This is a genomic window from Falsigemmobacter faecalis (assembly GCF_003863335.1).
Taxonomy (GTDB): Bacteria; Pseudomonadota; Alphaproteobacteria; order Rhodobacterales; family Rhodobacteraceae; genus Wagnerdoeblera; species Wagnerdoeblera faecalis.
The window spans coordinates 1-52,768 of sequence record NZ_RRAZ01000026.1 but is presented as its reverse complement, the minus strand read 5'-3'; the positions used below and the strand labels follow the sequence as shown (position 1 = coordinate 52,768).

Sequence of the window (52,768 nt, the reverse complement as noted above, 5' to 3'; positions counted from 1 at the left end):
TTATCCGGGCTCTCGGGCCTGCAAGCGTGAAACAAACAGTCCGGGGGATTGTTTGTCGCGCAGCAGGGGCGTGTCAGATTGCCGGGGCTGATCGCAAAATGGTCCGCTACCGGGCCCGGCGTGAGCCGGACACGGTGCTACCTGGGCGGTTGCGGGAGTTGGCCAACGAGCGCAGAAGGTTCGGCTATCGGTGGCTCTTCGTGCTGCTGCGGCGCGAGGGCGAGCTTTCCGGGATCAATCGGATCTGTCGGCTCTGCCGCGAGGAAGGCCTGACGGTGCGCAGGCGAAAGGCGATCGGGACGCGAGCCCCGATCCTGGTCGAGGCGCGGCCCAAGGCGCGCTGGTCGCTGGATTTCGCTTCGCGGACCTTCGGTTCGTGCCTGACCAGTTCGCGGGCGGCCATCGCTTCCCGGGCCTCAACGTGGTCGACGACGTCACTCGGGAATGCCCCGCAGCGATCCCGGACACTGCGATCCCGGGGCGCCACGTGGCGCGTGGTGCGTGAACTGACGGCCCTCCCCGAGCGCCGTGGCAAACCCGGCAGGATCGTCAGCGACAACGTCCTGGGATGGGAAGATTTGGCTGATTTGGCCATCAGATCTCAGGGCAATCGTGTGCACGACTGCCTGTATAGAGTTGCCCAGGCGGGCTCCGCCGTCAAGAAGTGGTCTCTTCCATAGCAAATACAGGGTCAGACTTCTCTGCCCTCACCGTCCTCAAAACGAGATCCTAAATCCCAAGCGGAAGGCCCGAACATTATCTGCGAGGTCGCGCTTAGGCGCCTCCACGGCACGAAGTGAGAGAGGTCCTTCCGCCTGGGCTCACCCCTTCAAAGAAAGGGCGATAGGGTTCGCCGGATTTGATCACGGCGTGAATGGTGCGCGCCATCTTGGCTGCGATGGCAGTATAGGCTTTGCGCCGCAGATCGGGGGTGCGGCGGTCGAGCGAGATGTAGCGCTCGAACTTATCACGAAAGCTGTTTGCCGGTTTGAGCACTGCGGCCTGTCCGGCAATCCACAAAGTCCGCCGCAACCGGGCATTGCCGTATTTGGATAGCTTTGTCCGGCCCCGGAAGGAGCCCGACTGGACCGTGGCTAAATCCATACCGCAAAACTTCAGGAATTGCCGATGATGGCGAAAGCGCCGCACATCCCCCGCTTCGGCCAGAACGGAGAGGGCGTTGATGGGCCCAATACCTGGTATGGAGGTCAAAAGCTTATAGTCCGGGTGGTGGGCCAGGAGTTCGACGGCTCGCGCCTCGATGGCATTGCGATGCTGGATGAGGGCGCGCCCCTGTGACAGCACCAGACGGAACATGCGAATGGCATCTGATGTTGCATCGACCGGCAGACCTACGGACATCTTTGATGTCTCATATATATCCGCCAGAAGTGCGGTCTTACCCACCCTGCGCCCAACGATCGGCGACGCCTCTGCGATAAAGTCTTCCTTACCCATGGCCGTGATCATATGGGGGGATGGAGAGGCCTCCAAAAAGGCCAGGAACCAATCGCTCCGCGAACTGCGGTGAAAGCGGTCTGCCTCAGGGAAATAGAGCGGCAGATAATGGGTGAGGATCCGGTGCCATAGTTCCGTCTTTGCTTTGGAGACCATCTCATAGGTTTTGGATATCTCCTGAATGTCGTTCGTGCCGGCCACCAACGGGTCGCAGAAGACCTGAACAGCACCGATCTCCAGCATATGCAAAATGACCTGCGCGTCTTTTGGATCGTTCTTGTCCCAGGAGTTGTGCAGGGCCTCCCCGGTCCGCGCCAAGGCTACAGACGACACCAGACTGAGCTCAAAGCCCGCCGCACCAAGTGCAAACATCAAAGCGCGGTGATAGTTGCCCGTAGCCTCGAAGCCGATCGTGACCGGTAGCCCGAAGCTCGACAAAACATCGATCAGGCGTGTGAAATCTTCGCCCGAGTTCAGCACCGTCATGCGCTTGCGCCGGGTCTTTCCGGGCATCGCAATCAGCACTTCATGACGGCTCTTGGAAAGATCGATGCCTACCAAAACGCGGGCCTCCTGCATATGCTTCGACTTGGCCATGGCCGGTCTCCTCTATGGTGTTGGTTCGCAAAACCATAGAGGAGACCTGAGTGCCGGTTATGGCCACCTGCTGCGCAATTTGGAGGCTGCACAGCTGGCCATAACCTCCATCAGCGTCGTCTTCCCAATATGCTATGGAACGGGGTTCACCTCCAATGCCATCCTGAGCTTCGCCCAGGAGCATCGGATCGAATGGCACGACATCGCGCCGGGCAAGCCCATGCAGAACCGTCGCAGGCTCTCTCGAACCGATGGCCTTCGCCTGCTCCACGTCGAAAGCCTCAACGGGCGGATGCGCGACGAGCTGCTCAACGAGACAATATTCCGCAATCTGGCACATGCGCGCGTCGGGATCGCGGTCTGGACCGAAGGCGACAACACCGAGCGCCCCCATTCGGCCCTGGACGACCGCCCCCCGCTGACGACGCCGGGCCCTGAGCACCGCAATCGCCCGCCCCGCCGCGCGAGATGAAAGCTCCCCGCGTCGGGCGATTGCTCAACCTGCGCCGATCGGCGTCAACAACAACCGGGCGCAAGTCGCGGCCGGATGAAAGTTCAGTGGCAGGTCAGGGCAAGCCCTGTGAGACGCAGGGAGGTTTACGCATCATCGGCCTCTGCCGGCTTCTAAGAACTCAACGGCCCTGCGCAGCAATGCATGCGACTCCTCAGCTGCCGCCCGTTTTTGCAAGCCGCAGGCCCGACGCTGCACATTCGAAGCCAGCTCCTCCATGAGGTCCATCTGATGGTCGACCGACATCTTTCCATAGTTCCGGTAGGTCGTGTTTTCGTCTTCGTAACCCAAATTCCGAGACCAGGCCTGAAGCTCCTCAGGGGGCCTGCAGATTTGCAGTCCCAATTCGCCCAGCGTGTGACGGACTGAGTGAGGCGTGACCCGCAGCATCTGGCCTGCGCTTTAGGGGCGGAATGCGGCATCCCCGGCTGAAGGGGTCTTCATGGTTGGCCAGGGGACGTGCTCTTTGCTGTCCCGGGCGGCGATGAGGACGTCCAGTGCCGGGAACAGGGCATCCCCGGGCTCAGCGCGTGTATCTCTTCAAGCCAGCCTGTGATGATGGGGTAAAGCGGCTCGGTTCCGGGAAACCACTTCGCCCGGAAGCTTTTGCCATTCTTCGCGCGCAGCTCGCGGCCGTTATGCCCGATGATCTTTGCCACGACATCAAGATGCCTGAGCCGCAGCGTAATCAGCGCGTTTTCCCGCAGACCGCAGGTATAGGCCAGCGCCACAATCGCGCGGTCGCTTCGTTCTGCAAATGTATGCGACGGCAGCTGCAGGACCGCCTGCAGCGCCTCAGCCAGACTGACATAGTGACGTCGCCTGCGCGGCATGACCTGCTGGTGCAGCTCTTTCGGCAGTTCAAAGTCGCCCGCCAGTTCCTCGATCTGTGCCGCGCCGATATGTTTGCCAGGCCCAAAATGAAGGCTTTCAGGGCCGGGGCCGCGTGACGCACGGTTGAGGCGCTCAAGGGGCGGTGACTGCCTGTCCCCCGCGCCCCTTCAATCATCATCTTCCGGTAGCGGGCCACGTCCTCCGCCGTCGTCTGCCGCAGGCCTTTCAGCCCGATGGCTGCCCCGAAACGCCGGATATCCGCCATATGGGCCAGCATGGTCTTGAGGTCATGCCGCTCTGCATAGAGCTGCCATTGAAACAGCAGCTGTTCGTTGTGAGGATTTTACCGAAGAGATCCGTCCTCTGAAATCCCGGTATCGGCAGTCAACGGCCCTTTCTCTTCGTCTGCAGGCCAAAGGCTGGTGCTGAGAAAATCACCGCTTTCGAGCGCGCCGCATTCCGTCTCGTTCAGCATCTTACAGACCTGGGCCTGGCACTCGTGGCATTGGCCATATCCCATCCGCTGGCCTTTCCGGCCCGGTCTGATCGCAACACTGTCCGGAACAGGGGTGATGGCTGTCCTGCAGGTGAGGCCCCTGAACTCACCATCCTGCAGGCTCTCTCCTTTGGTCGCCCGACCTGCGCGCGCTTTATGAAAGCGGATCAGCTCCGCGCCAGGGAAGAGATTGGGCCGGGTGCCCTCAATATGCCGCAGGCCCTGAGCTTTCCGGTTCGACAGCGTGTTCGGGGAGATGGCGTAGCGGCTCAGCACTCCTTCCGTCGAGCAGGCGGGATTTTTGTGCAGGCTGACCTTTCGGTAGGATCTGGTCGTGAGCGGCCTCCCTTCGCCGCCCCACGGGCCTGTGCATCCCATTCCTCAGGATCTTCGGGATACCAGCGGGTTGTGCCCGGGCCGATCCTGACGGGACCGGGAAAGCCCTCAACTGTCTGCGGCCAGTGCCAGACGGTCGCGGGGGAGACGCCGTAACGTTGTGCGACCTCATTGACCCTGAGAACCAGCCGGGGTGCGGCCGTTCTGGCGGAAAGCTGCGTGCAGGCCTGCGGTCCGGCTGCGCCTTCTGTGGCTCAGTTTCCAGGCTGGCCTCTGTCGCAGCCTGTACATCTGGTGGTGGCGACGCATCGGGCGCTGCCTCGGGTGCGTCAGCGGCGGGAGCCGCCGTCAGAGAGGGAAGACCAAAAAACATTTCCAGCTGTTCATCAGACATACCAGTCCCCTCGCTTGAGAGAGGGCTGGGCACATCCTATGGCCAGCGGTGAAAGTAAGCCGCGCTCGCTCAGCTTCTGCCGTGAATTGAGCCGACATGGTTAATCATCAGACAGACTGAGACGGGAGGTAATGGAAATTCGTGAAGCCAGGCGGAGGTGAAATTGCGCAGGCCAGTGTCGGGCCGCCGGGCAGGCGCAGCATCTGCGGGGGGGGCAGAGAGGGCGGTTACTCCGCCCCGGGGGCTTCCTGCCGGGGCAGGGTCCCGGCGGGCTGCAAAGCACCCTCAACCGGGGAACAAAGGGCCCATTGGTCGGTGCGATCAAAGGGGGACTGAAAATTCAGAGCCTGGGTTAAAACTTTGAATTGCAATCAATATTTTGGATTTTATGGTGCTGCAAGAGAGGATTGAACTCTCGACCTCTCCCTTACCAAGGGAGTGCTCTGCCACTGAGCTACTGCAGCACTAATGTCGAAGGGATGGTGCTGCAGGAGAGGATTGAACTCTCGACCTCTCCCTTACCAAGGGAGTGCTCTACCACTGAGCTACTGCAGCGTCCTTTCGGTGAGGGGTGAATAGCTGTCCCCGCCGGGTGGTGCAAGAGGGGGGCGCAAAGAATTTGTGCCCGGAGGCGATTTTTTCCCGAAACTGGCGGGGCTTGGCAAAAAAGAAGCCCCCTTCGCGGGGAAGGGGGCTCTGTGGGGAAGTCTCTCAGAAATCAGGCGGTTGCTTTGCTCAGCGCCTGATCGAGATCGGCGATGATATCCACGGCCGTCTCAATCCCGATTGAGACGCGCACCATATTCGGCGCGGCCCCGGCGGCCACCTGCTGCGCCTCGGAAAGCTGGCGGTGGGTGGTGGAGGCGGGGTGGATGATCAGGCTGCGGGTGTCGCCAAGGTTGGCGACATGGGAGAAAAGCTCAAGGCTTTCCACCAGTTTCACGCAGGCCGCATAGCCGCCCTTCACCGCGAAGGTGAAAAGCGCGCCTGCGCCTTTGGTGTAGATGGTCTTCGTGCGCTCAAAGCAGGGCGCGCTTTCAAGGCCGCCATAGGTGACTTTTTCAATGCGCGGATCGGCCTCCAGCCAGGTGGCGACTTTGCGGGCGTTCTCAACGTGCCGCTCCATCCGCAGGGACAGGGTCTCGATGCCCATCAGCGTGTAATGCGCCGCCTGGGGGTTCATCGTCATGCCAAGATCGCGCAGGCCCACGGCGATGGAGTGGAAGGTGAAGGCCATGCCACCCAGGGCCTCATAGAAATTCAGCCCGTGATAAGCGGGCTCAGGTGCCGCGAGCGAGGGGAATTTGCCCGATTTGCCCCAGTCGAATTTGCCGGAATCGATCACCGCACCGCCGGTGACGGTGCCATTGCCGGTCAGATATTTGGTGGTGGAATGCACCACCAGGGTCGCGCCGTGCTGAATGGGGTTGCACAGATAGGGCGTGGCGGAGGTGTTGTCGACGATCAGCGGCAGGCCGACTTTATCGGCCACCTTTGCTGCGGCGGCGATGTCGATCAGATAGCCGGCCGGATTGGCGATCGACTCGCAAAAGAAGGCACGGGTGTTGTCGTCTACGGCCGCTTCCATGGCGGCCGGATCGTCGAAGTCGACGAATTTCGCCGACCAGCCGAAGCGTTTGATTGTCTGGCTCAACTGGGTGATGGTGCCGCCGTAAAGACGGTTGGAGGCCACCACATTGGTGCCCGGGCCCATCAGCGGGAAAAGCGCCATGATCTGCGCTGCATGCCCCGAAGAGCAGCAGATGCCGCCCACACCACCCTCAAGCGCGGTGATCCGCTCGGCAAGCGCTGAGACGGTGGGATTGGTCAGTCGCGAATAGATATAGCCGACTTCTTCAAGATTAAAGAGTTTTGCGGCATGGTCGGCGTCGCGAAACACATAGGCGGTGGTCTGATAGATCGGCACCTGACGCGCACCGGTGGCCGGATCGGGCTTTGCGCCGGCGTGAATCTGCAGGGTTTCAAAACCGGGAGTCCGGGTCATGGGCTGTTTCCTCCGCCACTGAATGGCGAAAGGCTAACTCTCTGCGCAAAAACGGGCAATCGGGCGGTGCAACAAAGAACGGCTTTCGCCCGCAGCCTCTCGGGCAGGGTGAATGTTTTGATCCCGCCTGCGTCATTGCATCACCGTTCTGCCCGGCGGGCTGCCGGGCGGAACGCAGGTTCTGTCATGGCTCAGGCGCTTTGTCTGCGGTGCAGAATCGCGTCGGTATCAATCCCGCTGAGCGCGCCCGGCACATGGCCGTGCCCCCCCTCAATCCGGGTGGCGATCCAGCCGTCGGCGGTGGCGGCATCGCCCTCGCGCAAAAGGATGGATCCGGCCAGCAGAACCGCCAGCCGCTCGGCAAACCAGCGGGCCTCGGCCTCCGGGGGCAGGGTGGGCCAGCGCTCAAGATGCGCCTTCAGCGCGGCATCATAGCGGCGATCCGCCCCGCGCGCGGCGAGCAGCTCAGCGCGAAGGGCCTCTGCGCTTTCGGGCTCACGGGCCAGCGCCCGCAGGATGTCGAGGCAGATCACATTGCCCGAGCCTTCCCAGATCCCGTTCAAAGGGGCCTCGCGGTAAAGAAGCGGCAGCGGCGTTTCCTCGACATAGCCCATGCCGCCCAGGCACTCCATCGCCTCAACGATCAGCCAGGGGGCGCGTTTATTGGACCAGAATTTCGCCACCGCCACGCCGATCCGCGCGAAAGCACGCTCTGAAGGCGTATCAAAGGCGCGCGCCACCCGCATGGCCAGGGCCAGCGCCCCCTCCGCCTCAATCGAAAGATCGGCAAGGACCGCGCGCATCAGCGGCTGGTCGATCAGGCGGCGCTGAAAGGCCGAGCGCCCCTCAACCCACCAGAAGGCCTCGGAAAGTGCTGCCTGCATCAGCCCTGCGGGGGCCACGGCGGTATCAAGGCGGGTGTGATGCACCATCTCGATGATGGTCTTCACGCCTGCGCCTTCTGCGCCCACCAGTTGCGCCCAGGCGTTGTGATATTCGATCTCGGAACTGGCATTGGCGCGGTTGCCGAGCTTGTCTTTCAGCCGCTGGATCTGCAGGGAGTTGCGCTCGCCATCCGGGGTAAAACGCGGGACCAGGAAGCAACTGAGCCCCGCATCGCTCTGCGCCAGCGTCAGAAAGCCGTCGCACATCGGGGCTGAGCAAAACCACTTATGCCCCGTCAGCCGCCAGTCATCGCCGTCGCGGCTGGCGCGGGTGGTATTGGCCCGCACATCCGAGCCGCCCTGCTTTTCGGTCATCGCCATGCCCATGGTGGCGGCGCGCTTGGCCGCGATGGGCGCAGCCGCAGGGTCATAGGCGCGCGCAGTCAGCTTTGGCAGCCAGTCGGCGGCCAGCGCGGGCGTGGTGGCAAGTGCCGCCGGAGCCGCATAGGTCATGGTCATCGGGCAGCAGACGCCGGGCTCCACCTGGCTCAGCATATAAAGCATCGCGGCATGGGTGCTGTGACCCATTGCCGCCCCCTCCCAGGGTAGGGCGGCAAGGCCCGAGGAGAGGCCCAGATCCATCAGTTTGTGATAGGCGGGATGAAAGGCCACCTCATCGAGCCTGCGGCCGCTGCGATCAAACAGCCGCAGCTCGGGCGGGTGGCGGTTGGCCTCAGAACCGGCCTCGCGCATCTCAGCCGATCCGGCTTTGGCACCGAAATCAGCCAGATGCGCCGCATCCGCCCCCGCCGCGCCCACCCAGTGCCGCAGCGGCGCATCTGTGGCCCAGAGGTCACGGGCGGCAGCTTCGGGTTGGTTGAACACCTCGTGAGTGGTCTGGCGGCTTCTTCCTGCGTAAAACATGATCAGTCCTCCCGCAAAAGAGCATCCTTTACGGGTGTGATTCTGCAAATAGGCGAAAAAAACTACCCAGCGGCGAATCAGAGGGATTCACATTGCGAATCACCTGTGCCATAACATCAGCACAAGGGGCGAAAAGACCCCTGTGAGGCAGACCATGACAGGCACTCATTCCAGCCCACCCGTGGCCACAGCACTCTGGATGATGTGTGCTGTGGCCATTTCGGGTTACTTCGCCTTCGCGGCGATGCAGGGAGATCACGGGATCTTCCGCCGGGTTCAGATCTCCGCCGACATCGCAAAACTCGAAGTTCGCAAGGCCGAACTTGAGGCAGAGCTGGCGCGGATGCAAAACCTGACCGAACGGCTTTCCGATACCCACCTGGATCTCGACCTGCTGGATGAGCGGGCGCGGGTCGTGCTGGGCTATCTGCGCGCCGATGAGGTTGTTGTTCAGTAAACCGCCGTTCTTGCGAACCGGAAGAGGCCGCCGTTGCACCCCGGGGGCGGTCCTCTTATGTATTCGGGGTGCAACGCTTGAGAGGCTTCCATGACCCGTTCTTTCCCGCGCCCCGCCTTTGATGCCACGACCGGAGCGAAGGGGGCTGGTGGCTTCGGCAATCTGCCCGAATGGGATCTGAGCGACCTCTATACCTCAGAGGATGCGCCGGAACTGGCCCGCGATCTCGACTGGCTCGACGAAGAGGCTGCGGCCTTTGCTGGCGATTACGAAGGCAAGCTTCACAGCCTTGATGCGGCGGGCCTGCTGGCCTGCGTGCAGCGCTATGAAGAGATCGATGTGATCGCCGGCCGGCTGATGTCCTTTGCGGGGCTGCGCTATTATCAAAACACCATGGACTCTGAGCGTGCGCAGTTCATCTCAGCCGTGCAGGAGCGCATCACCGATGCCACCACGCCGCTGGTCTTCTTCTCGCTGGAATTCAACCGCCTCGAAGATGCGGCGCTGAACGCCCGTCTGGCGGAAAACGAGGGTCTCGCCCGCTATAAGCCGGTCTTTGAGCGGATGCGCGCCATGCGCCCGCACCAGCTCTCGGATGAGCTGGAGAAGTTTCTGCACGACGCCTCGGTGGTGGGCGCTTCGGCCTGGAACAAGCTTTTTGATGAGACCATGGCGGGCCTCACCTTCAAACTGCCGTTTGAAGAAGATGAGCTGAACCTTGAAGCCACGCTGAACCTGATGACCGACCCCGACCGCAGTAAACGCGAAGCGGCGGCAAAGGCGCTGGCGGCGGTCTTTGACAAAAACATCAAACTCTTTGCCCGGGTGCATAACACGCTGGCGAAAGAAAAAGAGATCGACGACCGCTGGCGCAAAATGCCGACCCCCCAGCATGCCCGGCACCTCTCAAACCACGTTGAGCCTGAGGTGGTTGAGGCGCTGCGCAATGCCGTGGTCGCGGCCTATCCGAAACTCTCGCACCGCTATTACCGCCTGAAGGCGAAATGGATGGGGCTGGAGAAGCTGCAGGTCTGGGACCGCAACGCACCGCTGCCGAGCGAGACGCCGAAAGTCGTCTCCTGGGAAGAGGCGGAGAAGACCGTCATGGAGGCCTATGGCGCTTTTGATCCGCGCATGGCCGATCTCGCTGAGCCTTTCTTCAAAAAGGGCTGGATTGATGCGGGGGTGAAAGCCGGGAAAGCGCCGGGGGCCTTTGCGCATCCGACCGTCACCACGGTCCACCCCTATGTCATGCTGAACTACCTCGGCAAACCGCGCGATGTGATGACGCTGGCCCATGAACTTGGCCACGGCGTCCACCAGGTGCTGGCGGCGGGCCAGGGCGAGATGCTGTCGTCAACCCCGCTGACGCTTGCGGAAACCGCTTCGGTCTTTGGCGAGATGCTGACCTTCCGCAAGCTGCTTGACGGTGCCAAAACCCCGGCAGAGCGCAAGACCCTGCTCGCGGGCAAGGTTGAGGATATGATCAACACGGTGGTCCGCCAGATCGCCTTTTATGATTTTGAGTGCAAACTGCACGCCGCCCGCGCCGATGGCGAACTGACGCCCGATGGCATCAACGCGCTCTGGATGTCGGTTCAGGCCGAAAGCCTTGGCGATGCCTTCGTCTTCATGGACGGCTATGAGACCTTCTGGTCCTATGTGCCGCATTTCGTGCATTCGCCCTTCTACGTCTATGCCTATGCCTTCGGCGATGGCCTGGTGAACGCGCTTTATGCCGCTTACGCCGATGGTCTGCCGGAGTTTGAAGAGAAGTATTTTGAGATGCTGAAGGCCGGTGGCTCGAAGCATCACAAGGATCTGCTGGCGCCCTTCGGCCTTGATCTTTCGGACCCGGCGTTCTGGGACAAGGGCCTGAGCATGATTGCAGGCTTCATCGACGAGCTGGAGGCGATGGAGGCGTGAATATGATCGACCTTGCCCGGGGCATTCGTGAGCACCGGACATTCGGGCGCCGCGATGTGCGGGGCTATAATACGCATCTGGCGGGGGCGGTGGAATTCGCCTGCCTCGCCGATGCCAATGGTCTGCTGATTGAGCCGCTGGGCTGGTCGATGCTGCTGGCGCGCGGTGGCGATGTTGAGGCCGAGGCCGAGGAAGAAAGCGCCGCTCCCTCGCTGAGCGATGAGCTGATTGAGGCGGGCTGGATGCGCATTGCGCATGGCGAGGAAGGCTTCGATCTGATCCTCAGCGCGCTTTCGGCGCAGTGCAGCCGCCGCCGCATCCGCCTTGAGGCCGAGCGCGAGGAAGAGCTGATCTTCTGGCTTGCCCCCGATGGGGAGGACGGATTGAAGCCGCGCCCGCCGGAGCCTGATGCCGCAAAGCTGCGCGAGGTCATGGACCGCATCCTTAAAGAGGGCGTGCCCGAGGGCTTTCACGGCGAGCGGCACTGGTTCGTGCGCCATCCCGAGCAGCCCGATCTGATCCCTGTCAAAGCGGTCTGGGGTGTGGCGGTTGAAGCCAGCCATGGTGGCGGTTTCAGCGCGGCCTTTGCCCGTGATCGTCTGCGCCGTGCTGGGTTCAGCGTGCCGGGCCCCGATCAGGGCGCGGCCGATCTGGCAGAAAACCCCGAAAGCATGGACCAGCTTCCCGCCGGGTTTGAGGGCGCGGAGCGCCAGATCACCCGCTCGATGCGTGAGCGCGATCCGGTCGCCAGGGCCTCTGCGGAGAAAGCCTGGCGTGCCGTGGCCGAGGGGCGTCTTGCCTGTCAGGGCTGCGGGATGGATTTCGGCAAAACCTATGGCGCGCGCGGCGAAGGCTTCATGCATTTCCACCATCAAAGCGGCGTTGAGCCGCCGCGCGATCTGGTGCCGGTCTGCCCGAACTGCCATGCGATGATCCACCGGGGCGAGACCACGCTGACGCTGAATGAACTTCAGGCGCTGCTCACCCGCAGGGAAGCGAAGTAAGGGCCCCGGGGGGCCCTTTTTCTTACTGCGCTGCCGCCAGCCCCAGATAGATCATCAGCGAGGCCGCCAGCGCGAGGCCCATGGGAAACTTCGGGCTGCTCCAGGAGACCCAGGTGGGGGCCAGGGCGCGCAACGCCGGGATGGAGCGCGCCAGACGATGCGCCGCAAAGGCCGCCAGCAGCGAGGCCGAAAAGATCAGCAAAAACCCCTTCAGATCGGCCAGCGCAATGAAGGGCGCCATGGCCGCGCCGAATTTCGCATCCCCCCCGCCCATGGCCCCCAGCATGGTCAGCCCGAAACCGATCACCAGCACCACCCCGAAATGCAGCCAGCGCCAGGCGTAATCGGTGACGGGCAGGGCGATCAGCCCGATCACCGCATAGACCACCAGCAGCGCCAGAACCGCCTTATTGGGGATCTTCATCGCCGCCATATCGCTCCAGGCGACGTAGAAGGCGACGGGGGCCACAAAGGGCAAAAACCACAGGGCTTCGGTCGCGGTCGTGGCGAAGGTCATTGTTTTACAGTCCCTTCCAGAGCACGCAGGGCGCGGGAGGCGGCGTCGAAATGCTGCGGATGGGTCTCAACCGCTTCCTGCAGCAAGCCGCGCCCGGTGCGCACATCGCCCGCCTTGATCGCGGTCAGCGCCATGGTGTGCAGCAGTTCCGCCCGCTCGGTCTGGGTCATCTCCACCACCGGCAGATCATATTTCCGCTGCGCGCCGCGTGCCATAACGAGGTTGTTTTTGGCGGTAAAGAGCTTTGGATCATAGCGCAGCGCATCCACAAAGAGCTTCTCTGCCCCTTTGTAATCCGCACGCGTCAATTTTGAGTAACCCCAGTTGTTCAACACCCCCGCCGGGCGGTCGGTCAGGCCTGAGGCGATCTCATAAAAGCTGTCGGCCTTTTTCCAGTTCTTATTGGCATCGGCCACCATGGCCTCCAGGCGGTAGCGCTGGAACGTCTCATGGGTGGGGGGGATCGAATTCAGCACGGCCTCGGCCCGCTTCCAGTCATTGGCGCGGATATGGGCCTCTGCGAGGTTGACCCGGTCATCGGCCAGACCTTCGGGGGCATTGGCCAGGGCCTCAAAGAGCTTCGCGGCCTCGGGCGCCTGGCCCGCGCGCAGATGCGCTTTGGCGAGGTTGCGGCGGACATCAATGCGGCCCGGATTTTCCGCCAGCGCCCGGGTGAAATAACTCACCGCTTCGCGCGGGTCGGCCACAGTCAGCATGACGTCAGAGAGATTGTTCTCATCCACCGCCGTCATATCTTTCAGGGCCTGATCCACATCATTGCCGCCCCGGCCACACCCCGAGAGCACGAACCCTGCAAAGCAGAGCGCGATCACCACTGACGACTGGCGCATTTTGCGTCCCTTTTTACTGCTCACCCGGTCCGCGCATCGGCTTATCTGGTGACGAGGAGATAACTCCCCTGTCCCTGCCGCAGCAGCGCGAACCCCTTCGCCTCTTCCGGCTCAGAATAACGCTCCGGGCCGGAGCGGGCGAGGGCCAGTCTCAGGTTTTCGCGGATGGCGTCTGTTTTGCCACTGTCGAGCGCGAAGGCCTTCTGGAAGGTGCGGGCGGCCTCTCCGGTCTCGCCCTTTTCCATCAGAACGACGCCAAGATTGTTCAGGGCGGGGACGAAGTCGGGCTCCTGCTCAAGCGCGCGGCGCAGGATATTTTCGGCCTGACCCAGACGGCCCAGCGACAGATTGGCGGATCCGATGGCGGAAAGGACATCCGCCGTCGCGCCCTGCGCCGCCGCGGCGCGGTAGTAAGCCCGCAGCGCCAGTTCGTGCTCTCCGGCTTCCTGCAGGCGGTGGCCGACGGTCAGCCCGTCAACCGCACGGCCGCGCGCATCAAGGCCCGGCGTGGTGTCAGGGCTGTTCCCCCCCGCCAGCCCGCAGCCCGAAAGGGTAAGGCCAAGGGCGAGGACGGGCAGAAATCGCAGTCGGATCAAGAGGTCACCTGAGAGAGCCAAGCGTGGTCACAATACCATAGATCGAGGGCCCGATCAGAATGATCATCAAAGGCGGGACGGTAAAGAGCATCGTGCCGAGCGTCAGCTTGGTCGGCAGAACGTTGGCCTTTTCCTCGGCGCGCATGACGCGCTTGTCGCGCATCTCAGAGGCATAGATCCGCAGCGCCTCTGCGATCGAGGTGCCGAAGGTCGCCGATTGCACCATGGTGGTGACGAAAGAGGCAATATCAGGCACGCCCGAGCGCTCACCGAGGTCACGCATGACCTGCGCGCGTTCCTTGCCGGCCTTGATCTCCTGGGCCACGATCTCAAATTCTTCGCCAAGTGCCGGATATCCGGCGCGGATTTCTTTCGCCACCCGAATGATCGACTGATCGAGCGACTGCCCGGCTTCGACGCAGACCAGCATCATATCAAGGCTGTCGGGAAAGCCGTTGATCATCTCTTCGCGGCGCATCTGCACGCGCCGCTGCACCCAGTAGACCGGCGTGTAATAGCCCAGAACCCCCGGCAACATGCCTTTCAAAAGCAGCTCCTGGGTATCCATCTCTCCCTCTGTGGTCAGCAGGACCCACAGCACGCCGATCACCAGAAGCGACAGGCCCAGCACGAATTGCGCCGCGTGATAGCTGCGCACCGAATTGCGGCCGCGGTAGCCCGCCTGCATCATCTTCAGCCGCGCGGCCGACATTTCCTCGGCTTTTGCGGGCTCGAGGAACTGGGCAAAGCGCTGCAGCTTGTCACTGTAATCTGAGGTGCGCAGCGCCTTGCTCTGGTCGGAGCGCGCGCGGGTGCTGGTCTCCCGCTTCAGCTTGTCGAGGGGATCCTCGCGCCGTTTCAGCATGGCCGGCAGCGCCAGGGCGATCAGCACGAGGCCAAGGAAGCCTGCCAGCAGAACCGGCCCGGCGGGTCCGAGCGCGCCTTGCAGCGTGGCCATCAGGGAGGAGGGCTCATCCATGGCGTCAGACCTTAATGTTAACCATGATCTTCATGTAGATCACGTTGATGATCAGAAAAACGCCGACCACCATGGCCACCGGAATGAAAATCGGCGTGTCCTTCACGCCGTCGTAATAATCAGGCTTGATGATCTGGATCATCACCATGGCAACGATGGGAAAGCCCGACAGGAACATCCCCGACCATTTGGCCTCAGCCGTGATGGCGCGCACCCGGCGAAAGAGCTTGAACCGCGAGCGGATCACCTTTGACAGCCCGTCCAGCACCTCGGCAAGGTTGCCGCCGGACTGCTGCTGGATCGAGACCGCCACCGCAAGAAAGCGCAGATCCTGCAGATCCAGCCGCTCAGCCAGCGCGCGAAGGCTTTCAGAGACATCGCGCCCATAGGTCGCCTCATCGGCGATCAGGCCAAATTCGGTGCCAAGGGGGTCGGGGATCTCTTTCGCAACGATCTGCACGGAGGAGTTGAAGGGATGGCCCACCCGCAGCGAGCGCACCATCAGCTCGACGGCATCAGGCAGTTGCTCTTCAAATAAAGCGATACGTTTCGAGGCTTTACGGCTGATCCAGACATAGACCCCGCCAAAGCCGATCAGAAAAGCCACCGCGATCCGGACCGGGGCCTCAGCCTCAGTTCCGACCGAAAGGCCGATATAGGCCACGCCGGTCATGGCGAACATGATCAGCACCAGCGCACCGGGTGAAAAGGCAATATTGGCCTTTTGCGCCTTGGCTGCGAGCATCGAATAAAGCGGGATGCCGCGCGCTTTGAGATGCTGGTTCATCTCTTTGCGCAGCTGCTCCAGCACCTGCTCGCGCGAGCCGCCCTTTTCCAACAGGGCGAGGCGGCGGTTTACCTTGCGGTCAAGGCTGATCGATTTGCCAAAGACCGTCAGATAAAGCCCCTCAACCAGCACAAAGACGGCAAGGGCCACAAGGCCGTAGATCAGCGGGGCACTGGAAAATTCCATGTTTTACAGGCTCCTCACGGCAGCGGCTCATAGATCGAGGCCGGCAGGTCATAGCCCCATTGCTTGAACCGGTCGGAATAGGCCGAGCGCACGCCGGTAGCATTGAAGCGCCCGATGATCTTACCGTCGGGCGCGGTTCCCCGGCGCTCATAGCGGAAGATCTCCTGCATGGAAATCACGTCGCCCTCCATCCCGGTGATCTCGGTGATCGAGGTCATGCGCCGCGAGCCGTCCTGCAGACGCGAGGCCTGGACGATCAGGTTCACAGCGCTGGCAATCTGGCTGCGCATCGCCTTCAGCGGCATTTCAATCCCCGACATGGCGATCATGTTTTCCAGACGGCTGACCGCGTCGCGGGCGTTGTTGGCGTGGATCGTGGTCATCGAGCCATCGTGGCCGGTGTTCATCGCCTGCAGCATGTCGATGACCTCTTCGCCGCGGGTCTCGCCCACGATGATGCGGTCAGGCCGCATCCGGAGCGCGTTCCTGAGACAGTCGCGCTGCGTCACCGCCCCCTTGCCTTCGACGTTCGGCGGGCGGCTTTCCATCCGGCCGACATGGGTCTGCTGCAGCTGAAGTTCGGCGGTATCTTCAATGGTCAGGATCCGCTCATCATCGGCGATGAAAGACGACAGGGCGTTCAGCGTGGTGGTTTTGCCCGAGCCGGTCCCGCCCGAGACGATGACATTCAGCCGGGTTGAGACCGCAGCCTCAAGATAGGCCGCCATCTCTTCGGTGAAGGCCCCGAAACGGACCAGATCTTCGATCTTCAGCTTTTCTTTCTTAAACTTCCGGATCGAGACCAGCGAGCCGTCAACCGCAACCGGCGGGATCATCGCGTTGAAGCGCGAGCCATCCATCAGACGCGCGTCGACATAGGGGTTCGATTCGTCCACCCGACGCCCCACAGCCGAGACGATCTTGTCGATGATCCGCAGCAGGTGCTTTTCGTCTTTGAACGAGATATCAGAGAGTTCCAGCTTGCCCGCGCGTTCCACAAAGACCTGATGCGGGCCGTTGATCAGAATATCGTTGACGCTGTCATCTTTCAGCAAAGGCTCAATCGGGCCAAGGCCCATGACCTCGTCATAAAGCTCCTGAAACAGTTGCGAGCGGTCTTCCTTGCTCAGGACGACCGCCATTTCGCCAAGGACTTCTGTCGAGATGCTGCCGATTTCCGCGCGCAGATCGGCCTCTGAGGCATGTTCCAGCGCACCAAGGTTCAGCTGTTCCAGCAGGCGCTTGTGCAGATCCGATTTCAGCTCGCTCAGGCGGTCTTTGCGCTTGCGCTCTTTGTCGGCGGCGGCGGTCTGTGCGGGCTGCACCGCTGCGCGGGGGGCGGATTTCAGCATCCCGCCCGGCATCACGGGCGGGCGCGGTGCCTCTGCCGGGGCGGCGCTTGCGGGCGTTGCTGCGGGCGGGGCCGGAGTGCCAGGGGCCGGAGCCGGCGTTTCGGTTTTGCGATCGGCGGCAGCTTTGCGGTAGCGTGAGAACATCGGCGGACCCCTCAGAGGCGGGCGGCTTCGGCAGCAGCGTTGGTTTCGCTGATCTGCCGGGCGATTTTCTGAATTTCCTTACGCAGCGGGTTCTTGGCGGCGCTGATGGCCAGCGGCACGCCGTGGTCATTGGCCTGGGTCACCTGCCGCGTGCCATCGGGCAGCATGATCTCAATATCAATGGCAAGGCTTTCGGCGAGGCGCCTTGCGCGGGATTTGCCGGAGAGATCGGTGAAGCCCGGCGCGCGGTTCAGCGCAAAGCGCAGCTTCTCCCAGGGCAGGTTCTCAGCCTTCAGCGCCCGCACCAGCCTGAGGGCATTTTGTGCCGAGCGCATATCGAGTTCGATCAGACCGAAATAGACATGGGCGTGGTTCAGAACCGTTTCCGTCCACTGCACGATGGTTTTCGGCACATCGATCACGACATAATCGAAATTCGCCCGCGCCATGGTGATCAGCTTCGACACATCCTCAGAGGTGACGAAATCCAGCGGCAGCATATCGGGCGGTGAGGTGAAGACGTGCAGGCGCTCATTGAAGGTCAGCATGGACTGCACAAAGCTGTCGCTGTCGATCGAGGAGACATCCGACAGCACGTCAAAGATCTGGTCGCGGCGCGGCAGATCAAGGCAGGTCGCAATCGAGCCGAACTGCAGATCTAGGTCAATCAGTGCCACGCGCGGCGGATTGGTTTTCGAAAGATTTGCCAGCTCCCACGCGAGGTTGACGGCAAAGGTCGTGCCGCCCACACCGCCCGCAAGGCCATGGACCGGCAGCACCACGCCATCACGGTCGCCGCCGGCACGAAAGGCGGGGGCGTCGGGCTGCTGGGCGACCGGGGGCGCTGCGATCCCGGCGGGCGGGGCAACGGGGCGGCGGATCCGCTCAATCGCTTCCGTCAGCGCGCCTTCGGGCAGCGGATAGGGCACGAAATCTTCCGCGCCCATCCGCAAAAGCTGATGCAGCCCGGCGGGGCCGACCTGATCGGCAACCAGGATCACCTTGATCCCGCGCTTTTGCGCCGCGCTGACCACAGCGGCAATCTCGGCCATTGTTTCCTCATCCTCACCATCCACGGCGAGGGCGACAAATTCGAGATGTTCAGCATCGGGCTGGTCGAAAAAGGCCAGCGCGTCCTGGAACGACAGATCGCCCCACCGCTCCCCCAGTGCTGCTTCCATGTCTTCGATCAGCAGATCAAAATTCTGCACATTGCGCGAGACAGTGCAGGCCACGATCGGAGCCGGTTCGGGATAAAGTTGTGCCACACTTGCCATCACATCGGTCCTCGTACCTGAGGCGGGGCTGATTGTTCCGCTCCCGCTCCACAGTCGTGTCGGGACGACTCATACTGTCCCGCTGCTCATGGTGCAAAACTCGCCTGCAATGGTGGCGATAATTTGGCTAAAAAATCCTAAATGTTCGGTATTTTAGACGCAAAAGGGCGCGACATTCTGTTCTGTCGCGCCCTTTTGCTGGGTGAAATGTGGCCTTTTTCAGGCGAAGACTGTTCACCCGCCGGAAACACTGGTCTTTGGCGTCGTGTTCGCGCCGCCAGCTGACCCTACATAATCGCGGAAAATCACCTCGGCATATTTGCCGTGCAGCACCGTCGGATGACGGGCCACAAAGCCGGTCACCTCGGTGACCGTGCGCCGGTTCGCGCGCTCAGGCCCCGGGACCGGGATCAAAGGCTGGGTCTTGCCGTGGCTGACGACCGCTTCCAGCCTTGCGCGGCTGACGCCCTGGCTGGCAAGGAAGGCCACCACAGCCTGCGCACGCCGCAGCCCCAGCCGGTAGTTGTAGCTGCCTGAGCCGACGGCATCGGTATGGCCATAAACCTTGAAGCGCACCTCCGGGAACTGCCGGATCCAATGCGCCTGTTGTGCCAGCACCTGCCGCGCCGCGCCATCGAGTTCCGCCGAGTTGAAGGCGAAGGTGATCGTGCTCGGGACTTCCTGGGCAAAGCGGGTGCCAAGCGCCATGACGTAATTCAGCTCACCCGACTGGATCATGCCGTTGTTCATCGTGGCATTGCCAAAATCTGCGGCCGGAAGATCGGAGCCGATCTCGCTGGTGCCGCAGGCCGCAAGCGACAGGATCATCAGCAGGGGCAGGGCTTTGGAGAGGGGTTTCGCGGTCATTCGCTTACTCCATCACATAGCCATAGGGCGAGCTGAAGTCCTGGCGGGCGATCTCACCGGCGGCACCGGTGGCGCGCACCCCACCGACGTTTTTGCCGTGCAGGAAGAATTCATTCTCCGTCGGCAGCCGCACCCGATCGGTCGGCAGCGCCAGGGCTTCGCCGCGCGTCGGGCTGACCAGATGCGGCGTGACGATGATCACCAGCTCCGACTGCTGGCGCTGATAATCCGCTGACCGGAAAAGCGCGCCAAGGATCGGGATATCCCCAAGCCAGGGCACCTGGCCCTTCAGATTGCGGAAGTCATCCTGCAAAAGCCCTGCAATCGCAAAGCTTTCCCCGTCGCGCATCTCAACGGTGGTCGAGGTTTCGCGCCGCTTGAAGCCGTTGACGGTGATCCCTGAGGTTTGCACCGCAACCGAACTGTCGAGCGAGGAGACGGCGGCATTGATCTCAAGGTTGATCACGTCACCATCCACCACGCGGGGGGTGAAGTTCAGCTCAACACCGAAGGGCTTATACTGCACAGAAACGCTGTCGTCGTTGCGCACCGGAATGGGATATTCGCCGCCCGCCAGAAACTTCGCCTGCTGGCCCGACAGCGCGGTCAGGTTCGGCTCTGCCAGGGTCCGGACAACGCCTTTATTCTCAAGCGCTTCCAGCATCACCGAGAACTGCATCGAGCCCGCTGAGAAGCCAAGGCCCAGCGTGCCGATGCCGCCGCCCGCCAGCACTCCGCCCGAGCCGTCCACCGTGGTCGAGCCGCTGCCACGACCCAGGGTGCCATTGGCGCCAAGCTGCGCCGAAAGCGATTTAGAGACCGAGCGCTGCATCTCTGCAAAGCGGACCTTCAGCATGACCTGCTGGGTGCCGCCGACATTCATCAGGTTCGACACCCGGCCCGGGGCATAGCGCTCGGCCAGATCCAGCGCGCGATCCAGTCGCGCGGTCGAGGTCACGGTGCCCGACAGCACGATGCCGTCATTGGCGGTGCGCACTTCGATCTTTTCCGACGGAAGGATCTGGCGCAGACGCTCTTTGAACTCAGCGATATCGGGGGTGACATGGACTTCGACGTTGGAAATCAGCCGCCCCTCGGCGGTCAGAAGCGTCAGGGTCGTGCGCCCCGGCGTTTTGCCCAGCACATAGATCGAGCGGTCCGAGAGTGTGGAAATATCGGCAATCCCCGGATTGGCGATCGAGAGTTCCGCAAAAGCGACATCGCTTTCAACGACAACAGCGCGGTTCATCGGTACCTGAAGCGCCGAAGACGACGCGCCGCGCATGACACGGATGCTGTCGGCATTTACAACTGCCGGAGATGCGAAAACGGCAAAAGCCAGCGCAATCCCCAGCAGGCCCGCAGGGCCTGAAAATCTGAAACTCATGTGACCTGCCTCTCCGATCACCACTGCCCCACGGCTCTTGTGGCCGCCTGGAACCCATCCCTTACAGTTTCTTACTCTGACCCAGGGACGAAATTATTGCAACGCAGAACGATCCGCTGAGGAATGTTCCCGAAAAAGCACACAAGAATGCAAGATTATTCCGTGCTTTGAATGGGTTCGTCTGTGGGCCGGCGATAATAGGCCAGCACATAAAGCCGAAGGGCAGTGGCAAGGCCGGAACCCGTTCCGCGTGTGTCGTCGATTTCAGCTGCAATTTTTGCGAGTGACATCCCGCGCGCTGCGGCGATGTCCTGCAATGCCTCCCAAAAAGGCGTCTCAAGAGAAACGCTGGTGCGGTGGCCATGCAGGGTCAGCGAGCGTTTGACAGGGCGGTCCGACATGGCATCCTCTTTTGTCTATGGGTGCCAGCCTCTCAGGCGGGGGGCAAGGCCTCAGATGCGAAATGATCAGCGGAGTACAGGGTGTGGCGGGGATCGGTCATAACGGCGGGCCGGAGATGGCGGGCTTTCAGTGGCGCAGACATTGCTGGAGCCAGGCGCGGGCGCGGCTTCTGCCGGTGCTGCCGGTAGAGGTGGTGCGGCTGCGGGTGAAGCGGGCGCAGGATCTGGGTCTCGATTACAAAACCTATGCCGGGGTGCGGGCCGCTACGGGGCGCGACATCATTGCTTTTCTGTTTTCCTCCAATGCACTGCGATTGGAAAAACTGCTGCGCGTGCCCGAGCGGGAACGCGAAAGGCTTCTCTCGCTGCGGGGCGTCGGGCGGCTGGCCCTGGCGCAGAGCATGGCGGCAGATCAGCTGCTGATCGCGAATGGCGATGTGCTTGATGGCGCAGGCCAGGCCCCGCTGCCGATGGAGAGCTTCCGTGCCACGGCGGAGCGTCTGCGCGCGGTGCTGGGGAGGTCTCCGGGGGATGCGGTGGTGCTGGTCGCCTCTGACGCGCCCTGGGAGCGGGACTGGACGGCGGCAGGCAAGCTCGCGGCGATGATCCCGGCAGAGCGGTTCTTCACGCCGGCGGCTTAATCTTCGAGTTTATGCCCGTCGAGGGCGGATTTTGCACGCGAGGCGTCCTCCGCCTCGCGCTTTTTCATAGCCTTGGTGCGGCCGAATTTCACGGCATTGGTGTCAGCCTCGGTGCGGGCGGCCTGACGGGCCGCCTGCTTTTTGAACTGCCGAAGGTTGATCACCTCTGCCATGAGATGCCTCAGCCTTTCGGGCTGATCATGTCTTCGGGGCGCACGACGCGGTCAAAGGTCTCGCCATCGACATAGCCGAGGTTGATCGCTTCTTCGCGCAGGGTGGTGCCGTTTTTATGGGCGGTCTTCGCCACTTTGGTCGCCGCATCGTAACCGATGGTCGGTGCCAGTGCGGTGACCAGCATCAGCGATTCTTTCATCAGCTTTTCAATGCGAACCGTGTTCGCCTGCGTGCCGACGACCATATTGTCGGTGAAGCTCGAGGCTGCATCGCCCAGAAGCTGGATCGACTGGATGACGTTGTAAGACATCATCGGGTTATAGACGTTCAGCTCAAAATGGCCCTGCGAACCGGCAAAGCCGACCGCCGCATCATTGCCCATGACATGGGCGCAGACCATGGTCAGCGCTTCGGCCTGGGTCGGGTTCACTTTGCCCGGCATGATCGACGAGCCCGGCTCGTTTTCCGGCAGGATCAGCTCACCCAGACCCGAACGCGGGCCCGAGCCCAGCAGACGCAGGTCGTTGGCGATCTTGAAGAGCGAGCCTGCAACCGTTTTCAGCGCGCCCGAGAAAAAGACCATGGCGTCATGCGCGGCCAGGGCTTCAAATTTATTCGGCGCGGTGATGAAGGGCAGGCCGGTCTCTTTCGCGATCTCAGCCGCCACACGGGCGTCAAAGCCCACGCGGGTGTTCAGACCGGTGCCAACGGCGGTGCCGCCCTGTGCCAGCTCATAGATATGCGGCAGCGCCAGTTTCACGCGCTCAATGCCGCGGTCCACCTGGGTCGCATAGCCCGAAAATTCCTGACCAAGGGTCAGCGGCGTTGCATCCTGGGTATGGGTGCGGCCGATCTTGATGATGTCTTTGAACTCTTCCGACTTCGCCCAAAGCGCTTTCGCGAGCTTTTCCAGACCCGGCAGCAGCACGTCACGGGTATGGGTGCCGATGGCGACATGCATCGCGGTCGGGAAAGTGTCGTTGGACGACTGACCCATGTTCACGTGATCATTCGGGTGAACCGGCTTTTTCGAGCCCTTCTCGCCGCCCAGCACTTCAATCGCGCGGTTCGAGATGACCTCGTTGGCGTTCATATTGCTTTGCGTGCCCGAACCGGTCTGCCAGACGACCAGCGGGAAGTTGTCGTCGAATTTGCCGGCGATCACTTCATCCGCGGCCGCCGCAATGGCATCGGCCAGGGTGCCGTCCAGGTCGCCCTGGGCCTTGTTCACCAGCGCGGTGGCTTTTTTGATGACGCCCAGCGCACGGATCACCGGAACCGGCTGACGTTCCCAGCCGATCGGGAAATTGATGATCGACCGCTGGGTCTGTGCGCCCCAGTATTTGTCTGCGGGGACTTCGAGCGGGCCGAAGCTGTCGGTTTCGGTGCGGGTCGCGGTCATGCGTTCCTCCTGCGAATACTCGGGAACTGCCATAGCGCCGGGGGGCTGCGATGGCAATTGGTATGCGGGTGTATACCGGCGCTAACATAAGGCCCGGGAGTGACCCGGGCCGTTTTACGCTCAGGTTTTACGAAAACGGTTCAGCTGAACCACCTCAGCCCCGCCCGGAGAGGGGGCGGCGGGCGGCGGGGTCGGCTCATCATCGCCCCCCTCTTCGCTCTCATCTTCCTCGTCCGGGTCTTCCTCATGCGCCTCAAAGCGCAGGCCGAATTCAACCGACGGATCAACGAAGGTGCGCAGAGCGTCAAAGGGAATGCGCATCGGCTCGGGCTGATTGCCGAAGTTCAGCGTGATGGTGAAGCCTTCTTCATCCACCTCCAGGTTCTCAAACCAGTGCTGAATAACGATGGTCATTTCTTCAGGATAACGCGCCCGCAGCCAGTCGGCGATCTGCACATCCGGATGGGTGGTATCGAAGGTGATGAAGAAATGATGCTCACCCGGAAGTCCGTTCTGGCGCACCTCCGTCAGGACCTGACGGATCAGCCCCCGCATCGCCTGATGCATCAGATTTCCATACTCAATGCTGCGCACCATAGGTCCCTCATGTCGTCACGGGTCGACAGCATAAGGGATTTACCGGGCGATGGAAGAGGGAGCGGGGATTTTTCGCCCCGCCTCAGGTGGCAGGCTTTGTGAGTTCGCGCAAAAGCTTGACCCGGATGGCGCGGGCGAAATCGAGATGGCCGTCGGCGGTCTCAACAAAGCCATCCTGTGAGATCAGCCTGGCGCGGTAAAAGGCCGAGACCGCGCGCCCGATCTGCTCAATTGCCAGCCCGTTGATCTGCACGCCCGCCCGTTCCAGCGCCTGACGCGCGGCGGGCAGGGTAAAGCCCGCATTCTCATCGCCGTCGCCTGAGATATCGGCCACAAGGTGGCGACAGGGCGGGGCGCGGGCAAACTGCGCAGCACTGGCGTAAAGCGCCTCCCCGATGGCGGTCACGCCCACCGCAAAGGCGCGGGGCATGGCCGCGACCTCAGCGGCCAGCCTCTCTGCGGCGCGAAGATCCTGCACAGAGGTCCAGTCAATCATCACCTGCTGCTGCCCGGGACCCGACCACTGCAGCACGCTGATGCTCACGGCCCCCTGCACCATAATATCGCGGATCTCCGGATCGCGCAGGGCGGCGGCCAGCCCCTCATTTTGCAGCCGGTATTCCGAACTGTCGACAGAGCCGGAGACATCCATCGCCAGCAGCAAAGCCGTTTCGCAGGGCAGGGCGCCCCGGGGGATCAGAAGGGCAATGAGAAACGCCAGCCTGTACCACATGCCCACAGTCTGACGCGAAAGCGCCCGTCAGGCGAGTGTTATCTTCAAAGCGGGATCTGCTGGAACCCGTCGCGCAAAGCCACCGACCAGGCATCCGACATGGCGCGGAAATCCTGATCTCCGGCCTCAATCCGGCGGCTCATGGTGACCCCGCAGGCATCCCGCGCGATGACCTGCAGATCCAGCGGCATCCCGACCGAAAGGTTCGAGCGCAGGGTGGAATCCATCGATAAAAGCACCGCCTTTTGTGCGTCGATCAGCGGGGTGTCCATATGCACCACCCGGTCCAGAATCGGTTTGCCGTATTTATGCTCGCCGATCTGCAGAAAAGGGGTGTCATCGGTGGCCTCAATGAAATTGCCCTCCGGATAGATCAGAAACATCCGCGGGTTACCGCCTTTGCGCTGCCCCGCCACAATCATGCTCGCCGAGGCGCTCTGCCGCATGGAATGCAGCTTTTCTTCCACATCCAGGCGCACGGCAGCCAGCATATTGCCAACGATCTCCGCGACCTTCAGCATGGTGGGGGCCTTCATGATCGAGGTTTCCCCATCAGAATCCGTGGCCCGGATCGCATCGCGCAGCCGCGACAGCGTGGTCTGACTGACCGAGAGCGACCCGGCGGTCATAATGGTGATGACCCGCTCCCCCGGCTCTTCAAAGGTGAACATCTTGCGATAGGTGGCAATATTGTCGAGCCCCGCATTGGTGCGGGTGTCTGACAGCAGCACCATCCCGGCTTTCAAGAGCAGTCCAACGCAGTAGGTCATCACGAGTTTCCCGATTCGCAGAACTTCACCCTACGCCTCAGGCCGCAATCGGAAAACCGGCTGCGCGGTCACAGCCGGTTCCAAAGGCGTGAAAATCGGGCGTCTGCCCTATTGCTGGGCAGATCCGACCTGCACCCGGACATCCATGTCCTCGCGCCCCATGCTGCGGGCAATACCGCGGATCGGCGCGGCATCGGGCGCATCATAGCCACAGCCCAGCCGGATATAGCGCTCATCCGGACAGCAGCGGTTGGCCGCGTCAAAGCCGACCCAGCCCAGGCTCTCAATCCAGATCTCCGCCCAGGCATGCATCGCCTCATGCGGGCTGCCATCGTCCGTGGCCTGCAGATAGCCATTCACATAGCGCGCCGGCAGATCGCGCAGCCGCGCCACCGAGATCAGCGCATGAGCATGGTCCTGACAGACCCCGGCGCCTAAGGAAAGCGCCTCAGCCGCCGTCGTGCGCGCCGTCGTCACCCCGGGCTGATAGGCAATCGCCTCAGCGACGGCGGCCGCCAGACCATGGGCAAGGTTCAAAGGATCCGGCGCCTCCACACTCTGCGCCAGCTTATGAAGCGCCACATCCGCCCGCGTCGGCGCCGTGTCGCGCAGCCAGACCAGCGGCGACAGGCTCTCGCGATGCCCGCGCAAAACCCCGGCGAGATCCTGGGTTTCCACGCGCCCCTTCACGCTCACCACCACCTCAGAGACCGGCCCCTGAACCGCCCAGGACTGGATCTGCGTGCCCGAGCCATCGCGAAACCGCCCGCCCCTGATCCCGTCCGAGACCGTCACCTCCCAGTCCAGCACCCGCTGCCCCTCAAAGACCGCAGGCGTCAGCCGATGGCTCTGCACCACACCGCGCACCGGCACATCCCAGGTGTAGCGGGTGACATGTTCAACCGTCAGTTTCATCGGTTGTCTCCGCTCAGATAAACCTCATGCACGATGCGCCCGATATCGGCCACCTCGCGGATAAAGCGGGTCAGAAACTCATGCATCCCCTCATCAAAAATCTCCTCCACCGAGGTCTGCTGCAAACGGTGCAACAGCGCACTGCCCGCATCCTGAGCAGCCGACTCACGGTGATAAAATTTCGCAAGCTTGGTCAAATTCTGATGCAGCCCCTCCGCACAGGTGATCAGCGCGCGGGGACATTGATTGTTGAGGATCAGAAAATCCGCAATCTTCGGCGCGGTGATCTCGCCGCCGTAAGCCCAGTGAAAGGCCCGGTGCACCGACATCGCCCGCAACAGCGTCGACCACTGATAATTATCAAGGCCCGAGCCGACAAACTCCGCCTTCGGCAGCAGCACGTAATATTTCACGTCCAAAAGCCGCGCGGTATTATCCGCCCGCTCCAGATGATAGCCGATGTTCAGAAACTGACTGCCATCATTGCGCAACAGCGTCGCATCAATCGCCCCGCGCACCAGCGCTGCCTGCTTCAGCGTCCATTCCGTCAGACGAAACAACGACAGATCCGACCGCGACGCCCGCTCTAACTGGCGCAATTCCTGAAAGGCCGAATTCAGCGCATCCCAGACCTGCGCCGTCAGCGCCGTGCGCACGATCCGCCCGTTTTCCCGCGCCCGGGTGATACAGGCCGCCACCGAGGATGGATTGTCCACATCAAAGAAAAAATGGCTCTCCAGATTGCGCTGCACCGCATCGCCATACTTGCGCCGGAAGATCTCTGCCGTGCCACTGGCCTGCAACAGCGCGTCCCATTCATTGCGGTAGCCATGCCCGGCACTCGGCATCAGCGCGATCCGCGCCCCCACCTCCAGGGCGCGCGCCGCCGTATCGGCCCGCTCCATATAGCGCGCGAGCCAGTAAAGATTATCCGCCGTCCGGCTCAGCATGGGCGCGCTCCTTCTGACCCGCCCGCGGCTTTGGCTTTTTTAAAATACTCCAGGGGTCCGGGGACAGCGTCCCCGGGGCCTGCCGCAAAACGCCCAACCGTCATCTGAAATCCCCCCCTCATTCCGCCAGAACCCAGGTGTCTTTCACCCCGCCGCCCTGAGATGAGTTCACCACCAAAGAGCCCTCCGTCAGCGCCACCCGCGTCAGCCCCCCCGGCACCAGCTCAATCCGCTCGCCCACCAGACAATAGGGCCGCAGATCCACATGCCGGGGTGCTACCCCCTCCTCGACAAAGGTCGGAGAGGCCGAAAGCGCCAGCGTCGGCTGCGCGATGTAATTGCCGGGATTGGCCGCCACCCGCGCGCGAAAGCTCTCAATCTGATCGCGGGTCGATTTCGGCCCCACCAGCATGCCATAGCCGCCCGAGCCATGGACCTCTTTGACCACCAGTTCGCCTAAGTTCTCCAGCACATATTTCAGATCATCGCCCTTTGCGCATTGCCAGGTCGGCACGTTTTGCAAAATCGGCTCTTCGCCTAAGTAAAACCGGATCATCTCCGGCACATAGGTATAGACCGCCTTGTCATCGGCCACCCCCGCCCCCGGGGCCGAGCAGATCGACACCCCGCCAGAGCGGTAGACATCCATCAGCCCCGGCACGCCAAGCATGGAATCGGGCCGGAAACACAGAGGATCGATGAAATCATCATCAATCCGGCGATAAATCACATCGACCCGGCGCGGACCCTCGGTGGTGCGCATGAAGACAAATTCGCCCTCAACGAAAAGATCCTGCCCCTCAACCAGCTCGACCCCCATGAGATCGGCCAGAAAGCTGTGCTCATAATAGGCAGAGTTGAAATGCCCGGGCGTCAGAATGACGATATTGGGATCGCGGTTGCATTTCGCCGGCGCTACAGAGGCCAGCGTGCGGCGCAAAAGATCAGGATAGCGGTCCACCGGCTCAATGCGGTTTTCGCGGAAGATATCCGGGAACATCCGCATCATGATCTCGCGGTTCTCCAGCATATAGCTGACGCCGGAAGGCGTGCGGCAGTTGTCTTCGAGCACGAAGAAATCTTCCGGACCCGTGCGGACCAGATCGATGCCGACGATATGCGAATAGACCCCCTTGGGCGGCACGAAACCGGCGACCGCCTTTTCATAAGCCGCGTTTTTATAGACCAGATCCGCCGGAATGCGGCCCGCGCGCACGATCTCGCCGCGCCCGTAGACATCGGCGAGAAAGGCATTCAGCGCCTGGGCCCGCTGCCGGATTCCGCGATCGAGCCGCGCCCATTCCCGGGCGGTAAAGACCCGGGGGAACATGTCAAAGGGGATCAGACGGTCCGGATCGCCGCCCTCACCATAGACGGCAAAGGTGATGCCGATGCGGCGGAACAGCTCTTCCGCCTCGGCCTGTTTCATCTGCCGCAACTCAGCGGGCATGGCCGCCATCCAGTCCTGCAGCCGCCCATAGGGCGCGCGCACCTGGCCCGCGTGAAACATCTCATTAAAATATTCGGTCACAATTCCCCCATTCGCTTCGGGCAGGGGTGCTGCCCTGAAAGGCTGCCGGCCGGATCACTCTTGAACGTGCCTGCCCCCGCCGCAAGGCTGCGAAGGGGGCTGCCTGCCATCTGAGCAGAGTTTGCCTGAAAATTCATCAGATACCTTTCCCCTCGCCGTCGCGCCACGGCCTGCCCGGAAATTACGCAGTCCCGGGCTGCGGGTTCCGTCCGCCGCCTGGGGCATCAACAGGGGGTGACAGCGCCGCGGATGCAGGGTCAGATAGCTCAGCCGCCCCTCTAAGTGGCGAAGAGACGCAAAAAACCCGCCCGCGGCGACAGCTGCGCTTGATCCGGAGGGCGTTCCGCCGCTATGGAACGCAATCTTAACCTGAAAGGATGACACATGGCCGGTGGTGGCTCAGCATTTGATCGGATGAAGGTGCGCCTGCACCCCGAAGGGCGCAAATTCGTGGCGATCTTTGCCGCGGTGACGCTGGTCTTTTTCTTTGTCTGGCAGCCTCTGGGCTGGATCGGGCTGATTGCGACCGTCTGGTGTCTCGCCTTTTTCCGTGACCCGATCCGGACCGTTCCGCAGGAAGCGGGCATCGTTGTCAGCCCCGCGGACGGCGTGGTCTCGATGATCGAGCGCGTTTCGGTGCCGCCGGAGCTTCACATGGAAGCCCGCGAACTGACCCGTATTTCGGTCTTCATGGATGTCTTTGACTGCCACGTGAACCGCACCCCGGTCGCAGGCACCGTCAAGCATGTCGTTTATACCGAGGGCAAATTCCTCAACGCCTCGCTCGACAAAGCCTCGCTCGACAATGAGCGCAATTCGATGGTCGTCACGACCCCCGATGGCCGCGAAGTCGGCGTTGTGCAGATCGCGGGCCTGGTGGCGCGACGTATCCTGTGCTTCATCGACAATGGCACCGCCCTTGCCACCGGTGAGCGCTTCGGCCTGATCCGTTTCGGCTCGCGCGTCGATGTCTATCTGCCCGATGGTGTTGAGCCGCTGGTGGCTGTGGGGCAAAAGATGGTTTCGGGCGAAAGCGTGCTGGCACGTATGAACGGCCCGCAGACCCCCATCGTCACCGCGAAGGTATAAGCCATGGCCCGTCGTATGCGTGAGAACCTGCCTTTTGTGCATCTGGTCCCCAATCTGATCACCATTCTGGGGCTCTGCTGCGGGCTGACGGCCATGCGGCTCACCTTCGACGGGCTTTATCTTTACGCGGCGGCATTGATCGTCTTTGCCGCTGCGATCGACGGGCTTGATGGTCTGGTGGCGCGGCGGTTGCGCGCGACCTCTGAGATGGGGGCGGAGCTCGACAGCCTGTCGGATTTCGTCTGCTTCGGCGTGGCACCTGCGCTGCTGACCTACCGTTTTGCGCTCTTCCCTGATCAGGGGCTTGGCTGGGTGCTGGCGCTGACCTTTGCGATCTGCTGCTGCCTGCGGCTGGCGCGGTTCAATACCATGCGCGATCAGCCCGATGCGCCGCGCCATTTTCTTGGTGTTCCGGCCCCTGCGGGGGCGGGGCTTGGCCTGCTGCCGGTCTTTGCCACCTTCGCGGGCCTGGGCAATTTCCGCGAGATGCCGCTTCTGGTGGCGCTCTGGCTGGGCTTTGTGGGCTTCCTGATGATCTCGCGCATCCCGACGCCTTCGGCCAAGGGGCTGAAGATCGCCCGCGATAAGGCGCGCTTTCTGCTGATTGGCGTTGCGATCTGCATCGGTCTGATGGTCACGCGCTTTTGGCTCTTTATGACGCTGGTCTGTCTGATTTATCTGGCAGTGGTGCTTTTCCAGGCGGTTCGTCACCGCCGCTTCTGATCCGGCCCCTCGGGCCTTGCAGCCCCCGGTTATATGTTCCACAACAGTCCCGAACTGCGCGTTCAGGGCGCGAGAGCGGAACAAATGGCGGATCCTATGGCAGAGACGGGACTGAAACCGACCGAAGAAATCTCGGTACGCGAGGTATTCGGCATCGATACGGATATGAAGGTAAAGGCTTTTGCAGAGGCCTCTGACCGCGTTCCGCTGATCGATCCGACCTATAAGTTTGATCCCGATACCACCCTCGCGATCCTGGCGGGCTTTGCCTATAACCGCCGCGTGATGATCCAGGGCTATCACGGCACGGGGAAATCCTCGCATATTGAGCAGGTGGCCGCGCGTCTGAACTGGCCCTGCGTGCGCGTCAACCTCGACAGCCACATCAGCCGGATCGACCTGATCGGCAAGGATGCGATCAAGCTGAAAGACGGCGTTCAGGTCACCGAATTCCACGAGGGGATTCTGCCCTGGGCTTTGCGCAACCCCTGCGCCATCGTTTTTGATGAATATGATGCGGGCCGTGCCGATGTGATGTTCGTGATCCAGCGCGTGCTGGAGACCGACGGCAAGCTGACGCTTCTGGATCAGAACGAAGTCATCACGCCGAACCCTTACTTCCGTCTGTTTGCCACCGCGAACACCGTGGGTCTGGGCGATACAACCGGGCTTTATCACGGCACCCAGCAGATCAACCAGGCCCAGATGGACCGCTGGTCGCTGGTCGCCACGCTGAACTACCTCAGCCATGATGCGGAAGCCGCGATCGTTCTGGCAAAGAACCCGCATTACAATACTGAGAGCGGCCGCAAGAAGATCAACCAGATGGTCACCGTGGCCGATCTGACCCGCAAGGCCTTTATGGCCGGGAACCTCTCAACCGTCATGAGCCCGCGGACCGTTCTGGCCTGGGCGCAGAACGCCGAGATCTTCCGCAATGTGGGCTATGCTTTCCGCCTGACCTTCCTCAACAAATGCGATGAGCTGGAGCGTCAGACCGTGGCCGAGTTCTACCAGCGCTGCTTTGGCGAGGAGCTGCCCGAGAGCGCCGCCTCAATGGCGATGAAATAAGATAAAGTGCCGGCGGAAACGCCGGCGTTTTTCATTGGGCCGGGGCAGGCGGAGCAGCAGCCCCCTTGCCCGCCGCCCTGACAGGGCGGGCGGGTTTCTTTGCCCGTCGCGGGTCTTCGCCCCCGGACATTCAGGCTTGACGCCTCCCAGATTATCCCCGGTTTCCTCTGGCCTCTGGCCTCTGGCCTCTGGCCTCTGGCCTCTGGCCTCTGGCCTCTGGCCTCTGGCCTCTGGCCTCTGGCCTCTGGCCTCTGGCCTCTGGCCTCTGGCCTCTGGCCTCTGGCCTCTGGCCTCTGGCCTCTGGCCTCTGGCCTCTGGCCTCTGGCCTCTGGCCTCTGGCCTCTGGCCTCTGGCCTCTGGCCTCTGGCCTCTGGCCTCTGGCCTCTGGCCTCTGGCCTCTGGCCTCTGGCCTCTGGCCTCTGGCCTCTGGCCTCTGGCCTCTGGCCTCTGGCCTCTGGCCTCTGGCCTCTGGCCTCTGGCCTCTGGCCTCTGGCCTCTGGCCTCTGGCCTCTGGCCTCTGGCCTCTGGCCTCTGGCCTCTGGCCTCTGGCCTCTGGCCTCTGGCCTCTGGCCTCTGGCCTCTGGCCTCTGGCCTCTGGCCTCTGGCCTCTGGCCTCTGGCCTCTGGCCTCTGGCCTCTGGCCTCTGGCCTCTGGCCTCTGGCCTCTGGCCTCTGGCCTCTGGCCTCTGGCCTCGGGGGCTGCTGCGGAGGGGGTGAGGTTCGCCATGACTTTGACCGTCTTCACGGGCAGATTCTTTTTGCCTTCTGCGCGGGGCAGGGCAGTCGCGCGCTCTTTTCCGGGAGTGCCTCTGTTATTCGCTGTGGCCGGTGCTACGAGCAAATAAAGCCAATAATGACGATAACATAAGAGACTAAATATAAAAAAGCGGCCCCGAAGGGCCGCTGGTGTCGTCGGGATATCGCGCTCAGCCGCGGGCGGCTTTGGTGGCCTTGCCCCACCAGACCAGATCATCGGCCATCGCTTTGACAGAGCCTTTCAGGTTTTCCTCAATATCGGCCATATTGCCGCTGCCGCCCATGCCGGGGTGAACCTTGAAGAAGTCCCCGGCTGCGATGTGGACGGCGTTGCGTGCGGGCACCATCTGAAGCTCAACAGAGATATTGCGCAGATGCTCAAGCGCGCGGGCCGCCCCGGTGCCGCCATAGGCAATGGCGCTCATCGGCTTTTTGTTCCACTCATTATAGGCCTGATCCATCGCGTTTTTCAGCGCGCCGGGGATCGAGCGGTTGTATTCGGCAACGGTGAAAATATAGCCGTCAAACTCGCCGATCTTCTTTTGCCAGGCCACGGCAGCCGGATCCGACGAGGGCATCCAGAGGTTCGAGGCAGGCTCATCAAAGAGCGGCAGGTTGAAGTCGCGCAGATCGACCTTTTCGACCGCAAGATCCGGGTGGTCTTTCAGCTGATCGAGCAGCCAGTCTGCGGGGATATCCGCAAAACGGGTGGCGCGGGTCGTGCCGATAACAAGAGCAATGCGAAGCTTCGTCATGTCAGATCCTTCAACTGTGATAGTATGCAAACCACTGGGCCCAAGCATGGCTCCGCCCGGGGCAAAAGCAATCTGCAATCCGGCCCGGCAGTCTGTGCATCTTTGCGCAATCGCCAGGCAGCGGGGCAGGGCGGCCTTTCTTCACAGGCGCTTTGCTTGCAGTGCGCCCCTTGCGGTGGCATGTTCGGGCCAAAGCGGCCCGCCCCTCGCAGGACGGGTTTAGTCGGGAAGGAACAGCGCCTTGAAACCCAGTGATAATCCGGCCGATCCGTTCAAAAAGGCGCTGGCCGAAGCGACCCGCGTGCTGGCGGATGACGCCGATCTGACGGTGACCTATTCCGTCGATCCGGCGGGTCTCAGCAATGACACCATGCGCCTGCCGCAGATCTCGCGCCGCATGACCCGCGATGAGGTGATGCTGGCGCGCGGCACCGCCGATGCGCTGGCGCTGCGCCGCCGCTATCACGATGAGGGCACGGCCGCGCGCTATCTGCCCCAGGGTCAGATGGCCCGCGATATTTATGAGGCGATGGAATCGGCCCGCTGTGAGGCAATCGGCGCCCGCGCCATGCCCGGCACCGCCGTGAATATCGACGCGAAAATCGCCCATGAGGCCGAGCGCAAGGGCTATAGCCAGATCACCCGATCTGAGGAGGTGCCGCTGGCCGTGGCGGCGGGCTATCTGGTGCGCCAGATCGCGACCGGGCGTGAGCTGCCGCCGGGCGCGCGCAATGTGACGGACCTCTGGCGCGGCTTCATTGAGGCTCAGGCCGGGGGCACGCTTTCAGATGTCGGCGAGGTGCTCTCGGATCAGGCGGCTTTCGCGCGCTTTGCGCGGCAGGTCATCACCGATCTCGGCTATGGCGATCAGCTCGGCGATGATCCCGACGAGCAGGATCAAAGCGACGAGGCCCCCGAAGAGGCCGAGGAAGACGATCAGGACGATCCCGAAAGCAGCGGCACCGAGGAAGACGACGAGCAGGATTCCGAGGCCGATACCGAGCAGTCCCAGGAAGAGCAGCAGGACCAGGCAGAGGCTCAGGCCTCCTCGGAAGACAGCGATGAGATGGAGGAGCTGGAGGAGGCGGAAATGCCCTCTCCCGATGCGCCGCCAGAGCCGCCTGCACCCGCCGCGCATTCCGATGCGGATCCGAATTATAAAGTCTTTTCAACGGCTTTCGACGAAGAGATCCGCGCCGAAGATCTGGCCGAACCGGCCGAGCTGGAGCGTCTGCGCGCCTATCTCGACCAGCAGCTGGAACCCCTGAAGGGGGCGGTGTCGCGGCTGGCCAATAAGCTGCAGCGCCGCCTTCAGGCACAGCAGAACCGCTCCTGGCTCTTTGATCTCGAAGAGGGGATTTTGGACGCGGGCCGGCTGGCGCGGGTGGTGGCGAACCCCACCACGCCGCTGTCGTTCAAATGGGAAAAAGACACCGAGTTCCGCGACACCGTGGTGACGCTGCTCTTGGATAACTCGGGCTCCATGCGGGGCAGGCCGATCTCTATTGCGGCGATCTGCGCCGATGTTCTGGCCCGCACGCTGGAGCGTTGCTCGGTCAAGGTCGAGATCCTGGGCTTTACCACCCGCGCCTGGAAGGGCGGTCAGAGCCGTGAGAAATGGCTGGCTGACGGGCGTCCGCAGGCTCCGGGGCGGCTCAATGATCTGCGCCATATCATCTATAAATCGGCCGATGCGCCGATGCGCCGGACCCGCGATAACCTTGGCCTGATGATGAAAGAGGGCCTTCTGAAGGAAAACATCGACGGTGAGGCGCTGGAATGGGCGCATCGCCGGATCATGGCGCGGCGTGAACAGCGCAAGATCCTGATGGTGATTTCCGACGGGGCGCCGGTTGATGACAGCACGCTCTCGGTCAATGCCGCGAGCTTCCTGGAAAAGCATCTGCGCGATGTGATCGCCATGGTCGAAAAGCGCCGTCAGGTCGAATTGATCGCCATCGGGATCGGCCATGATGTGACGCGCTATTACCAGCACGCCGTGACGATCACCGATGTTGAACAGCTTGCCGGTGCCATGACCGAGCAGCTGGCGGGGCTGTTCGAATCCGATCCGCGCAAGCGGGACCGCGTTTTGTCGAATAAATCGGCCTCCGGCTGGCGCTGACTTCGCCGTAAAAGACTGCCGCGCCTTTGCGAAAGGGCGTGGCTTTTGTTTTTCCTGAAGTGGCCTGTCTTGTAATCGTTATTCAGGCCAGATTATGCGCATTGATCTGACCAGGTGCCCGCTGCAGAAGCGCGCGGATTTCCTCAATCATCTCAGCTTCGCGCGGGTCAATCCGGCCATCGGCCTCCGCCACTTCGATCAGCCCTTCGCGCAGCTCAAAGCGTTGATCGGGGGGGATTTTTTCCGACAGCAGATTGCCCAGCTCTTCCGTGGGCGGCAGCACCGCTTCCAGACGCTCGCAATCGGCGCGCATCTTTGCGGCCTCCACGGCCTTCATGCCAAGGCGGCGGATGAACAGCCGGTCGATCGCCTGCAATTCGGGCAGGTTCAACCGCTCATCCGCCCGTGCCAGCCGGATCATCAGCGCCCCGATCAGATGCGCCGCATCGGCCTCTGGCAGGGGGCGCGGCGGGGGGGCACTGCTGAGAAAGCCCAGAATTCTGTTGATCATCGTCGCCTCCGCTCTTAGCCCGGGATATCGGGTTCGCGCTTGCACCGCGTTGCCCTGACATCCTGAGGGTGTAACCCTGCAGGTTCGATTCCCGTTCCTCGATGAGGCCGTTATGTTTCAAACTTTTACTGCCGAGAACTCGCCCGAGCAGGGCCCGCCGCGGCTGGCTGCTCTGCGCCTTGCGCTGGCGGAGGCCGGTATTCAGGGCTTTCTGGTGCCGCGCGCAGATGCCTGGCAGGGCGAATATGTGGCCCCCCGCGATGCGCGTCTGGCCTGGCTGACGGGCTTCAGCGGCTCGGCGGGCTTTTGCATCGTGCTGCCGGAGATCGCGGGGGTCTTTGTGGATGGCCGCTACCGGCTGCAGGTGCGCCAGCAGGTGGCCCCGGTTTTCACCCCGGTCGACTGGCCTGAGGTGAGCGCGGGCGACTGGCTGCGCGACAATCTGGCGGAAGGCGTGGTGGGTTTTGATCCCTGGCTGCACACCGCTGCTGAGATCGCCGCGATCGGCAAGGCGCTGGAGGGTCATCCGCTGCGCCTTCAGGCCAGCGAAAACCACGTCGATGCGGTCTGGCCCGATCAGCCCGGCCCCGCCATCCAGCCCGCCTTTGCCCATCCGGAAGAGCTGGCGGGCGAGACCTCTGCCGCCAGGCGCGCGCGTCTGGGCGCGGTGCTGGCCAAAGAGGGGCAGGCCAGCGCGGTCATCACGCTGCCCGACAGCATCTGCTGGCTTTTGAATATTCGCGGCGCGGATCTGCCCCGAAACCCGCTGGTGCAAAGCTTTGCGATCCTGCATGCCGATGGTTCGGTTGATCTTTTTGCCCATGCGGCGAAATTCCCCGCAGCACTGCTTGATCTGCTGGGCCCCGAGGTGCGCCTTGCGCCTGAGGAAGATTTCGCAACCGCGCTGACCGGGCTGAAAGGCCCGGTGCGGGTGGATCGCGGCACCGCGCCCTGGGCGGTCTCAGACATTCTGCATCAGGCGGGGGTGGCTTTCGTCTATGGCGACGATCCCTGCCGCCTGCCCAAGGCCTGCAAGAACGCGGCTGAGATCGCGGCCACCCGCGAAGCCCATCTGCGCGATGGCGCTGCCGTGGCGGAGTTCCTTTGCTGGTTCGACGGCCGCGCCGGGGCCGTCTGCGCAGGGGAGGTGGAGACCGAGATCGGTGTGGTCACCGCCCTCGAAGGGTTCCGCCGCGCCACCAATCAGCTCCATGATCTCAGCTTTGAGACCATCTCGGGCGCGGGCCCCAATGGCGCGGTGATCCATTACCGCGTCTCGGAAGACAGCAACCGCCGCCTTGAGCCGAATTCCCTGATGCTGGTCGACAGCGGTGGTCAGTATAAAGACGGCACCACCGATATCACCCGCACCATGGTGATCGGCACCCCGCCTGAGGGGGCGGCGCGGGCGTTTACGGCGGTGCTGCAGGGCATGATTGCGGTCTCGCGGGCGCGGTTCCCGGCGGGGGTGGCGGGCTGCCATCTCGATGCGCTGGCGCGGGCGCCGCTCTGGACGCTGCATTGCGATTATGATCATGGCACCGGCCATGGCGTGGGGGCCTTCCTTTGCGTGCATGAGGGGCCGCAGCGGCTGTCGCGGGTCTCGGATGTGCCTTTCCTGCCGGGGATGATCCTCTCAAACGAGCCGGGTTATTACCGCGAGGGGGCCTATGGCATCCGGCTGGAGAACCTGATCGTGGTCCGCGAGGCAGAGGCGCTTGCGGGCGGCGATGCGCAGCGGAAAATGTATGACTTTGAGACCCTGACCTGGGCCCCCTTTGACCGCCGCCTGATCCTGGTGGAGGAGCTGTCGAGGGCCGAGCGCGCCTGGCTTGATGACTATCATGCCGCGGTGCTGGCAAAGATCGGGCCCAGGGTCAGCGCTGAGGTGCGGGACTGGCTGCGCGGGGCCTGCGCGCCGCTTTGAGTGCAGATCTCCCGGGCGGCTTTCGTGCCGCGCGGGAGGCGGCAGGCCGCGGCAGGCTGCGGTAAACTGTCGCTGCGGGGCTGTGAATAACCTTTGGTCCTGCACAGCGGAATGAGAGAGGCTGGCTGCGTTTTTCGCAGGCGGGGCTCGCTCTGGCCACGGGGGCCTTGCGCAAAGCTCTGGCAGGTCTTCGCTGAAATGAGCGGAAAAATCCTTATATATCCGTCGAATGGCGCGCCTATTCCTGAGAGGGATCTGGCCGGCGGTGGCGGGTGCAGGGCGCAGATCTGTCAGGCGGATCCTGAGGAATACCGCGCCCACCCTGTGGATAACTATGTGGGGAAGCTGCGGGATCCGTGGGATAATCCCGGGCCTAACGCGCCAGGGTGATATCGGCCCGCAGCCCGCCCAGGCGCAGGCTCTGCGCCAGTTGCAGCGAACCGCCGTGACTGATCGCGATCTCGGCCACGATGGCCAGACCCAGCCCCGTGTTGGAGCCGTCATTGGCATTGCGCGAGGGATCAAGCCGGGCAAAGGGCTTCATCGCCAGTTCGCGCTGCTCGGGGGGGATGCCGGGGCCGTCGTCCTGGATTGAGATGATGAGCTTGCGGGTGGTCCAGCTGAGCGAAATCTCAATCAGATCGCCGTAGCGCGCAGCATTGTTCACCAGGTTCTCAACCGCGCGGGTGACCGCATCAGGGCGCAGCCAGACCTCGGGCACCTCTCCCCCCGCAGAGAGCGGCAGCAGCTCAACCTTCAGCCCGGCGCGCCGCGCCCGCATGGTGATTTCCTGCAAAAGCTTCAGGGGGCTGGTCAGGACCGCTTCTTCCGCCGCATCGCCCCGGGCATAGTCCAGAAAGCCGCTGATCATGCGGTCCATCTCCGCGAGATCGCTTTCCATGGCATCGACCTCGGGGCCGGGGTCGAGCATCGAGAGTTCCAGCCGCAGGCGCGTCAGCGGCGTGCGCAGATCATGGCTGACGCCCGAGAGCATCAGGGTGCGCTGCTCAATCTGGCGCTCAATCCGGGCGCGCATCTGCAAAAAGGCGGCCCCGGCGGCGCGGACTTCTTCGGCCCCGCGCGGGCGATAGGGCAGGATCTGGCCCCGGCCAAAAGCCTCGGAGGCATCGGCCAGCTTTTTGATGGGGCGCAGCTGGTTGCGCAGGAAAACATAGGCGATGCAGCCCAGCAGCAGCCCCGCAAACACCATCAGAACCAGCAGCTGGTGCGGGTTAGAAGCCGAGAGCCTGCGCCGCTCAATCAGAATGTCGATCTGATCGCCGGGGGGGCCTGCGCGCAGCAGAACCTCACGGTGGTGGCTGTTGATATCGACGGCCACCACATCGGGCAGCCCCTCTCGCAGGATGCGCTGAATGACGCGGCCGGAGAAATCGAAAAAGGCGTGGCTTTCGTCCAGCGGCGCTGCCGCAGCCGGGGCCACCTTCAGGCCCAGCCTTTCGGCCACCTGTTTGGCGCGGTCGCGCTCTCCCGAGAGATGCAGTTCGCGCACCAGCCGCAGTTCATAGACCAGGCTCTCGCTCATCTGCTCGGTCACGCCCTCATAGTGGCGCTGGATAAAGGCCACCGAGACCAGAAGCTGGATAATCACGATCGGTGCCACCAGGATCAGGGCGGCACGACCATAAAGGCTGCGGGGCAGATAAGAGCGGATGCGCAGGGCCATGGCTCAGACATAGGGTGCGGCGGGGGCTGTGGCAATCACCAGGATGGCCCCCGCGTGACGCCGGCGTTGACAGCCCCCGGGGCGCAGAGCAGGATCCGGCCGGAAGATTTTCCGGAAGGATTTGTGATGAAAGCGATTTTTGCCGCGCTCACCCTGATAATGGCGGCACCTGCGGCCCTGGCGAACCCGGTGATCACCGCCGGGAAGACCGCCTGTGATTTTGACGATATTGAGGAATTTGTTGCCTGGTTCGGCGGCTCGGCCACGAACCAGCAGTCCGCCAGCCTCAATCCGCTCGATGCCGCCTTCATGGAGATGGAGGCCAAAGACGGCCCGGTTCTGATCGAGACACCGCATGATCATGACGAGCTTGGCTGGCCGATCCTGCCCGATCTGGCGGCGGTGAAAATGGGCCATAAGCTGACCTATACCGAGGTGGATGCGGAAACGGTAACGCTGCAGACCACGGGGGGCATGGGCGTTGACATCACCTATACTTTCCAGCGCCAGCCCTGCTGGACGCTGATCAAACTCGAAGACCGGACCCGGACCTGAGAAAAAGCCCCGGTGCAGCGCTGCACCGGGGCTTTTTCGTATCAGGCGTCCTGTACCTGCACCTGCTGATGCGGCAGCGGGAAAACGCGGTCAAAGGCCAGCGTGAAGACGAAGGTAAAGACGAGGAAGAACACCAGGATCGCGGCCTCCATCACCAGAGCGTCGATGACGCCCACCTGATACCAGAGCATGAAGAGCGGCACCGTAAAGAGCACCAGCCCGCCCTCAAAGCCTGCGGCATGGACCACCCGGACCAGCAGGCTGCGGTGGGTGATGCCAAAGCGGCGCTCTGCCGCCTCAAAGCCGGTGTTGAAGACGAAGTTCCACACCACGGCAATCACCGAGACCGCAACGGCCACGGGCAGCGAGGAATGGCTGTCATCCTTGCTCAGCAGATTAAGGAGGAGTGTCGAGAGCACAATCGCCAGGCTCTCAAAGAGGGCGACATACACAAGGCGTCGCTGGGTGGCGGGCAGGCGGAACATGCCGTGTCTCCGGTCTGAAACGCCCGGTCCGTCCCGGGCAGATACAGGTCAGAATGAGCCACGGTTTCCGCTCATCTGCGGGGGAATATAAGAATTTCCCCCGCGGCTTCAAGCGCCCCGCTAAAGTTTCCAGCGCCGTGAGATATGCCACACGCCCCCGATCAGCCCCAGAATCCCCAGCCAGGAGCCCAGCGGCAGACCGGCCACCAGGGGTCCCGCTTTGGCAAGCACCGGCCCCATGGTCAGCAAAAGCGCCGCCAGCACCAGCCCGCCCGCGATGCGCCGCGCCGCCTGTTCCAGCGCGCGGGCGAGATCGCCGCCGCCCGCCAGGGTCACTTCGGCGCGCAGTCTGCCCTCGCTCAGGCGGGCGAGGCCTGCGCGCAGCAGATCGGGGGCCTCTTCGCCAAAGGCAGCGGCGGCGCCCGCGAAATCGCTGAAGCGCGCGGCCAGCTCTTCGGGTTTCGGCAGCGCCAGAAGATCGCGGGCGACAAAGGGTTTCGCCGCAGTGATGCTGTCGAAGGACGGATCAAGGAGTTTCATGGTGCCATCCGCCGTGGCCATGGCCTTGAACAGCAGCACCAGATCCGGCGGCAGGGCGAGATTTTCCTCGCGCACCATCTCCATGATGTCGGTGATCGCCCGCGAGAGGTCGAGCCCCCTGCGGCTGTGCCGCGCGATAAAGCGCCCCGCCGCCGCCTCCAGCGAGGCGGGGGGCGTATGAATGTTGTCGGCCCCGCTCCAGCGCAGCAGAAGTTTGGCAAAGGCCTTTGGGTCGGCGGTGACAATGGCTTTGAGAAAGGCCATCAATTCGCGCTGCCGCGCGGTGGTCAGGCGACCGACCATGCCAAAATCAATAAAGGCCATCTGATTGCCGGGCAGCGCAAAGAGATTGCCCGGATGCGGATCGGCATGAAACACCCGCTCGACCAGCAGCGAATGCATGAAGGCCTCAGCCCCCACAGCTGCCAGGGTCGGGCCATCCAGCCCCGCCGCCGCCAGGGCTTCGGCATCTGAGGGGGGCGTGCCGAAGATGCGCTCCTGCACCATCAGATCGCGCGAGGAATACGCACGCCAGAGCTTTGGCACCCGCACTTTCGGAAAGCCGGCCAGGTTGGCGGCCATTTCTTCGGTGTTCTCTGCCTCCTCGGTCAGATCAAATTCGGCGCGGATGGCGCGGGCCAGCTCGCGCACCATGGCCGCAGGCTGATAACGCGCAACGCCCGGCGAAAGGGCCGCCGCCCGGGCTGCGGCATATTCAAGCAGGCGCAGATCGGCCTGAATGCGCTCTTCCTGGTCGGGGCGGGTGATTTTGATGACCACATCCGTGCCATCGAGCAGCTTTGCCGCATAGACCTGCCCGATCGAAGCCGATCCGATCGGCTCGGGGGTGATCGCGGAGAAGACCTCGCGCCAGGGACGGCCAAGGGCGGTTTCGGCGCGGGCCTCCATCTCAGACCAGGGCAGCGGCGTGACCCTGGCGCGCAGATGGCTGAGCGCATCGGCCCAGGGGGCGTCAATCAGATCGCGCCGCGTTGAGAGGATCTGCCCCAGTTTCACAAAGACCGGGCCCAGCGCCTCCAGCGCCTGGCGCAGGCGGGCGGGGGTCAGATCCTCGTCGCCCCGGGCGGGGCCGGGGGATAATCCGCCGCGCTCCAGCAGCCAGCCGCCGCCGAAGCGGGTGAAGGTCGCAATGATTTCCGCCAGTCTGCGCGCATCTCGCAAGGGAAGAGCCACCCGCTACCTCATCTTTCGCGCCGCAGTTGCGGCTGATAGGGGGGCAACGTTGCAGCCGCAGGGCGGCTCCGGAGTTATCGCTCAGAAGCGTGCAGGGCGGCTTGCCAGAGGGGCGGAGCCTCCGGTATGTTCTTGTAATGTTCATGGTGGGGCCGGGTGATGTGCAATCTCTATTCCCAGACCAGAAGTCAGGATGCCATGCGGCAGGTCTTCTCTCAGGCCCTGCTCGCCGGAGAGGCATTGCAGGACAACAGCGGCAATCAGCCGGTGCTGAGGCGGATTTATCCCGATTACCGCGCTCCGGTCATCACAGTTGCAGCGGGGGGCTTTCAGATCACCACCGCGCGCTGGGGGATGCCTACGCCGCAGGCCTGTCTGGTGGGAAAGCGCACCGATCCCGGCGTCACCAATATCCGCAACACCGCTTCTGCGCACTGGCGGCGCTGGCTGGGGGTCACGCACCGCTGCCTCGTGCCCTTTGATGCTTTCTCAGAGCCGGACACCCGCCCCGGGGCTGCGCGCGGAAAGCCCCTGTGGTTTGCGCTGGGCCAGGATCGCCCGCTGGCCTTCTTTGCCGGGATCCATACCGAGTGGACCTCGGTGCGCAGGCTGAAAGAGGGCGCGGTGACCACCGATCTCTTCGGCTTTCTGACGACAGAGCCCAATCGCGAAGTCGCGGCGGTGCATCCCAAAGCCATGCCGGTGATCCTGAGCAGGCCTGAGGACTGGCGCCGCTGGCTGAGCGCGCCGCTGCCGGAGGCGCTGTCTCTGCAGCGCCCTTTGGAGGATGGCAGCCTGGAGGTGCTGGAGGATGTCACCGATGAGCCCCTTTGATCTGCGCCCCGCCCGGGTGCATGAGGCGGGCGGCTTTGCGCTTTATCAGGCGCTGCGCCACCAGGGGCCGGTGTTTCATGCACCCGGGCGCTGCCCGGGGGGCGGGTGCTTCATGCCTGGAAGGTGCTGCGCAACAAAAGAGGGCCCGGCCGCAGCCGGACCCTCGATTGGGATGGGACAGGCGCGCTCCGGCTGCTGGCGCCTGAGAGGCAGCCGGAACTGAGCGCCTGAGCGGGCTCAGCGCCAGATATTGGGGTCAATCCCCGGACCAAAGCCCGGGTGATCGGCGGCGATGAAGCGCGGCTGCTGACCGGCTTTGCGCTGGGCAAAGTAGTCCTTCGTCAGCCGTGTGACCGTGCCGGTCATGGCCACAATGGCAATCAGATTGACCACTGCCATCAGCCCCAGCGAGGCATCGGCCAGGTTGAACACCGTGGCAATGGTCTGCAGCGCGCCCCAGACCACCATGACCAGCACCAGACAGCGCAGCACCAGAAGCCCGCGCCGGGTGGCAAGACCCAGATAGGCCATGGCCATTTCCGAATAGGCGTAGCAGCCGATGATGGTGGTGAAAGCGAAGAAGAAAATCGCAATTGCGATGAAGGTGGGGCCAAAGCTGCCGATATGCTCGGCCAGCGCGGCCTGGGTCAGCTGGGTGCCGGTCAGCTCGCCTCCGGGGGTATAGATGCCCGACAGCAGAATAAACATCGCCGTACAGGTGCAGACGATGATGGTGTCGATGAAGACCGCAAAGGCCTGGACAAAGCCCTGGCTGGCCGGGTGGTGCGGATTGGGCGTCGCGGCGGCCGCGATATTCGGCGCCGAGCCCATGCCCGCCTCATTGGAGAACAGCCCGCGCTTGACCCCGTTCAGCATGGCCGCTGCCATCCCGCCCGCGACACCGCCCGCCGCCTCCTGAAGGCCGAAGGCATGGGTGAAGATCTGCGCGAAAACCCCCGGGATCTCAGCGAAATTGACCGCCATCACATAAAGCGTGACCAGCAGATAGATCCCCGCCATGAAGGGCACGATATATTCGGCCACCGTGGCGATTTTGCGGATGCCGCCAAAGATCACCAGCGCCGTCAGCGCCGCCAGCGCCAGCCCCGTGCCCAGCCGCGACAGGCCAAAGGCCCCCTCCATGGCCTGTGCGATCGAATTTGACTGCAGCGCATTGACCACCAGCCCGACCGAGAGGATCAGACAGACCGAGAACAGCGCCCCCAGCCAGGGCATCCCCAGGCCACGGGCGATGTAATAGGCCGGACCGCCGCGATAGACCGCTCCGGCATCTCCGGGCTGGCGGACCTTATAAAGCTGCGCCAGGGCAGATTCCGCATAGGCCGTGGCCATGCCCACAAAGGCCACCACCCACATCCAGAAGATCGCCCCCGGACCGCCCAGAACCAGCGCCACCGCCACCCCGGCGATATTGCCGGTCCCCACGCGCGAGGCGAGGCTGGTGCAGAGCGCCTGAAAAGGCGAGATCCCGTTCCCGTCGCCCGTTGAGGGCGCAAGCGTGCAGCGGATCATCTCGCCAAAGCGCAGTACCTGCTGCAGGCGCAGCCGGATCGAGAACCAGATCCCCACCGCGATCAGCCCGTAGATCAGAACATAACCCCAGATGATGGAGTTGATGAAATCGACGACTCTGTCCAAACTGATACTCCCGGGCCGCTCAGGCGACAGACACCCCGGCCATTCAGCCCTGATGAGGCCGGGAGCGCTTGCCTTACACCCGGAAGCCCGGAATTTGCAGAGCCGAAATCGTCGCGGCTGTTGTTTGCGGACGAAAGCAGGATGCGCCTGCCGGCCCGGTCCTGACGAGCTGCCAGGTACTGAAAGGGTCGCGCGCAGGGGGGGAAGCTTTTGAAAAACGAGGGCATTTGCCCGATCTTCCCCGTGCCAGGCAGGTTCCCCCCTTTGAGGTATGACGCTCCGGGCGGGATCTCCCCCGCCTCCCCGCCCCAAACTGCGTTTCAGCAGCCTGTGAGAAGCTCCGCACAAGCGCCCCTGCGCAGGAGGTGGCGGGCAGCGCGTTGGTATCACGCCCCGCTGTGGGGGAGAGGAGGCGGCGGGTGCTGCAGGCTCAGGTCCGGCACAGGCCTGACTTCGGAAGGACACCGCGCCCGGAAGCCCTGGCAGGGGCGCGCGGGGGACCCCAGGCTTGCCATCCGGGGTGCCGGGGGGCATAACGGGGCCGCACCCGCGGGCGTGATCTGCGGGCTCAGGCGTCAGACCGGACAGATTATGCATTCGCTTTCCAATCTCTCGGCTGTCTTTCCCCTTCTGGTTGGTCTCAGGGCAAACAATGTCTGAGGGTTGCCGGAGCGCTTAGGGCGTAAGGCAACCCGAAATCCGACGAACCCTTTATTGCCCCGCCTGCAAAAGGCCGGGGCCTGACCGTTCACGGGATTTGACATGACACTCTGGACCACTCTGACCCGCGCCGCGACGGCGTCGGGCGATGATATTCATCTGCGCCAGCGCGGTGAGACCTTTGAGATCCGCTATAACGGCATCGAGCTGATGTCCTCGTTCAACCACCAGTCGGAGGATCAGCTGGCGCTGCGGGCCATGCGCCGGATGAACTTTGCGGCGCGGCGCATTCTGATCGGCGGCCTTGGCCTTGGCTATACCGCCCGGGCGGTTCTGGATCTGGCGCTGCCGGAAGCAGAGGTGCATGTCTGCGAGCTGATCCCCGAGATCGCCGCCTGGAACCGTGATGTCTTCGGCCATCTCGCAGGCCATCCGCTGGGGGATCCGCGCTGTCATCTGCATGTCGAAGATGTGCAGGCCCATATGGCGCGGCAGGCGGAGCAGTATGATCTGATCCTTCTCGACACCGACAACGGGCCCGATTTCATCATCCGCCCGGAAAACACCCCGATCTATGAGCAGGGCGGCATTGCCCTGGTTGAGGCCGCCCTCGCGCCGGGCGGGCTGGCCTGTTTCTGGTCGGCCACCGCCTCGGAAGCCTTTGAGGCGCGGCTTTCGCAGCGCGGCGCGCCCTGGACGCGGGATGATATCGCGCTGGTGCCGGGGCGGGTGGATGCCATGCACCACCTTTATTCGCTGCAAAAGCAGGGGGTGGCGCTGAAGACAGCGGCCTGAGCCGGGGCGCCCGTCTTCGCGTTCCTGCGTTGACGGCGGCGCGGCTTTGCGCCTCACTGCGGCGCAAAGCCGTCTGAGGAAAGCCCGCCGCGCCATGATCTCTCACGCCCTTCGGCAAAGCCCGGTTGCCGTCATCTCTCTGGCGCAGCTTTTTGGCACCTCGCTGTGGTTCAGCTCCAATGCCGTCACCCCGGAGCTTTCGGCGCTCTGGGGGCTGACGGCGGCGGGGATCGGCTGGCTGACGGCAGCGGTGCAGGCGGGCTTTATCGCGGGCACCCTTCTGCTGGCGCTGAGCGGGCTGGCGGATCGGTTTCGCGCCACGCATATCTTTGCGGTCTCGGCCGTTCTGGGGGCGGCGCTGAATGCGGGCTTTGCGCTTTTGGCAGAGGGGCTGGCCGGGGGGCTGGTGCTGCGCTTTCTGACCGGGCTGAGCCTTGCGGGGATCTATCCCATCGGGATGAAACTCATGGTGCGCTGGGCCCCGGAGAAGGCGGGCTGGGGGCTTTCGGTGCTGGTGGCCATGCTGACGCTGGGGACGGCGCTGCCGCATGGGATGCGCGCGGCAGCGGGCGGGCTGCCCTGGCAGGGGGTGATCCTTGCGGCCTCGGGCCTGGCGCTGGTCGCTGCGGGGCTGGTGCTGGCGCTGGGAGAGCCGCAGCGCGCGGCGGCGGCGGCGGCGGCGGCGCGGCCCCCAGGCCTGAGAGAGACCCTTTCCGGCCTGCGCGCGGCCTTTCGGCTGCCCGCCTTTCGCAGTGCCGCTTTGGGCTATTTCGGCCATATGTGGGAGCTTTACGCCTTCTGGACCCTGGTGCCGCTGCTGCTGGCGGTGCGGCTGAGGCCTGAAGCCCCGGGGCTTGCGCTTTATTCCTTCGGGGTGATCGCAATCGGGGCTTTGGGCTGTATCCTGGGCGGGCTGATCGCGCGGCGCACATCGGGGCAAGCGGTGGCGCGGGCCTCGCTGGTGATCTCAGGGGCCTGCTGCCTGCTGGTCGGGGCCTTTGGCGGGGCGCTGCCGCTTTGGCTGTTCGGAGCGGTCTTTCTGATCTGGGGGGCGAGCGTGGTCTCAGATTCCCCGCAGTTCTCGGCGATCTGCGCCACGGCCTGTCCGCCCGCGCTGGTGGGATCGGCGCTCTCTATGATGAATGCGGTCGGCTTTGCCATCACCATGGTCTCGATTGCGCTGACCACCGCGGTCGCGGGGGGGCTGGGGCTGCAGACAGCGCTGCTTCTGAGCCTCGGGCCGCTGGCGGGGCTTTTTGCCCTGCGCGGCGCGGGCGCTCAGGAGGCGCGCCGCCGCGCCTGACCGCCGACCCGCGCTAGCAGGATCACCGGCAAAATGCCAACCGCCACAATGGCCAGCGCCGCGATCGAGGCCTCTTCATAGGTGCCGCGCGCGGCCTCTCCGTAAAGATGGGTGGCGAGGGTCTCAAAGTTCAGCGGTCGCAGCAGCAGCGTGGCCGAAAGCTCTTTCATGCAGTCCACAAAGACCAGCAGTCCCCCCGCCGCAATGGCCGAGCGTGAGAGCGGCAGATGCAGGCTGAAGACCGTGCCCGCCGCACTGCGCCCCATGCTGCGGGCGGCATGGTCATAGCTGCGCGGAAAACGGGTGAGACCCGCCTCGGTGGAGCCTGAGGCAATGCCAAGAAACCGCACCAGATAGGCATAGCCAAGCGCCATGCCCGAGCCGATCAGCAAAAGCCCGGTCGAGACGCCGAACCAGCTTTGCATCGCGGCATCAAGACTGCGGTCAAACCCGGCCGAGACCGTCAGAATGCCGATCGCCAGCACCGTGCCCGGCATGGCATAGCCCAGCCCCGAGATGCGCTGCGCGATCTGCAAAGCATGCGAGGGAAAGAGCCTTGCCCCGCAGGCAATGATGACGCCGCAGATCAGCACCGCGAGGGTGGCCAGAGCCGAAATGGTGAAGGAATTGCCCGCCTCCCGCAGAAGCTGCGGTGAGAGGCCCGCGGTATGGAACCTTTGCACCGCCTCTGCCGCCAGATAGCCCGCCGGGATCAGAAAGCCAAAGACCATCGGCAGGGCCGCCAGCGCAAACATCCCCCAGGCGCGGGGGCCACGGATCAGCAGCGGCTCAATCATCCGCGCGCGCTGCGCATTGACGCTGTAGCGCTGGTTGCGCCGCGCCCAACGCTCCAGCGAGACCAGCGCCACCACCAGCAGCAGCATCGCCAGCGCGATCTGCGCCGCCCCCGGCAGATCCGAGCGGGTGACCCAGGTGGTATAGACCGAAATCGTCAGCGAACGGACGCCGAGAAACTCAGAAGCGCCGATGTCGTTGAGGACCTCCATCAGCGCAAGGCTGACCCCCACGGCAATCGCGGGCCGCGCCGAAGGCACAGCCACCCGCCAGAAGGCCTGCCGCCGCGACAGCCCCAGCGTGCGCGAAACCTCCAGCAGGTTCGCCGCCTGGGTCATAAACATCGCCCGGACCGGCAGATAGACATAGGGAAAGAGCACAAGGCTCAGCAGCACAATCGCCCCGGGCATCGAGCGCAGATCGGGCAGGCGGAACTGCCGCGGGCTGGTATAGCCCAGCATCTGGCGCAGGAATTCCTGAACCGGACCAATGGGATGCAGAAGATCTAAATAGGCATAGGCCACGATATAGGTCGGCACCGCCAGCGGCAGCAAAAGCCCCCATTCCAGCAGACGCCGCCCGCGGAAGTCCCAGGCCGTCACCGCCCAGGCCAGCAGCGTGCCGCTTAGGGCCACCAGCACGCCCACGCCGCCCATCAGGATCAGCGTCTGCCCAAGCGCATGGGGCAGCACCGAGCCCATCAGATGCGACCAGAGCGTCACCGAGCCCCTGGAGGCCTGCCACAGCAGCGCCAGAACCGGGGCCAAGACCAGGGCCGCAATCGCCAGGATCACAAAAAACCACACCCCCCCGGCAGGGCGGGGGGGCAGGGTCAGCCTGCGGTGCAGGGCCCCGGACAGGCGCAGAGCCAGGCCGGAGCGTCCCGCTTTCTCAGTTGTCGAACCCGACATTATCTACCAGTTCACTTGCCGCTTTGCGGTTCTTGACGAAATCGGCCAGCGGCAGGCTGTCGACCTTCAGCTCGCCGAAAGAGGCGACGATCGGATCCAGCGCCACGCCCGGTTTCACCGGATATTCGTAATTTGCCTCGCCATAAAGCTTCTGCGCTTCATCGGAAACCAGAAACTCCAGCAGTTTCACGGCATTCTCTTTGTTCGGCGCATGTTTCGCCACGGCCGCGCCGCTGACGTTCACATGGGTGCCGCCGTCTTTGAAGGTCGGCAGGATGACATCAATGCCATCGCCCCAGGCCTTCTGCTCATCGCCGCTTTTGCCCGAGCGCATGAGGCCCACGTAATAGGAATTGGCCACCGCCAGATCACAGATCCCGCCCAGAATGTCTTTCGCGCCGTCGCGGTCGCCGCCGCCGGCTTTGCGTGCCAGATTGGCTTTCACGCCCTCAAGCCAGGTTTTCGTGGCCTCGGGGCCATTATGGGTCAGATAGGCCGCGATCAGCCCGGTGTTATAGGGGTGCTGGCCCGAGCGGATGCAGATCCTGCCCTTCCACTTCGGGTCGGCCAGATCGTCATAGCTGATCTCTTTGAGGCCGATTTCTTTGGCGGCATAGACCACCCGCGCCCGCATCGAGAGGGCAAACCATTCGTTGTTTGCATCGCGCAGATTGGCCGGGATCGCGGTGTTCAGCACCTCAGAGGTGACGGGCTGCGTCAACCCGCGCTCGACCAGATCGACCAGATTTCCGGCGTCCACGGCCATCAGCAGATCCGCCGGAGAGCTTGCGCCCTCAGAGACCACACGCTCGACCAGGCCGTCTTTCAGAAAGACGGTGTTCACCTTGATGCCGCTGTCGGCGGTGAAGGCCTGCAGCAGCGGCTCAACCAGACCCGGCTCGCGCGAGGTGTAAAGGTTAAGTTCCTGCGCAAAGCTGCCAGCCGCGCTGAGCGCGATGAGGCTTCCGGCCAGCAGCAGGCCTTTGACTGAAGTGATACGCGACATGAAGATCTCCAACCGTGGCTCTGTCCGGGGCGAAGATACAGATTTGCCGAAGTTTGTTAAGTGTTTTTGTCGGATTTCGAATTCTCCTGACCAGGCAGGGCGGGAGCGCCCTCCGGATCGTCCCCGTCCCGCGGGAAAATATGCACCTCGGCGTTATTGGTCAGCAGGCTGACCTGCGCACCGACGGGGGCAGAGATACGGCGGTGGCTGTGCATCCGCAGCGGCTCTCCGAGGGGGTGGATCTGCAGTTCAATCTGCTCACTCTCTCCCACGAAGGTCTTTGAGAGCACCCGCGCCGGGATCCCCTCGCCCTCCTGGCCCAGCGACAGCGCCTGGGGCCGGATGCAGGCCAGCGCCAGGCTTCCCTCCGGCAGATCAAGCGCACCGCGGAAGGTGCCGATCGGCGTTTCCAGATGGCCCTGCCGCCAAAGGCCGGTCAGCCGGTTGCAGGGGCCGATGAATTCCGCCGCATAGGGCGAGACCGGGTGGTCATAAATCTCAAAGGGCGTGCCGGTCTGCTCGACCCGGCCTGCGCGCATCAGAACGATCTGATCGCCCATGGCCAGCGCCTCCTGGGGATCATGGGTGACGACGATGGCGGTGGCCGCAAAGTCGCGCAGGATGGCCAGGGTCTGGCTGCGGACCTTTTCGCGCAACCCCTGATCGAGGTTGGAAAAAGGCTCATCCATCAGGATCAGATGCGGCCGTGGCGCCAGCGCGCGGGCCAGCGCCACGCGCTGCTGCTCTCCGCCCGAAAGCGCGTCCGGATAGCGGCGCAGAAGGTGGGTGATGCCGATATGTCCGGCCGTCTCTTTCACCCGCTGCATCCGCTCTGCGGCGGGCAGGCGGCGCAGGCCAAAGGCGATATTGTCAAAGACATTGAGATGCGGAAACAGCGCATAGTCCTGAAACATAAAGCCGATGCTGCGGTCTTCGGGTTCGACAAAAGCCTCCGGCCCTGACAACAGCCCCGAGGCCCCCAGAATGCGCCCGGACTGTGGCCGCTCAATCCCCGAGATCAGCCGAAGAAGCGTCGATTTTCCGCAACCCGACTGCCCCAGAAGACAGGTGATCTGTCCGGCCGGGATCTCCAGCGAGACTTCAGACAGCACCTGATTTCCCGAAAAAGCATGCGAGACCTTATCGAGGGTCAGGGCAGTCTGTGTTGCGACGGGCATGGCAGCCTCTCAATAACCTCAGAGATAAGACCATTCCTAAAGCGAAGCGGCCGCAGGAGCCAGATCGTGTCTGCGCCCGAAGTTCACCTGATGGTCCCCGTGGGGCGATCTGATCAGCGCTGAACCGCGCGTGGCGGGGGGCTTTGGCTCTCGGTGCAGGTGCTGAGTTCCGCGAAGGCGCGCGCCCCTGAGCCGGGTCATTTTCGTGGGGAGTGATCCATGTGAGCCTTCCTTCATTGCCGCGAGCGGCGGAGTGCCCTGGGGGGATGCACATGGGATTTTTGAATGTTCTCCGTCGGATCGCACTTCTGGAGAGGCTGCCGATCCGGAAGATATCCCGGCCTGTGGGCCCTGGGTCACAACCCCATAAAGAGGGATTTGCATTCTGATAGGATCGCGCTTTGGTTCACGGTGCCAAAATGCAGCAAGCCGCATCCGTCTGCGGAGAAAATGGCCGGCGGGCTGAAAGCCGAAGTGAGCCACTTGCGCGAAGACCTGCGCAGGCAAGAGCAGATCCATGCGGAACTGACCGCCCGGACGACATCGGTTCATATGGCGCAGCGGCAGTGTCTGGCCGCAAATGGCGCGCCACACGGCGGGAAGAGTAAACCTCGGGCCGAGGCGACTTCGCCTGGCTGAGTTTTCAGCCAGGCGAGGCTTGCCAATTTGCCCCAGGTGAAGAGGACGCTCATCCGGGCTGAGAGCGCCCCAGGCTGCAGCTGGCGCCTGTCAGCCTGTCGCACAGCCGCCCTTTTGGGTCCGCGCTTATATGCGTCAGGCCCATGAGATGCTGTTTTGATGCCCACGGGCATCGGGTCCGGATGCCGGGAGGCGTCCCGCCACGCAGCATCTGCGACAGTGGAGCCGGACCGCATTTGGCCCGAGGCCTGGCAAAAACGCGGATGGGCGCAGATTGAACGCGGCGGGGCCAAGAGCGGCCCGAGTGAACAGGCGCTGTCCGGACATGAGCAATCCTTATATCTTCAAACCTTAGCTTTGCAATTGCGCGGCAGGTTGGACCTGCGCCGCTGTGACACCACCGGTTCAAGCGCCGTCGGCGCAGGGGCAAGTCGGAAAGAGCGCTCAGGGTTTGCCGTCACCGATTATGGCCGCCGATGCCCGGCTGCCCGGATAGCAGCCGTGGCTGCAGACACCTCTTGCACGAGGTCCTGCAGGGCTGCATGCCGGGGCCGGCGTAAAGGCCTGGCAGGAGGAGCAGACAGCGCTCATGACACGGCCTGCGGAACTCAGGACCTTTGTTGAGCAAACAAAAGGGTGCCCCGACCTGCTTAGGTGTTCAGTCCCGGCATCTGGTGGATCGGATCGAGGA

At 63.2% G+C, this 52,768-nt stretch carries 44 protein-coding genes, 2 tRNA genes and 2 pseudogenes; 16 read left to right on the top strand and 32 right to left on the bottom strand.

The window, feature by feature from the left end:
- A pseudogene (locus EG244_RS15530) lies at positions 1-560 on the top strand (IS3 family transposase); the annotation flags it as partial.
- A gap of 214 nt (positions 561-774) precedes the next feature.
- Here the strand turns inward: EG244_RS15530 and EG244_RS15525 are convergent.
- Positions 775-2,055, bottom strand: a complete 1,281-nt coding sequence (locus EG244_RS15525) for an IS110 family RNA-guided transposase (RefSeq protein ID WP_124966076.1) — start codon at positions 2,053-2,055, stop codon at positions 775-777.
- 136 nt (positions 2,056-2,191) lie between these two features.
- On the opposite strand from EG244_RS15525, the pseudogene EG244_RS15520 reads away from it, so the two are divergent.
- Both EG244_RS15520 and EG244_RS15515 read left to right on the top strand, forming a co-directional pair.
- Positions 2,192-2,606, top strand: a pseudogene (locus EG244_RS15520) (integrase core domain-containing protein); the annotation flags it as partial.
- A gap of 490 nt (positions 2,607-3,096) precedes the next feature.
- The gene (locus tag EG244_RS15515) at positions 3,097-3,516 is read left to right on the top strand and encodes a hypothetical protein (RefSeq protein ID WP_124966074.1); all 420 of its coding nucleotides are present in this window, start codon (positions 3,097-3,099) and stop codon (positions 3,514-3,516) included.
- Between the two features lie 1,499 nt (positions 3,517-5,015).
- On the opposite strand, the gene EG244_RS15505 is transcribed toward EG244_RS15515, so the two are convergent.
- From EG244_RS15505 to EG244_RS15490, 4 genes are all read right to left on the bottom strand, one after another.
- Positions 5,016-5,090, bottom strand: a tRNA-Thr gene (locus tag EG244_RS15505).
- A 16-nt stretch (positions 5,091-5,106) separates the two neighbouring features.
- Positions 5,107-5,181: transfer RNA gene (locus EG244_RS15500), tRNA-Thr, on the bottom strand.
- 163 nt (positions 5,182-5,344) lie between these two features.
- Complete coding sequence (locus EG244_RS15495) at positions 5,345-6,631, bottom strand: O-acetylhomoserine aminocarboxypropyltransferase/cysteine synthase family protein (RefSeq protein ID WP_124966072.1); 1,287 nt, start codon at positions 6,629-6,631, stop codon at positions 5,345-5,347.
- Between the two features lie 191 nt (positions 6,632-6,822).
- The gene (locus EG244_RS15490) at positions 6,823-8,439 is read right to left on the bottom strand and encodes an acyl-CoA dehydrogenase family protein (RefSeq protein WP_124966070.1); all 1,617 of its coding nucleotides are present in this window, start codon (positions 8,437-8,439) and stop codon (positions 6,823-6,825) included.
- 154 nt (positions 8,440-8,593) lie between these two features.
- On the opposite strand from EG244_RS15490, the gene EG244_RS15485 reads away from it, so the two are divergent.
- The 3 genes from EG244_RS15485 (at position 8,594) to EG244_RS15475 (ending at position 11,826) form a co-directional block, all read left to right on the top strand.
- Positions 8,594-8,896: an FtsB family cell division protein gene (locus EG244_RS15485; RefSeq protein ID WP_124966068.1), complete on the top strand. Its 303-nt coding sequence runs from the start codon at positions 8,594-8,596 to the stop codon at positions 8,894-8,896.
- A 90-nt stretch (positions 8,897-8,986) separates the two neighbouring features.
- A complete protein-coding gene (locus EG244_RS15480; protein WP_124966066.1) occupies positions 8,987-10,822 on the top strand; it encodes a M3 family oligoendopeptidase in 1,836 nt (611 codons plus the stop codon).
- Between the two features lie 2 nt (positions 10,823-10,824).
- Positions 10,825-11,826: an HNH endonuclease gene (locus EG244_RS15475; protein ID WP_124966064.1), complete on the top strand. Its 1,002-nt coding sequence runs from the start codon at positions 10,825-10,827 to the stop codon at positions 11,824-11,826.
- A 22-nt stretch (positions 11,827-11,848) separates the two neighbouring features.
- On the opposite strand, the gene EG244_RS15470 is transcribed toward EG244_RS15475, so the two are convergent.
- The 10 genes from EG244_RS15470 to EG244_RS15425 all read right to left on the bottom strand — a co-directional run bounded on the left by EG244_RS15470 (position 11,849) and on the right by EG244_RS15425 (position 21,170).
- Positions 11,849-12,343 (bottom strand): prepilin peptidase, encoded by a 495-nt coding sequence (locus tag EG244_RS15470; protein ID WP_124966062.1) that lies wholly within the window; start codon positions 12,341-12,343, stop codon positions 11,849-11,851.
- A complete protein-coding gene (locus tag EG244_RS15465) occupies positions 12,340-13,194 on the bottom strand; it encodes a tetratricopeptide repeat protein (protein ID WP_124966060.1) in 855 nt (284 codons plus the stop codon). Before EG244_RS15465 ends, EG244_RS15470 begins: the two co-directional genes overlap by 4 nt.
- A 41-nt stretch (positions 13,195-13,235) precedes the next feature.
- Positions 13,236-13,787, bottom strand: coding sequence for a tetratricopeptide repeat protein (locus EG244_RS15460; protein WP_124966080.1), 552 nt, complete (start codon positions 13,785-13,787; stop codon positions 13,236-13,238).
- A 7-nt stretch (positions 13,788-13,794) separates the two neighbouring features.
- Entirely contained in the window at positions 13,795-14,769 is a 975-nt protein-coding gene (locus EG244_RS15455; protein ID WP_124966058.1) for a type II secretion system F family protein, read from the bottom strand.
- Positions 14,770-14,773: 4 nt separating this feature from the next.
- Positions 14,774-15,742 (bottom strand): type II secretion system F family protein, encoded by a 969-nt coding sequence (locus EG244_RS15450; RefSeq protein ID WP_124966056.1) that lies wholly within the window; start codon positions 15,740-15,742, stop codon positions 14,774-14,776.
- A 14-nt stretch (positions 15,743-15,756) separates the two neighbouring features.
- Complete coding sequence (locus tag EG244_RS15445) at positions 15,757-17,238, bottom strand: CpaF family protein (protein ID WP_124966054.1); 1,482 nt, start codon at positions 17,236-17,238, stop codon at positions 15,757-15,759.
- Between the two features lie 11 nt (positions 17,239-17,249).
- Complete coding sequence (locus EG244_RS15440) at positions 17,250-18,515, bottom strand: AAA family ATPase (protein ID WP_124966052.1); 1,266 nt, start codon at positions 18,513-18,515, stop codon at positions 17,250-17,252.
- Positions 18,516-18,749: 234 nt separating this feature from the next.
- On the bottom strand, positions 18,750-19,382 hold the full coding sequence (locus EG244_RS15435) for an OmpA family protein (protein ID WP_124966050.1): 633 nt from the start codon (positions 19,380-19,382) through the stop codon (positions 18,750-18,752).
- Between the two features lie 4 nt (positions 19,383-19,386).
- Positions 19,387-20,769, bottom strand: coding sequence for a type II and III secretion system protein family protein (locus EG244_RS15430; RefSeq protein ID WP_124966048.1), 1,383 nt, complete (start codon positions 20,767-20,769; stop codon positions 19,387-19,389).
- A gap of 155 nt (positions 20,770-20,924) precedes the next feature.
- On the bottom strand, positions 20,925-21,170 hold the full coding sequence (locus EG244_RS15425) for a ribbon-helix-helix domain-containing protein (RefSeq protein WP_124966046.1): 246 nt from the start codon (positions 21,168-21,170) through the stop codon (positions 20,925-20,927).
- A gap of 62 nt (positions 21,171-21,232) precedes the next feature.
- Between EG244_RS15425 and EG244_RS15420 the strand changes: the two genes are divergently transcribed.
- Positions 21,233-21,811 carry a hypothetical protein gene (locus tag EG244_RS15420; protein WP_124966044.1) on the top strand — a complete coding sequence of 193 codons (579 nt, stop codon included), beginning with the start codon at positions 21,233-21,235 and terminating at the stop codon, positions 21,809-21,811.
- On the opposite strand, the gene EG244_RS15415 is transcribed toward EG244_RS15420, so the two are convergent.
- The 8 genes from EG244_RS15415 to EG244_RS15380 all read right to left on the bottom strand — a co-directional run bounded on the left by EG244_RS15415 (position 21,808) and on the right by EG244_RS15380 (position 28,862).
- A complete protein-coding gene (locus tag EG244_RS15415; RefSeq protein ID WP_124966042.1) occupies positions 21,808-21,984 on the bottom strand; it encodes a DUF4169 family protein in 177 nt (58 codons plus the stop codon). The genes EG244_RS15420 and EG244_RS15415 overlap by 4 nt on opposite strands.
- Before the next feature lie 8 nt (positions 21,985-21,992).
- Entirely contained in the window at positions 21,993-23,387 is a 1,395-nt protein-coding gene (fumC, locus tag EG244_RS15410) for a class II fumarate hydratase (RefSeq protein ID WP_124966040.1), read from the bottom strand.
- A 120-nt stretch (positions 23,388-23,507) separates the two neighbouring features.
- Entirely contained in the window at positions 23,508-23,984 is a 477-nt protein-coding gene (locus EG244_RS15405; RefSeq protein ID WP_124966038.1) for an SspB family protein, read from the bottom strand.
- 82 nt (positions 23,985-24,066) lie between these two features.
- Positions 24,067-24,717 carry a DUF1194 domain-containing protein gene (locus EG244_RS15400; RefSeq protein WP_124966036.1) on the bottom strand — a complete coding sequence of 217 codons (651 nt, stop codon included), beginning with the start codon at positions 24,715-24,717 and terminating at the stop codon, positions 24,067-24,069.
- A 44-nt stretch (positions 24,718-24,761) separates the two neighbouring features.
- The gene (locus EG244_RS15395) at positions 24,762-25,487 is read right to left on the bottom strand and encodes a peptidase (protein WP_124966034.1); all 726 of its coding nucleotides are present in this window, start codon (positions 25,485-25,487) and stop codon (positions 24,762-24,764) included.
- Between the two features lie 108 nt (positions 25,488-25,595).
- Entirely contained in the window at positions 25,596-26,402 is an 807-nt protein-coding gene (locus EG244_RS15390; protein ID WP_124966032.1) for a transglutaminase family protein, read from the bottom strand.
- The gene (locus EG244_RS15385; RefSeq protein ID WP_124966030.1) at positions 26,399-27,352 is read right to left on the bottom strand and encodes an alpha-E domain-containing protein; all 954 of its coding nucleotides are present in this window, start codon (positions 27,350-27,352) and stop codon (positions 26,399-26,401) included. The genes EG244_RS15390 and EG244_RS15385 overlap by 4 nt, the downstream gene beginning before the upstream one ends.
- Positions 27,353-27,470: 118 nt before the next feature.
- Entirely contained in the window at positions 27,471-28,862 is a 1,392-nt protein-coding gene (locus EG244_RS15380; protein WP_199738001.1) for a circularly permuted type 2 ATP-grasp protein, read from the bottom strand.
- 405 nt (positions 28,863-29,267) lie between these two features.
- Between EG244_RS15380 and EG244_RS15375 the strand changes: the two genes are divergently transcribed.
- From EG244_RS15375 to cobS, 3 genes are all read left to right on the top strand, one after another.
- The gene (locus EG244_RS15375; RefSeq protein ID WP_407644052.1) at positions 29,268-29,972 is read left to right on the top strand and encodes a phosphatidylserine decarboxylase; all 705 of its coding nucleotides are present in this window, start codon (positions 29,268-29,270) and stop codon (positions 29,970-29,972) included.
- A gap of 3 nt (positions 29,973-29,975) precedes the next feature.
- Positions 29,976-30,695: a CDP-diacylglycerol--serine O-phosphatidyltransferase gene (pssA, locus tag EG244_RS15370; protein ID WP_124966026.1), complete on the top strand. Its 720-nt coding sequence runs from the start codon at positions 29,976-29,978 to the stop codon at positions 30,693-30,695.
- Positions 30,696-30,779: 84 nt separating this feature from the next.
- A complete protein-coding gene (gene cobS, locus EG244_RS15365; protein ID WP_199737999.1) occupies positions 30,780-31,766 on the top strand; it encodes a cobaltochelatase subunit CobS in 987 nt (328 codons plus the stop codon).
- 925 nt (positions 31,767-32,691) lie between these two features.
- Here the strand turns inward: cobS and EG244_RS15350 are convergent.
- Positions 32,692-33,276, bottom strand: coding sequence for an NADPH-dependent FMN reductase (locus EG244_RS15350; protein WP_124966022.1), 585 nt, complete (start codon positions 33,274-33,276; stop codon positions 32,692-32,694).
- A 241-nt stretch (positions 33,277-33,517) separates the two neighbouring features.
- Between EG244_RS15350 and cobT the strand changes: the two genes are divergently transcribed.
- Entirely contained in the window at positions 33,518-35,401 is a 1,884-nt protein-coding gene (gene cobT, locus EG244_RS15345) for a cobaltochelatase subunit CobT (RefSeq protein ID WP_124966020.1), read from the top strand.
- Between the two features lie 82 nt (positions 35,402-35,483).
- On the opposite strand, the gene EG244_RS15340 is transcribed toward cobT, so the two are convergent.
- Positions 35,484-35,912 carry a tellurite resistance TerB family protein gene (locus tag EG244_RS15340; RefSeq protein ID WP_124966019.1) on the bottom strand — a complete coding sequence of 143 codons (429 nt, stop codon included), beginning with the start codon at positions 35,910-35,912 and terminating at the stop codon, positions 35,484-35,486.
- A gap of 112 nt (positions 35,913-36,024) precedes the next feature.
- Between EG244_RS15340 and EG244_RS15335 the strand changes: the two genes are divergently transcribed.
- A complete protein-coding gene (locus EG244_RS15335; protein ID WP_124966017.1) occupies positions 36,025-37,839 on the top strand; it encodes an aminopeptidase P family protein in 1,815 nt (604 codons plus the stop codon).
- A gap of 373 nt (positions 37,840-38,212) precedes the next feature.
- Here EG244_RS15335 and EG244_RS15330 read toward each other — a convergent pair whose 3' ends face one another.
- Positions 38,213-39,523 (bottom strand): ATP-binding protein, encoded by a 1,311-nt coding sequence (locus EG244_RS15330; protein WP_124966015.1) that lies wholly within the window; start codon positions 39,521-39,523, stop codon positions 38,213-38,215.
- A gap of 126 nt (positions 39,524-39,649) precedes the next feature.
- Here EG244_RS15330 and EG244_RS15325 point away from each other — a divergent pair, with 126 nt between their 5' ends.
- Positions 39,650-40,078 carry a hypothetical protein gene (locus tag EG244_RS15325; RefSeq protein ID WP_124966013.1) on the top strand — a complete coding sequence of 143 codons (429 nt, stop codon included), beginning with the start codon at positions 39,650-39,652 and terminating at the stop codon, positions 40,076-40,078.
- Positions 40,079-40,119: 41 nt separating this feature from the next.
- Here EG244_RS15325 and EG244_RS15320 read toward each other — a convergent pair whose 3' ends face one another.
- Together EG244_RS15320 and EG244_RS15315 are read right to left on the bottom strand one after the other, a co-directional pair.
- Positions 40,120-40,563 (bottom strand): PACE efflux transporter, encoded by a 444-nt coding sequence (locus tag EG244_RS15320; protein WP_124966011.1) that lies wholly within the window; start codon positions 40,561-40,563, stop codon positions 40,120-40,122.
- Positions 40,564-40,683: 120 nt separating this feature from the next.
- On the bottom strand, positions 40,684-42,297 hold the full coding sequence (locus EG244_RS15315; protein ID WP_124966009.1) for an ABC1 kinase family protein: 1,614 nt from the start codon (positions 42,295-42,297) through the stop codon (positions 40,684-40,686).
- 159 nt (positions 42,298-42,456) lie between these two features.
- Here EG244_RS15315 and EG244_RS15310 point away from each other — a divergent pair, with 159 nt between their 5' ends.
- The gene (locus EG244_RS15310; protein WP_124966007.1) at positions 42,457-43,131 is read left to right on the top strand and encodes an SOS response-associated peptidase; all 675 of its coding nucleotides are present in this window, start codon (positions 42,457-42,459) and stop codon (positions 43,129-43,131) included.
- Between the two features lie 237 nt (positions 43,132-43,368).
- Here EG244_RS15310 and EG244_RS15305 read toward each other — a convergent pair whose 3' ends face one another.
- A complete protein-coding gene (locus tag EG244_RS15305; RefSeq protein ID WP_124966005.1) occupies positions 43,369-44,790 on the bottom strand; it encodes an alanine/glycine:cation symporter family protein in 1,422 nt (473 codons plus the stop codon).
- Positions 44,791-45,552: 762 nt separating this feature from the next.
- On the opposite strand from EG244_RS15305, the gene EG244_RS15300 reads away from it, so the two are divergent.
- Complete coding sequence (locus EG244_RS15300; RefSeq protein WP_124966004.1) at positions 45,553-46,245, top strand: spermidine synthase; 693 nt, start codon at positions 45,553-45,555, stop codon at positions 46,243-46,245.
- Positions 46,246-46,339: 94 nt separating this feature from the next.
- On the top strand, positions 46,340-47,548 hold the full coding sequence (locus EG244_RS15295; RefSeq protein WP_124966002.1) for an MFS transporter: 1,209 nt from the start codon (positions 46,340-46,342) through the stop codon (positions 47,546-47,548).
- Here the strand turns inward: EG244_RS15295 and EG244_RS15290 are convergent.
- From EG244_RS15290 to EG244_RS15280, 3 genes are read right to left on the bottom strand one after another with little or no spacing between them, the layout of a single operon-like run.
- A complete protein-coding gene (locus EG244_RS15290; protein ID WP_124966000.1) occupies positions 47,524-49,254 on the bottom strand; it encodes an ABC transporter permease in 1,731 nt (576 codons plus the stop codon). The two genes, EG244_RS15295 and EG244_RS15290, sit on opposite strands and share 25 nt — an antisense overlap.
- Positions 49,235-50,260, bottom strand: coding sequence for a Fe(3+) ABC transporter substrate-binding protein (locus tag EG244_RS15285; RefSeq protein WP_124965998.1), 1,026 nt, complete (start codon positions 50,258-50,260; stop codon positions 49,235-49,237). The genes EG244_RS15290 and EG244_RS15285 overlap by 20 nt, the downstream gene beginning before the upstream one ends.
- Positions 50,261-50,316: 56 nt before the next feature.
- A complete protein-coding gene (locus tag EG244_RS15280; RefSeq protein WP_124965996.1) occupies positions 50,317-51,438 on the bottom strand; it encodes an ABC transporter ATP-binding protein in 1,122 nt (373 codons plus the stop codon).
- Positions 51,439-52,768 lie beyond the last annotated feature (1,330 nt).

What these genes read in the sequence shown, in the direction of transcription:
- EG244_RS15525 (WP_124966076.1), bottom strand. Translation starts at nt 2,055, where the DNA reads ATGGCCAAGTCGAAGCATATGCAGGAGGCCCGCGTTTTGGTAGGCATC.
- EG244_RS15495 (WP_124966072.1), bottom strand. Translation starts at nt 6,631, where the DNA reads ATGACCCGGACTCCCGGTTTTGAAACCCTGCAGATTCACGCCGGCGCA.
- EG244_RS15490 (WP_124966070.1), bottom strand. Translation starts at nt 8,439, where the DNA reads ATGTTTTACGCAGGAAGAAGCCGCCAGACCACTCACGAGGTGTTCAAC.
- EG244_RS15485 (WP_124966068.1), top strand. Translation starts at nt 8,594, where the DNA reads ATGACAGGCACTCATTCCAGCCCACCCGTGGCCACAGCACTCTGGATG.
- EG244_RS15480 (WP_124966066.1), top strand. Translation starts at nt 8,987, where the DNA reads ATGACCCGTTCTTTCCCGCGCCCCGCCTTTGATGCCACGACCGGAGCG.
- EG244_RS15475 (WP_124966064.1), top strand. Translation starts at nt 10,825, where the DNA reads ATGATCGACCTTGCCCGGGGCATTCGTGAGCACCGGACATTCGGGCGC.
- EG244_RS15470 (WP_124966062.1), bottom strand. Translation starts at nt 12,343, where the DNA reads ATGACCTTCGCCACGACCGCGACCGAAGCCCTGTGGTTTTTGCCCTTT.
- EG244_RS15465 (WP_124966060.1), bottom strand. Translation starts at nt 13,194, where the DNA reads ATGCGCCAGTCGTCAGTGGTGATCGCGCTCTGCTTTGCAGGGTTCGTG.
- EG244_RS15455 (WP_124966058.1), bottom strand. Translation starts at nt 14,769, where the DNA reads ATGGATGAGCCCTCCTCCCTGATGGCCACGCTGCAAGGCGCGCTCGGA.
- EG244_RS15450 (WP_124966056.1), bottom strand. Translation starts at nt 15,742, where the DNA reads ATGGAATTTTCCAGTGCCCCGCTGATCTACGGCCTTGTGGCCCTTGCC.
- EG244_RS15445 (WP_124966054.1), bottom strand. Translation starts at nt 17,238, where the DNA reads ATGTTCTCACGCTACCGCAAAGCTGCCGCCGATCGCAAAACCGAAACG.
- EG244_RS15440 (WP_124966052.1), bottom strand. Translation starts at nt 18,515, where the DNA reads ATGGCAAGTGTGGCACAACTTTATCCCGAACCGGCTCCGATCGTGGCC.
- EG244_RS15435 (WP_124966050.1), bottom strand. Translation starts at nt 19,382, where the DNA reads ATGACCGCGAAACCCCTCTCCAAAGCCCTGCCCCTGCTGATGATCCTG.
- EG244_RS15430 (WP_124966048.1), bottom strand. Translation starts at nt 20,769, where the DNA reads ATGAGTTTCAGATTTTCAGGCCCTGCGGGCCTGCTGGGGATTGCGCTG.
- EG244_RS15425 (WP_124966046.1), bottom strand. Translation starts at nt 21,170, where the DNA reads ATGTCGGACCGCCCTGTCAAACGCTCGCTGACCCTGCATGGCCACCGC.
- EG244_RS15420 (WP_124966044.1), top strand. Translation starts at nt 21,233, where the DNA reads ATGATCAGCGGAGTACAGGGTGTGGCGGGGATCGGTCATAACGGCGGG.
- EG244_RS15415 (WP_124966042.1), bottom strand. Translation starts at nt 21,984, where the DNA reads ATGGCAGAGGTGATCAACCTTCGGCAGTTCAAAAAGCAGGCGGCCCGT.
- fumC (WP_124966040.1), bottom strand. Translation starts at nt 23,387, where the DNA reads ATGACCGCGACCCGCACCGAAACCGACAGCTTCGGCCCGCTCGAAGTC.
- EG244_RS15405 (WP_124966038.1), bottom strand. Translation starts at nt 23,984, where the DNA reads ATGGTGCGCAGCATTGAGTATGGAAATCTGATGCATCAGGCGATGCGG.
- EG244_RS15400 (WP_124966036.1), bottom strand. Translation starts at nt 24,717, where the DNA reads ATGTGGTACAGGCTGGCGTTTCTCATTGCCCTTCTGATCCCCCGGGGC.
- EG244_RS15395 (WP_124966034.1), bottom strand. Translation starts at nt 25,487, where the DNA reads ATGACCTACTGCGTTGGACTGCTCTTGAAAGCCGGGATGGTGCTGCTG.
- EG244_RS15390 (WP_124966032.1), bottom strand. Translation starts at nt 26,402, where the DNA reads ATGAAACTGACGGTTGAACATGTCACCCGCTACACCTGGGATGTGCCG.
- EG244_RS15385 (WP_124966030.1), bottom strand. Translation starts at nt 27,352, where the DNA reads ATGCTGAGCCGGACGGCGGATAATCTTTACTGGCTCGCGCGCTATATG.
- EG244_RS15380 (WP_199738001.1), bottom strand. Translation starts at nt 28,862, where the DNA reads ATGTTTCACGCGGGCCAGGTGCGCGCGCCCTATGGGCGGCTGCAGGAC.
- EG244_RS15375 (WP_407644052.1), top strand. Translation starts at nt 29,268, where the DNA reads ATGGCCGGTGGTGGCTCAGCATTTGATCGGATGAAGGTGCGCCTGCAC.
- pssA (WP_124966026.1), top strand. Translation starts at nt 29,976, where the DNA reads ATGGCCCGTCGTATGCGTGAGAACCTGCCTTTTGTGCATCTGGTCCCC.
- cobS (WP_199737999.1), top strand. Translation starts at nt 30,780, where the DNA reads ATGGCGGATCCTATGGCAGAGACGGGACTGAAACCGACCGAAGAAATC.
- EG244_RS15350 (WP_124966022.1), bottom strand. Translation starts at nt 33,276, where the DNA reads ATGACGAAGCTTCGCATTGCTCTTGTTATCGGCACGACCCGCGCCACC.
- EG244_RS15340 (WP_124966019.1), bottom strand. Translation starts at nt 35,912, where the DNA reads ATGATCAACAGAATTCTGGGCTTTCTCAGCAGTGCCCCCCCGCCGCGC.
- EG244_RS15335 (WP_124966017.1), top strand. Translation starts at nt 36,025, where the DNA reads ATGTTTCAAACTTTTACTGCCGAGAACTCGCCCGAGCAGGGCCCGCCG.
- EG244_RS15330 (WP_124966015.1), bottom strand. Translation starts at nt 39,523, where the DNA reads ATGGCCCTGCGCATCCGCTCTTATCTGCCCCGCAGCCTTTATGGTCGT.
- EG244_RS15325 (WP_124966013.1), top strand. Translation starts at nt 39,650, where the DNA reads ATGAAAGCGATTTTTGCCGCGCTCACCCTGATAATGGCGGCACCTGCG.
- EG244_RS15320 (WP_124966011.1), bottom strand. Translation starts at nt 40,563, where the DNA reads ATGTTCCGCCTGCCCGCCACCCAGCGACGCCTTGTGTATGTCGCCCTC.
- EG244_RS15310 (WP_124966007.1), top strand. Translation starts at nt 42,457, where the DNA reads ATGTGCAATCTCTATTCCCAGACCAGAAGTCAGGATGCCATGCGGCAG.
- EG244_RS15300 (WP_124966004.1), top strand. Translation starts at nt 45,553, where the DNA reads ATGACACTCTGGACCACTCTGACCCGCGCCGCGACGGCGTCGGGCGAT.
- EG244_RS15295 (WP_124966002.1), top strand. Translation starts at nt 46,340, where the DNA reads ATGATCTCTCACGCCCTTCGGCAAAGCCCGGTTGCCGTCATCTCTCTG.
- EG244_RS15290 (WP_124966000.1), bottom strand. Translation starts at nt 49,254, where the DNA reads ATGTCGGGTTCGACAACTGAGAAAGCGGGACGCTCCGGCCTGGCTCTG.
- EG244_RS15285 (WP_124965998.1), bottom strand. Translation starts at nt 50,260, where the DNA reads ATGTCGCGTATCACTTCAGTCAAAGGCCTGCTGCTGGCCGGAAGCCTC.
- EG244_RS15280 (WP_124965996.1), bottom strand. Translation starts at nt 51,438, where the DNA reads ATGCCCGTCGCAACACAGACTGCCCTGACCCTCGATAAGGTCTCGCAT.